Source organism: Streptosporangium sp. NPDC051023 (assembly GCF_040689595.1).
Lineage (GTDB): Bacteria > Actinomycetota > Actinomycetes > Streptosporangiales > Streptosporangiaceae > Streptosporangium.
The window spans coordinates 112,586-168,636 of the sequence record NZ_JBFBCE010000005.1 but is presented as its reverse complement, the minus strand read 5'-3'; the positions used below and the strand labels follow the sequence as shown (position 1 = coordinate 168,636).

Annotated in this window: 55 protein-coding genes and 1 riboswitch (2 of these 56 running past the window's edge); of the genes, 38 read left to right on the top strand and 17 right to left on the bottom strand. The window is 70.2% G+C overall.

Annotated elements, in window-relative coordinates; translation table 11 throughout:
* A protein-coding gene (tkt, locus tag AB0395_RS05380; protein WP_366277289.1) for a transketolase crosses the window boundary here: on the bottom strand, positions 1-414 show its start. The gene continues 1,683 nt to the left of window position 1, outside the view; the window shows 414 of its 2,097 coding nt (coding positions 1-414); it begins with the start codon at positions 412-414; its stop codon lies off the left edge, out of view.
* 321 nt (positions 415-735) lie between these two features.
* On the opposite strand from tkt, the gene AB0395_RS05375 reads away from it, so the two are divergent.
* Entirely contained in the window at positions 736-1,689 is a 954-nt protein-coding gene (locus AB0395_RS05375) for a heme o synthase (RefSeq protein ID WP_366277287.1), read from the top strand.
* Positions 1,690-1,917: 228 nt separating this feature from the next.
* On the top strand, positions 1,918-3,192 hold the full coding sequence (locus tag AB0395_RS05370) for a PrsW family intramembrane metalloprotease (RefSeq protein WP_366277286.1): 1,275 nt from the start codon (positions 1,918-1,920) through the stop codon (positions 3,190-3,192).
* On the opposite strand, the gene AB0395_RS05365 is transcribed toward AB0395_RS05370, so the two are convergent.
* Complete coding sequence (locus AB0395_RS05365) at positions 3,156-3,887, bottom strand: ElyC/SanA/YdcF family protein (protein WP_366277284.1); 732 nt, start codon at positions 3,885-3,887, stop codon at positions 3,156-3,158. The two genes, AB0395_RS05370 and AB0395_RS05365, sit on opposite strands and share 37 nt — an antisense overlap.
* Positions 3,888-4,047: 160 nt before the next feature.
* Positions 4,048-5,043 carry a COX15/CtaA family protein gene (locus tag AB0395_RS05360; protein ID WP_366277283.1) on the bottom strand — a complete coding sequence of 332 codons (996 nt, stop codon included), beginning with the start codon at positions 5,041-5,043 and terminating at the stop codon, positions 4,048-4,050.
* 240 nt (positions 5,044-5,283) lie between these two features.
* Here AB0395_RS05360 and AB0395_RS05355 point away from each other — a divergent pair, with 240 nt between their 5' ends.
* The 6 genes from AB0395_RS05355 (at position 5,284) to AB0395_RS05330 (ending at position 11,298) form a co-directional block, all read left to right on the top strand.
* The gene (locus tag AB0395_RS05355; RefSeq protein ID WP_366277282.1) at positions 5,284-6,468 is read left to right on the top strand and encodes an FAD-binding oxidoreductase; all 1,185 of its coding nucleotides are present in this window, start codon (positions 5,284-5,286) and stop codon (positions 6,466-6,468) included.
* On the top strand, positions 6,465-6,818 hold the full coding sequence (locus AB0395_RS05350; protein ID WP_366277281.1) for a (2Fe-2S)-binding protein: 354 nt from the start codon (positions 6,465-6,467) through the stop codon (positions 6,816-6,818). The genes AB0395_RS05355 and AB0395_RS05350 overlap by 4 nt, the downstream gene beginning before the upstream one ends.
* Positions 6,815-8,212: an NAD(P)/FAD-dependent oxidoreductase gene (locus tag AB0395_RS05345; protein ID WP_366277280.1), complete on the top strand. Its 1,398-nt coding sequence runs from the start codon at positions 6,815-6,817 to the stop codon at positions 8,210-8,212. The genes AB0395_RS05350 and AB0395_RS05345 overlap by 4 nt, the downstream gene beginning before the upstream one ends.
* 9 nt (positions 8,213-8,221) lie before the next feature.
* A complete protein-coding gene (locus tag AB0395_RS05340; RefSeq protein ID WP_366277279.1) occupies positions 8,222-9,118 on the top strand; it encodes a dihydrodipicolinate synthase family protein in 897 nt (298 codons plus the stop codon).
* A 47-nt stretch (positions 9,119-9,165) separates the two neighbouring features.
* The gene (locus tag AB0395_RS05335) at positions 9,166-10,167 is read left to right on the top strand and encodes a proline racemase family protein (RefSeq protein WP_366277278.1); all 1,002 of its coding nucleotides are present in this window, start codon (positions 9,166-9,168) and stop codon (positions 10,165-10,167) included.
* A 450-nt stretch (positions 10,168-10,617) separates the two neighbouring features.
* Positions 10,618-11,298, top strand: a complete 681-nt coding sequence (locus AB0395_RS05330) for a GntR family transcriptional regulator (RefSeq protein ID WP_366277276.1) — start codon at positions 10,618-10,620, stop codon at positions 11,296-11,298.
* A gap of 5 nt (positions 11,299-11,303) precedes the next feature.
* Here the strand turns inward: AB0395_RS05330 and AB0395_RS05325 are convergent, their stop codons facing one another.
* The 3 genes from AB0395_RS05325 to AB0395_RS05315 all read right to left on the bottom strand — a co-directional run bounded on the left by AB0395_RS05325 (position 11,304) and on the right by AB0395_RS05315 (position 14,082).
* Positions 11,304-12,233 carry an EamA family transporter gene (locus AB0395_RS05325; protein ID WP_366277274.1) on the bottom strand — a complete coding sequence of 310 codons (930 nt, stop codon included), beginning with the start codon at positions 12,231-12,233 and terminating at the stop codon, positions 11,304-11,306.
* A 55-nt stretch (positions 12,234-12,288) separates the two neighbouring features.
* Positions 12,289-13,005 (bottom strand): ABC transporter permease, encoded by a 717-nt coding sequence (locus tag AB0395_RS05320; RefSeq protein ID WP_366277343.1) that lies wholly within the window; start codon positions 13,003-13,005, stop codon positions 12,289-12,291.
* 168 nt (positions 13,006-13,173) lie between these two features.
* Entirely contained in the window at positions 13,174-14,082 is a 909-nt protein-coding gene (locus tag AB0395_RS05315; RefSeq protein ID WP_366277273.1) for an ABC transporter ATP-binding protein, read from the bottom strand.
* Positions 14,083-14,114: 32 nt separating this feature from the next.
* Between AB0395_RS05315 and AB0395_RS05310 the strand changes: the two genes are divergently transcribed.
* From AB0395_RS05310 to AB0395_RS05230, 17 genes are all read left to right on the top strand, one after another.
* Complete coding sequence (locus tag AB0395_RS05310) at positions 14,115-14,303, top strand: hypothetical protein (RefSeq protein WP_366277272.1); 189 nt, start codon at positions 14,115-14,117, stop codon at positions 14,301-14,303.
* Positions 14,304-14,500: 197 nt separating this feature from the next.
* On the top strand, positions 14,501-15,742 hold the full coding sequence (locus AB0395_RS05305) for a multidrug effflux MFS transporter (RefSeq protein WP_366277271.1): 1,242 nt from the start codon (positions 14,501-14,503) through the stop codon (positions 15,740-15,742).
* A 105-nt stretch (positions 15,743-15,847) separates the two neighbouring features.
* Positions 15,848-16,639, top strand: a complete 792-nt coding sequence (locus AB0395_RS05300) for a helix-turn-helix domain-containing protein (RefSeq protein ID WP_366277341.1) — start codon at positions 15,848-15,850, stop codon at positions 16,637-16,639.
* The gene (gene sufB, locus AB0395_RS05295) at positions 16,636-18,048 is read left to right on the top strand and encodes a Fe-S cluster assembly protein SufB (RefSeq protein ID WP_366277269.1); all 1,413 of its coding nucleotides are present in this window, start codon (positions 16,636-16,638) and stop codon (positions 18,046-18,048) included. The genes AB0395_RS05300 and sufB overlap by 4 nt, the downstream gene beginning before the upstream one ends.
* Positions 18,048-19,166, top strand: coding sequence for a Fe-S cluster assembly protein SufD (gene sufD, locus AB0395_RS05290; RefSeq protein ID WP_366277268.1), 1,119 nt, complete (start codon positions 18,048-18,050; stop codon positions 19,164-19,166). Before sufB ends, sufD begins: the two co-directional genes overlap by 1 nt.
* A complete protein-coding gene (locus AB0395_RS05285) occupies positions 19,163-19,480 on the top strand; it encodes a non-heme iron oxygenase ferredoxin subunit (RefSeq protein ID WP_366277267.1) in 318 nt (105 codons plus the stop codon). Before sufD ends, AB0395_RS05285 begins: the two co-directional genes overlap by 4 nt.
* A 44-nt stretch (positions 19,481-19,524) precedes the next feature.
* On the top strand, positions 19,525-20,256 hold the full coding sequence (gene sufC / locus AB0395_RS05280; protein ID WP_366277339.1) for a Fe-S cluster assembly ATPase SufC: 732 nt from the start codon (positions 19,525-19,527) through the stop codon (positions 20,254-20,256).
* Positions 20,256-21,515 (top strand): cysteine desulfurase, encoded by a 1,260-nt coding sequence (locus tag AB0395_RS05275; protein WP_366277265.1) that lies wholly within the window; start codon positions 20,256-20,258, stop codon positions 21,513-21,515. Before sufC ends, AB0395_RS05275 begins: the two co-directional genes overlap by 1 nt.
* A 19-nt stretch (positions 21,516-21,534) precedes the next feature.
* On the top strand, positions 21,535-21,972 hold the full coding sequence (sufU, locus tag AB0395_RS05270) for a Fe-S cluster assembly sulfur transfer protein SufU (RefSeq protein ID WP_366277263.1): 438 nt from the start codon (positions 21,535-21,537) through the stop codon (positions 21,970-21,972).
* Positions 21,969-22,334: a metal-sulfur cluster assembly factor gene (locus tag AB0395_RS05265; RefSeq protein ID WP_366277261.1), complete on the top strand. Its 366-nt coding sequence runs from the start codon at positions 21,969-21,971 to the stop codon at positions 22,332-22,334. The genes sufU and AB0395_RS05265 overlap by 4 nt, the downstream gene beginning before the upstream one ends.
* Positions 22,335-22,704: 370 nt before the next feature.
* Positions 22,705-24,444 carry a DEAD/DEAH box helicase gene (locus AB0395_RS05260; RefSeq protein WP_366277259.1) on the top strand — a complete coding sequence of 580 codons (1,740 nt, stop codon included), beginning with the start codon at positions 22,705-22,707 and terminating at the stop codon, positions 24,442-24,444.
* A 274-nt stretch (positions 24,445-24,718) separates the two neighbouring features.
* On the top strand, positions 24,719-24,982 hold the full coding sequence (locus tag AB0395_RS05255) for a phosphoribosyl-ATP diphosphatase (protein WP_012892448.1): 264 nt from the start codon (positions 24,719-24,721) through the stop codon (positions 24,980-24,982).
* A gap of 60 nt (positions 24,983-25,042) precedes the next feature.
* Positions 25,043-25,888: an ATP phosphoribosyltransferase gene (gene hisG, locus AB0395_RS05250; protein ID WP_366277258.1), complete on the top strand. Its 846-nt coding sequence runs from the start codon at positions 25,043-25,045 to the stop codon at positions 25,886-25,888.
* A 141-nt stretch (positions 25,889-26,029) separates the two neighbouring features.
* Positions 26,030-26,914 (top strand): ABC transporter ATP-binding protein, encoded by an 885-nt coding sequence (locus AB0395_RS05245; RefSeq protein ID WP_366277257.1) that lies wholly within the window; start codon positions 26,030-26,032, stop codon positions 26,912-26,914.
* A complete protein-coding gene (locus tag AB0395_RS05240) occupies positions 26,911-27,648 on the top strand; it encodes an ABC transporter permease (RefSeq protein ID WP_366277256.1) in 738 nt (245 codons plus the stop codon). Before AB0395_RS05245 ends, AB0395_RS05240 begins: the two co-directional genes overlap by 4 nt.
* Positions 27,649-27,656: 8 nt before the next feature.
* On the top strand, positions 27,657-28,856 hold the full coding sequence (locus AB0395_RS05235) for a sensor histidine kinase (RefSeq protein ID WP_366277255.1): 1,200 nt from the start codon (positions 27,657-27,659) through the stop codon (positions 28,854-28,856).
* Positions 28,853-29,458, top strand: a complete 606-nt coding sequence (locus tag AB0395_RS05230; protein ID WP_366277254.1) for a response regulator transcription factor — start codon at positions 28,853-28,855, stop codon at positions 29,456-29,458. The genes AB0395_RS05235 and AB0395_RS05230 overlap by 4 nt, the downstream gene beginning before the upstream one ends.
* Positions 29,459-29,488: 30 nt before the next feature.
* Here AB0395_RS05230 and AB0395_RS05225 read toward each other — a convergent pair whose 3' ends face one another.
* Both AB0395_RS05225 and AB0395_RS05220 read right to left on the bottom strand, forming a co-directional pair.
* Complete coding sequence (locus AB0395_RS05225; protein ID WP_366277253.1) at positions 29,489-30,331, bottom strand: siderophore-interacting protein; 843 nt, start codon at positions 30,329-30,331, stop codon at positions 29,489-29,491.
* Positions 30,332-30,978: 647 nt separating this feature from the next.
* On the bottom strand, positions 30,979-33,405 hold the full coding sequence (locus AB0395_RS05220) for a lysylphosphatidylglycerol synthase transmembrane domain-containing protein (protein ID WP_366277252.1): 2,427 nt from the start codon (positions 33,403-33,405) through the stop codon (positions 30,979-30,981).
* Positions 33,406-33,478: 73 nt separating this feature from the next.
* Between AB0395_RS05220 and AB0395_RS05215 the strand changes: the two genes are divergently transcribed.
* From AB0395_RS05215 to AB0395_RS05200, 4 genes are all read left to right on the top strand, one after another.
* Positions 33,479-33,916 carry an RpiB/LacA/LacB family sugar-phosphate isomerase gene (locus tag AB0395_RS05215; protein ID WP_366277250.1) on the top strand — a complete coding sequence of 146 codons (438 nt, stop codon included), beginning with the start codon at positions 33,479-33,481 and terminating at the stop codon, positions 33,914-33,916.
* Between the two features lie 382 nt (positions 33,917-34,298).
* Positions 34,299-35,858, top strand: coding sequence for a M28 family metallopeptidase (locus AB0395_RS05210; protein ID WP_366277248.1), 1,560 nt, complete (start codon positions 34,299-34,301; stop codon positions 35,856-35,858).
* An 80-nt stretch (positions 35,859-35,938) separates the two neighbouring features.
* Positions 35,939-38,026: a molybdopterin oxidoreductase family protein gene (locus tag AB0395_RS05205; RefSeq protein WP_366277247.1), complete on the top strand. Its 2,088-nt coding sequence runs from the start codon at positions 35,939-35,941 to the stop codon at positions 38,024-38,026.
* A gap of 12 nt (positions 38,027-38,038) precedes the next feature.
* Positions 38,039-38,644, top strand: coding sequence for a helix-turn-helix transcriptional regulator (locus tag AB0395_RS05200; RefSeq protein WP_366277245.1), 606 nt, complete (start codon positions 38,039-38,041; stop codon positions 38,642-38,644).
* A gap of 22 nt (positions 38,645-38,666) precedes the next feature.
* Here AB0395_RS05200 and AB0395_RS05195 read toward each other — a convergent pair whose 3' ends face one another.
* Positions 38,667-39,116 (bottom strand): GNAT family N-acetyltransferase, encoded by a 450-nt coding sequence (locus AB0395_RS05195; RefSeq protein WP_366277243.1) that lies wholly within the window; start codon positions 39,114-39,116, stop codon positions 38,667-38,669.
* Positions 39,117-39,265: 149 nt separating this feature from the next.
* On the opposite strand from AB0395_RS05195, the gene AB0395_RS05190 reads away from it, so the two are divergent.
* On the top strand, positions 39,266-39,733 hold the full coding sequence (locus tag AB0395_RS05190) for a hypothetical protein (RefSeq protein ID WP_366277241.1): 468 nt from the start codon (positions 39,266-39,268) through the stop codon (positions 39,731-39,733).
* A 171-nt stretch (positions 39,734-39,904) separates the two neighbouring features.
* Here the strand turns inward: AB0395_RS05190 and AB0395_RS05185 are convergent, their stop codons facing one another.
* From AB0395_RS05185 to AB0395_RS05175, 3 genes are all read right to left on the bottom strand, one after another.
* Positions 39,905-40,276 carry a VOC family protein gene (locus AB0395_RS05185; protein WP_366277239.1) on the bottom strand — a complete coding sequence of 124 codons (372 nt, stop codon included), beginning with the start codon at positions 40,274-40,276 and terminating at the stop codon, positions 39,905-39,907.
* Between the two features lie 128 nt (positions 40,277-40,404).
* A complete protein-coding gene (locus AB0395_RS05180; protein ID WP_366277238.1) occupies positions 40,405-40,728 on the bottom strand; it encodes a multidrug efflux SMR transporter in 324 nt (107 codons plus the stop codon).
* Between the two features lie 16 nt (positions 40,729-40,744).
* A riboswitch (guanidine-III (ykkC-III) riboswitch) is annotated at positions 40,745-40,811 on the bottom strand.
* 19 nt (positions 40,812-40,830) lie between these two features.
* Positions 40,831-41,616, bottom strand: coding sequence for a class I SAM-dependent methyltransferase (locus tag AB0395_RS05175; RefSeq protein WP_366277236.1), 786 nt, complete (start codon positions 41,614-41,616; stop codon positions 40,831-40,833).
* A gap of 271 nt (positions 41,617-41,887) precedes the next feature.
* Between AB0395_RS05175 and AB0395_RS05170 the strand changes: the two genes are divergently transcribed.
* From AB0395_RS05170 to AB0395_RS05160, 3 genes are all read left to right on the top strand, one after another.
* Positions 41,888-43,738 carry an acyl-CoA dehydrogenase gene (locus tag AB0395_RS05170; protein ID WP_366277234.1) on the top strand — a complete coding sequence of 617 codons (1,851 nt, stop codon included), beginning with the start codon at positions 41,888-41,890 and terminating at the stop codon, positions 43,736-43,738.
* Between the two features lie 363 nt (positions 43,739-44,101).
* Positions 44,102-44,842 carry an NUDIX domain-containing protein gene (locus AB0395_RS05165; RefSeq protein WP_366277233.1) on the top strand — a complete coding sequence of 247 codons (741 nt, stop codon included), beginning with the start codon at positions 44,102-44,104 and terminating at the stop codon, positions 44,840-44,842.
* Positions 44,839-45,822: a lipopolysaccharide kinase InaA family protein gene (locus AB0395_RS05160; RefSeq protein WP_366277232.1), complete on the top strand. Its 984-nt coding sequence runs from the start codon at positions 44,839-44,841 to the stop codon at positions 45,820-45,822. Before AB0395_RS05165 ends, AB0395_RS05160 begins: the two co-directional genes overlap by 4 nt.
* A 47-nt stretch (positions 45,823-45,869) precedes the next feature.
* On the opposite strand, the gene AB0395_RS05155 is transcribed toward AB0395_RS05160, so the two are convergent.
* Positions 45,870-46,781 (bottom strand): LLM class F420-dependent oxidoreductase, encoded by a 912-nt coding sequence (locus AB0395_RS05155; protein WP_366277231.1) that lies wholly within the window; start codon positions 46,779-46,781, stop codon positions 45,870-45,872.
* A 103-nt stretch (positions 46,782-46,884) separates the two neighbouring features.
* Here AB0395_RS05155 and AB0395_RS05150 point away from each other — a divergent pair, with 103 nt between their 5' ends.
* From AB0395_RS05150 to AB0395_RS05135, 4 genes are all read left to right on the top strand, one after another.
* Positions 46,885-47,406, top strand: coding sequence for a helix-turn-helix domain-containing protein (locus AB0395_RS05150; RefSeq protein ID WP_366277229.1), 522 nt, complete (start codon positions 46,885-46,887; stop codon positions 47,404-47,406).
* A gap of 244 nt (positions 47,407-47,650) precedes the next feature.
* The gene (locus AB0395_RS05145) at positions 47,651-48,607 is read left to right on the top strand and encodes a hypothetical protein (RefSeq protein WP_366277227.1); all 957 of its coding nucleotides are present in this window, start codon (positions 47,651-47,653) and stop codon (positions 48,605-48,607) included.
* A 24-nt stretch (positions 48,608-48,631) separates the two neighbouring features.
* Positions 48,632-49,882 carry an adenylosuccinate synthetase gene (locus tag AB0395_RS05140; RefSeq protein WP_366277226.1) on the top strand — a complete coding sequence of 417 codons (1,251 nt, stop codon included), beginning with the start codon at positions 48,632-48,634 and terminating at the stop codon, positions 49,880-49,882.
* A 68-nt stretch (positions 49,883-49,950) separates the two neighbouring features.
* A complete protein-coding gene (locus AB0395_RS05135; RefSeq protein WP_366277224.1) occupies positions 49,951-50,175 on the top strand; it encodes a DUF6458 family protein in 225 nt (74 codons plus the stop codon).
* A 111-nt stretch (positions 50,176-50,286) separates the two neighbouring features.
* On the opposite strand, the gene AB0395_RS05130 is transcribed toward AB0395_RS05135, so the two are convergent.
* Positions 50,287-50,580 (bottom strand): Dabb family protein, encoded by a 294-nt coding sequence (locus tag AB0395_RS05130; RefSeq protein ID WP_366277222.1) that lies wholly within the window; start codon positions 50,578-50,580, stop codon positions 50,287-50,289.
* Positions 50,581-50,849: 269 nt separating this feature from the next.
* On the opposite strand from AB0395_RS05130, the gene AB0395_RS05125 reads away from it, so the two are divergent.
* Positions 50,850-51,161 (top strand): hypothetical protein, encoded by a 312-nt coding sequence (locus tag AB0395_RS05125; protein WP_366277220.1) that lies wholly within the window; start codon positions 50,850-50,852, stop codon positions 51,159-51,161.
* A gap of 308 nt (positions 51,162-51,469) precedes the next feature.
* On the opposite strand, the gene AB0395_RS05120 is transcribed toward AB0395_RS05125, so the two are convergent.
* The 3 genes from AB0395_RS05120 to AB0395_RS05110 form a co-directional block, all read right to left on the bottom strand.
* Positions 51,470-53,185, bottom strand: a complete 1,716-nt coding sequence (locus AB0395_RS05120; RefSeq protein ID WP_366277218.1) for an ABC transporter ATP-binding protein — start codon at positions 53,183-53,185, stop codon at positions 51,470-51,472.
* A gap of 758 nt (positions 53,186-53,943) precedes the next feature.
* Complete coding sequence (locus tag AB0395_RS05115) at positions 53,944-55,413, bottom strand: dihydrolipoamide acetyltransferase family protein (protein ID WP_366277216.1); 1,470 nt, start codon at positions 55,411-55,413, stop codon at positions 53,944-53,946.
* 13 nt (positions 55,414-55,426) lie between these two features.
* Positions 55,427-56,051, bottom strand: partial view of an alpha-ketoacid dehydrogenase subunit beta gene (locus tag AB0395_RS05110; RefSeq protein WP_366277214.1) — the 3' portion only. 359 nt of this gene lie beyond the right edge of the window; the window shows 625 of its 984 coding nt (coding positions 360-984); its start codon lies off the right edge, out of view; it ends in the stop codon at positions 55,427-55,429.

The following is a 56,051-nucleotide window of genomic DNA, read 5'->3' as shown; positions in this document are numbered from 1 at the left end:
GCGCCTGGCGGCCATGGCCATGCCGACGGCGTTGCCGATGCCCTGGCCCAGCGGGCCCGTGGTGGTCTCGACGCCGACGGTGTGGCCGTGCTCCGGGTGCCCCGGGGTGAGGCTGTCCCACTGGCGCAGGTTCTTCAGGTCGTCAAGGGACAGCCCGTAGCCGGAAAGGAACAACTGGATGTACAGGGTCAGGCTGGAGTGTCCGGCCGAAAGGACGAAGCGATCCCGGCCCACCCAGGAGGGGTCAGAGGGGTCGTGTCGCATCATCCGCTGAAAAAGCAGGTAGGCGGCGGGCGCCAGGCTCATCGCGGTGCCCGGGTGGCCGGACCCCGCCTTCTCTACGGCGTCCATCGCCAGGGCCCGTACGACGTCGACCGCCTGACGGTCCAGGTCGCTCCATTCAAGGGCTGGCACGAGTTCGCTGCTCAAGTGCTCGATCTCCGGATCTAGTTGTGTGATGGTGGCGCCGGTTTGGCTTTTCCCGCCCACACCGGACCCTAACGGTTCGGCCTCACTACCGTTGCGTAGGCTGAGCCGGGGCGAGCCCGCAGGAGCTGGAACAGTCTCGGACACAACCCCCTGAAGGCGTCACATCACGCCGCTTCCCCACCCCATGCCGGAACCGGCCACCCCAACAACTACAGTTGAGTGCTCAAGGCTGGCTGGTGCCCGCATTCACGGATTCGCTCTAATCAGAGGTTACGCGTTGACCCCGCACGTGCTGGAAGCGCCTTAATGGTGCTGACCGACAAGCAATCGACGGCCCCGTCCGCGACGGGGGCGGCCGCGACCATCGCGCCGCGCTCGTTCGGCGACGTCGTGAAGGCCTACGTCGCCCTCACCAAGCCGCGGATCATCGAACTGCTGCTGATCACGACGCTGCCGGTGATGTTCCTGGCGGCCAAGGGCCTGCCTCCGCTGTGGATCGCCGTCTGCACGCTGGTCTTCGGCACCCTCTCCGCAGGCAGTGCCAACGCACTGAACTGCTACATCGACCGCGACATCGACGCCGCGATGCGCCGCACCCGCCGCCGCCCGCTGGCCCGTGAGCAGGTCCCGCCGACCAACGCGCTGATCTTCGGCGTCATCCTCGGCGTGCTGTCGACTCTTGGTCTCGGCGTGACGGTGAATTGGCTCGCCGCGGGCCTGTCGCTGGGCGCGAACCTCTTCTACGTGCTCGTCTACTCGATGATCCTCAAGCGGCGGACCTCGCAGAACGTGGTGTGGGGCGGCATCGCGGGCTGCATGCCGGTGCTCATCGGCTGGGCGGGCGTCACCGGGAGCCTCGCCTGGGCCCCGGTCGTGCTCTTCGGCGTGGTGTTCTTCTGGACGCCCCCGCACACCTGGACCCTGGCCATGCGCTACAAGGAGGACTACGCCGCGGCGAAGGTCCCCATGCTCCCGGTCGTCGCGACCGAGCGCCGCGTGGTGCTCGAGAGCCTCGCCTACACCTGGGCCACCGTGCTGTGCTCGCTGCTGCTGTGGCCGGTCGCGGGGACCACACTGCTCTACCCCGTCGTGGCCGCCGTTCTCGGCGCGGCCTGCCTGTGGGAGGTCTACCGCCTCCTGGGCCGGGTCAACGCGGGCAAGACCGGCGTCGACCTGCGCCCGATGCGCTTCTTCCACTGGTCGAACGCCTACCTGGCGCTGCTCTTCCTCGCCGTCGCGGTCGACTCCATGCTCGTCTGAGCGTCTGGCGCCCGTCGGAGCCGTAACGGCCCCGTTCCCGGGTCAGGGAAACGCCCGTCCGGACGCTCCCTATGAGGCGTCACCGCGGCGGGACCCTGTTCCCCTCAGGGCACCGGATGTTCCCGCCGTTTTCACACTGTCCTGTCCGGCAATACCTCCTCGTGGCCGGTTACGGCCCACCGTGAGGGGAGAGAGGACACGTCGTGGTTGATCGGTTACGGTTGCCGCATGGCGAGCCGTGATCCCCGCTGGGTCTTGAGGGACCGCCCCTCCGTCGCGCTGATCGCAGGGCTCGTCGTGGCCGGTCTGTGCGCGCTGGCGTCCTTCTCCTTTGACCTGTTCAACGGTGATCCGGTCTACTTCTTCATCGCGCTCGCCCTGGCCCTCGCGCCGGTGCCGGTGCTGCTCGCGGCGGTGCTCGCGCTCGACCGCATGGAGCCGGAGCCCCGCAGCAACCTGATCTTCGCCTTCGCCTGGGGCGCGGGCGTCGCGGTGCTGGTCGCCGGCCTGGTCAACTCCCTCGGCCTGATCTACATCGAGAACACCGTCCGCCTCGGCTACGACACCGCGCGCAACATCGCCGCCACCTTCGGCGCCCCGGTCGTCGAGGAGACGATGAAGGGCCTGGTCCTGCTGGGCCTGCTACGGTTCCGGCGGGCCGAGCTCGACGGACCGACCGACGGTGTCATCTACGCCAGCATGGTCGGCCTCGGCTTCGCGATGAGCGAGAACGTCAGCTACTACGTGGCCGCGCTGCACGAGATGGGCGCCAGGGGCCTGGCCGTGACGGTCGTGCTCAGAGGGATCCTCTCGCCGTTCGCGCACCCGCTGTTCACCTCGATGATCGGCGTCGCGGTCGCCTACGCCGCGCAGCGCCAGGGCCCGGGGCGGATCTTCGTGATCGTGGCCGGCTGGGCCGGTGCCATGCTGCTGCACGGCATCTGGAACGGCTTCGCCTCCTACGTCGGCATCGGTGGCCTGGCCGCCGCCTACCTGCTGCTGCTGGTCGTGCTCGTCGTGCTGATCTGGATCGTCTTCCGCGACCGCAAGCGCATCGTCGGCCTGATCAACGGCTATCTGCCCGCCTACCAGGCGACCGGTCTCGTCGCCCCGTACGACGTCGCCATGCTCTCCTCGCTTCCGGCGCGCCGTCACGCCAGGAAATGGGCCAGGGCGAACGGGGGCAGGCCGGGGCTGCGGGCGATGAGCGACTACCAGCTGGCGGCCACCGAGCTCGGCCTGCTGCACGAGCGGGCCAGACGCCACATGATCGACGAGTACGCCTTCAACGAGGAACAGCAGGCGCTTCTGCACTGCATGGCCGCCGCCCGCTCGGCGTTCCCCACGCCCAGCGGGCAGGCCCCCGGCGGGAGCGCCCCGCCGTACGCCGTGCCCCCGCAGTTCCAAGGGCTCCCCCCGCAGCCCGGTGCGGGTCCCTACCCGGCGCCTCCGCCGGGCGCGGGGCACTATCCCCGGCCGGGATGGGGCGTCGGGCCCGACTGAGACGCCGCGCGGAGCGCGGTGTCCAGGGTGGTCTCGCGCGGTCCTGGGAAGATGGGGGAGGAGTGGAAGACCACGGAGTCCAGGAAGCCCTTCGCGGAGGCGCCGAACTCGCGCACGGCGTAGCCGTAGGTGAGGGCGCCCCATCGCGTTGCCGAGTCGTCACCGACGCCGAACGCCTCGAGGCCCGCTGTGCGGCACAGAGTGACGGCCCTGGGCAGGTGGAACACCTGGGTCACCACGGTCACCGTGGTGGCTCCGAACACGTTCCTGGCCCGCACGCACGAGTCCCAGGTGTCGAAGCCGGCGTAGTCGAGCACGAGGGCCTCACGGGGGACGCCGCGGGCGAGCAGGTAGTCCCGCATGGCGGTCGGCTCGTCGTAGCCCGACCGGCCGTTGTCGCCGGACAGCAGGAGCGCCTTCACTTTGCCCGCCCGGTACAGCTCGGCGGAGACGTCCAGCCGCCTGGCCAGCATGGGGGAGGGGCGGCCGCCCGGCGCCGCGGCCCCGAGGACCAGCGCCGTCGGCGCCTGGGGGACTCCGTTCATCCAGCCGGGGGAGGAGTCGGCGACCGCCGTGTGGCCGGAGCTGGACAGCCACGCCCAGGTCAGCGGGGCGACGGCCAGCACGCTCAGCAGGACGACGCCCTGGTAGAGACGCCGGAGAGTCGGACGCGACAGTGGTGGACGACCTGACATACGTCCATTGTCGCCATGATTTCCAGATGTGCGGGATCTCTGGCCGGTCGGCCTCCACGGAACGAGGGGGCCGAGGGGCGCCCCGGAACTCCGGGCGCGGTGGGCATGTGCTCCCTTTCTTCGCGCGGAGAAAGGCCCGCACGGAGCAAGGGAGATGAGGTCAGGCGGGCGCGGCGGCGGAGGGCGCCTCGTCGTGGCCGTCCGCGGGAGTCCCGAGCGGTCCCCGCGACCGCAGCGCGTACACCACCCGCAGCGTGCAGATCCACACCAGCGTCGAGCCGAGCACGTGCAGGCCGACCAGGAACGCGGGCACGGCCAGGAAGTACTGGACGTATCCGATGACGCCCTGGGCCAGCTCGACGCCGAGCAGCGTCAGCGCCGCCCGCCGCGCGCTCGCGGGCGCCCCGGTGACGTGGAGCGCGAACAGCAGCGCGAAGGTGAGCCCGACCACGACGTAGACCACGTCGGCGTGCAGCCTGGCCACGGTCTCGATGTCGAAGGCGAACCGGGAGGCGGCCGCGTCCCCCGAGTGCGGCCCAGTGCCGGTCACCACCACGCCCGCGACGAGCAGGACGGCGACCGCGGATACGAGCACGAAGCCGAGCGTGCGGATGGCGGGGTGGACCAGGGGCTCGGGTGCGGTGTCGCCCTCCCCGGAGCGGGCGTGGAGCGCGACCGCGGCGGCGAGCATGCCGATGGAGATCAGGAAGTGCACGCTCACGGTGACGGGGTTGAGCATGGTGCGCACCACCAGGCCTCCCCACAGCCCCTGCGCGGCGACGCCGATCGGCTGGATCCAGGCCAGCCTGACCAGGTCCCCGCGGCGCGGACGCAGCCTCAGCGCGGCCACGAGGCAGGCCAGGCCGACAACCAGGACCACGAAGGTCAGCAGCCGGTTACCGAACTCGATGGCCATGTTGATCGGCGAGATCTCGCTGTGCGTGACCGGGACGAAGCTGTCCGGGGTGCACCTTGGCCAGGTCGGGCAGCCGAGACCGGACCCGGTGACCCGGACGGCCGCGCCGGTCACCGTGATGCCCGCGTTGACGACCACGGCCGCCAGCGCCCACCGGCGCAGGGTGAGGGACGTGGGAGACCATACGCCGGGCAGGAGGTTCGCGGCGCGCGGACGTGCCTGGTCAAGGAGGTGGTTCACGGCTCACATGCTAGGCGGCGAGGGCGGTGGTCCCGCCGCTGGCCCTGCGCGGCCCACTGTGCGCCCACATGTGCCGCCCACTGTGTGTCCGCGGGAGGGGCCGCCCCGGCTTGTACGGCTTACCGGACGGGCCCCGGGGTACGGATCGGCTGAACTGGAGGAACGGGGCGGCGGCCGATTGATCTCCTTTAAAGTATGTGACATATTACTGGCGTGCCGAGCTGCGGGAGCGGGTGAGTCATGCCGGACGTCGTGGTAATCGGGGCGGGGGCCGTCGGGGCCGCCTGCGCCTACTACGCGGCGCGCGCGGGGCTGGACACGGTCGTCGTCGACCGGGGACCCGTCGCGGGCGGCACGACCGGCGCGGGAGAGGGCAACGTCCTGGTCTCCGACAAGGAGCCGGGGCCCGAGCTCGACCTGGCCGTGCTCTCCGGCACCCTCTGGCGCGACCTGGCGAGGCACGACGGCTTCGAGTTCGAGCCAAAAGGCGGCCTGGTGGTCGCGGAGAGCGCGGAGGCGCTCGAGGCCCTCACCGGCCTGGCGACCAGGCAGGGAGTCGAGCACACCGCCGTCGCCGGGAGCGAGCTGGCGGGCTATGAGCCCCACCTGGCGGACGGCCTGGCCGGAGGCGTGTTCTACCCGCAGGACGCCCAGGTCCAGCCGATGCTGGCGGCGGCCAGACTGATCCGGCTGGGCGCGGAGCGGTTCGGCCGCGGCGCCCTGATGTTGCGCACCGGCGTCACCGTCACCGGTTTCCTCCGCGATGGCGACCGGGTGACCGGCGTCACGACCGACCATGGGGAGATCCTCGCGGGAGCCGTCGTCAACGCCGCGGGCACCTGGGGCGGCGAGATCGCCGCACTGGCCGGGGTATGCCTGCCGATCCTGCCCAGGCGCGGCTTCGTGTTGGTCACAGAGCCGATCAGGGAGCAGTTGGTCAGGCACAAGGTCTACACCGCGGCCTACGTCACCAACGTGGCCAGCGACTCGGAGGGCCTTGAGACGTCCGCGGTCGTCGAGGCGACCCCTTCCGGGCCCGTGCTCATCGGTGCGAGCCGCGAGCGGGTCGGCTTCGACCGCACGACGTCGGTCCCGGTGCTCGAGCGTCTCGCCCGCCAGGCCGTCGCGTTGTTCCCCGTGCTGGCGGAGCGCAGGGTGATCCGGGCCTACTGCGGGTTCAGGCCCTACTGTCCCGACCATCTGCCGGTGATCGGGGAAGACCCCAGGGCTCCCGGCCTCCACCACGCCTGCGGTCACGAGGGCGCGGGCGTCGGCCTGGCTCCCGCGACCGGTCACCTGATCGCCCAGATCCTGACCGGCGCGGGCCCCGACCTGGACCTGCGCCCTTTCCGCCCGGAACGCTTCAAGGACGTGTCCAAGGACATGTTCAAGGACATGTTCAAGAACACGGAGGAGCGCCGATGAGGCCCAGGGGAGAGGCACGAGGGAGACGGCCGTACGATCTCGTGCGGGCCGCCCCCGAGCCGGAGTTCGAGATCAGCGTGGACGGCGTCGCCGTTCCCGTGGTCCCGGGGCAGAGCATCGGCGCCGCCCTGTACGGCGCGGGCGTCCGCTCATGGCGCACGACCCGGGTCGGCGGACGCCCGCGCGGGCTGTTCTGCGGCATCGGCGTCTGCTTCGACTGCCTGGTCACGGTCAACGACAGCCCGTCCCTGCGGGCCTGCCTGACCGAGGCGCGGCCGGGAGACCGGGTGAGCACCGGCGGGGCCGTACGCGCGACGGGAGAGCTGCAGGACGAGGGGAGCGGCGCGTGAGGGCGGAATGCGACCTCGCCGTCATCGGCGCGGGCCCCGCGGGGGTCGCGGGCGCGCTCAGCGCCTGCCTGGCCGGGCTGGACGTCGTGCTGATCGACGCGGCCACCAGGCCGGGCGGCCAGTATTTCCGCCACTTGCCGCGGGGGTTCGGCGCCGACGGGCAGGCGGTGCTTCACCACGGCCTCGACAGGTTCCTCCGGCAGTGGGAGGCGCTCGTCGAGCGCGCGACCGTGCTGCTCGGCCACCGGGTCTGGGCGGTCGAACGCGCAGGAGGGCAGGCGAGCGGGCCGGGTGACGGGGCACTGGTCGTCCGGTGTGTTGAGGGGGACCGCGATGAGCGGCCCCGCACGGTCGTCGCGCGCGGACTGCTGATCGCCACGGGCGCTCACGACAGGCCGTTGCCGTTCCCCGGCTGGGACCTGCCGGGCGTGCTCACAGCGGGCGGGGCGCAGGCCCTGCTCAAGGGCGACCTCGTCGTCGCGGGACACCGGGTCGTGGTCGCCGGGACCGGGCCCTTCCTGCTGCCGGTCGCCGCGGGCCTCGCGGCGGCGGGCGCGGACGTGCGCGGCGTCTACGAGGCCAACAGCCGCTTCGGGCTCGCCAGGCACCCGTTGCTCGCCGCAGGCAGAGCCGCCGAAGCCCTCGGGTACGGCGCGCGCCTGGCCAGGCACCGGGTGCCCTACCGGGGCCGCCACGCGGTGGTCGAGGCACACGGCGGCGACGCCCTGACCCACGTCACGGTGGCGAAGCTGGACGCGGACTGGCGGCCCCTCGCCACCAGGACCGTCGAGTGCGACACCCTCGCCTACGGGTACGGGTTCGTCCCCCAGCTCGAACTCCCCGTGCAACTCGGCTGCCGGACGCGCCGCGACCTGGACGGCACCCCCGTCGTGGCCGTCGACGCGGGCATGCGCACCAGCGTGCCCGGCGTCTACGCGGCGGGGGAGACGACCGGCGTCGGCGGGGCGGTTCTGGCCGAGGCGGAGGGGCGGATCGCGGGCCGTGCCGCGGCCGCCGACCTCGGCCGCCGCGTCCCGCCTCTGCCCGCCCTCTCGCGGCGCGCGGGTCGCCTCGGCGCCTTCGCACGGGCGCTGCTCGAGGCCTACCCGATACGGCCGGGCTGGCAGCGGTGGCTTCGCGGGGACACGCTGATCTGCCGATGCGAGGAGGTGCCGCTGTCGGCCGTACGCAAGGCGCGGGAACTGGGCGCGAGTGACGCCCGCGCCGTGAAACTGCTGGCCCGCCCCGGCATGGGCTGGTGCCAGGGCCGGATGTGCGCCCACGCCGTCGCCTGCCTCGCCGGCGAGGATCCCGCCGCGCCCCGCCGCCCGATCGCCCAGCCGATACGGCTCGGCACCCTGGCGGCCCTGACCGACCCCCCGAAGGAAGGATGACCGACCGCGATGACGACGACCCGGGTGAAACCCTGGCACGGCGTGATGACGGCCACCGCACTGCCCCTGAAGGCGGACCTCTCCGTCGACCTGGACGACTACGCCGAGCACTGCCGGTGGCTGGTGGACCGCGGCTGCGACGGCGTGGTGCCGAACGGGTCGCTGGGTGAGTACCAGACGCTGAGTGACGAGGAGAGGGCCAGGGTCGTGGAGACCGCGGTCGCGGCCGTCGGCGGCGACCGGGTCATACCGGGGGTGGCCGCCTACGGCGCGCTGGAGGCCCGCCGCTGGGCCGAGCAGGCCCGCGACGCCGGATGCCCGGCGGTGATGCTGCTTCCGCCGAACGCCTACCGGGCCGACGAGCGGACCGTGGTCGAGCACTACCGCGAGGTGGCGAGGGCGGGCCTGCCGATCGTGGCCTACAACAACCCCTTCGACACCAGGGTCGACCTCACCCCGGAACTGCTGGCGAGGCTGTACGCGGAGGGCCTGGTCGTGGCGGTCAAGGAGTTCAGCGGCGACGTCCGCAGGGCCTACCGGATCGCCGAGCTCGCCCCCGGCCTCGACCTGCTGGCGGGGGCCGACGACGTGCTGCTCGAACTCGCCGTCGCGGGCGCGGTCGGCTGGGTGGCCGGATACCCCAACGCGCTGCCCCGCTCCTGCGTCGCCCTGTACCGGGCGGCCGTCGCCGGGGACCTGGCCGTCGCGCTCCCGCTCTACCGTGCGTTGCACCCGCTCCTCCGTTGGGACTCCAGAAGCGTGTTCGTGCAGGCCATCAAGCTCTCCATGGACCTGGCCGGGCGCGGGGGCGGCCCGTGCCGCCCGCCGAGGCTGCCGCTGGTCCCCGAGGAGGAGGCCGCGGTACGCGCCGCGACGGAGAAGGTCCTGGCCGAGGGGCTGGGGTAGCCGTCCGCCGCGGTCCGGTGCGGAAGTTCACCCCCTGAGGAGAATCGATGAGGACGAAACGGGTTTTCCACGCGGTGGACTCCCACACCGAGGGCATGCCGACCCGCGTGATCACCGGGGGAGTCGGCGTCATCCCCGGCGCGACCATGGCCGAGCGCCGCCTGCGCTTCATGGCCGGGATGGACCACGTCAGGACCCTGCTCATGTACGAGCCGCGTGGCCACTCGGCGATGAGCGGGGCGATCCTGCAGCCACCGACCCGCCCCGACGCCGACTTCGGGGTGCTCTACATCGAGGTCTCCGGCTGCCTGCCGATGTGCGGTCACGGCACCATCGGCGTCGCCACGGTCCTGGTGGAGACGGGGATGGTCGAGGTCGTCGAGCCGATGACCGTCATCCGCCTCGACACCCCCGCGGGGCTGGTCGTCGCCGAGGTGCAGGTCGAGGACGGCGCCGCCGTCGCGGTCACCATCACCAACGTGCCCTCCTTCAGCCTCGGTCTCGGCCGAGTGGTCGAGGTCGCGGGGCTCGGCGAGGTCGTCTACGACCTGGCCTACGGCGGCAACCACTACGCGATCCTGCCGATCGAGTCCGTCGGCCTGCCGTTCGACCGCTCACACGGCCAGCGCATCCTCGACGCGGGCCTGGCGATCATGGAGGCGATCAACGATCAGGACGAGCCGGTCCACCCGCTCGACCCCGCGATCAGGGGCTGCCACCACGTGCAGTTCACCGCCCCCGGTTCGGACGCCCACCACTCGCGGCACGCGATGGCCATCCACCCCGGCTGGTTCGACCGCTCGCCGTGCGGCACGGGGACCAGCGCCAGGATGGCCCAGCTTCACGCCAGGGGCGAGTTGCCCCTGGACACCGACTTCGTGAACGAGTCGTTCATCGGCACCCGCTTCGTCGGCAGGCTCGTCGGCGAGACGACCGTCGCGGATCTGCCCGCGGTGGTCCCGACGATCACCGGCAGGGCATGGATCACCGGAACCGCCCAGTACTTCCTCGACCCCAGCGATCCCTTCCCCGAGGGTTTCCTTCTGTGACTCCTGCGATCGGCCGGCGAGGCGGCCCGCGAGCGGGGCGTGGACGCGGTTGCGGGGGCCGGCCCCGACGTTCCCGTCGCCTGCCGCAGCACCGCTGAAATTCCCCTGTTCGGGGGTAGGCTGGCCCGCGACGACGCTACCTTGGTCGCGGCCGGCTTCCCCGAGCCGGGTTCCCGGGAGACCGACGATGATCCGGTGGCACGGCCGCCGCGGTCGTCGAGTTCCACAGCGCGCCCTCCTCGCCGAGGTGAGGGATCCGATCATCTCCCCGCGGAACGGTACGATCACCACTGGTCATCTGGCCGGGAAACCTCGGTGAGCCAGTCGCCGGTTCTCTGCCTCACGGCCGGGACCCGGATGTCCGAGAGCATTGGCACGGCGTGGCAGGACCTCGTGGCGGCGGCCGGCCGCCCACGAGGCGTGGACGAGTGCGAGATGAGAGGCGCTGGAATGGTTCCTTCCGCGGAGGACCGGCTCGACCTGCCGCCCGTGGGCGAGCGGCAGAGCCTGCGCGAGCAGGTCGCCCACGCGCTCAGGGCCGCTCTGATCACCGGTGAGATGCGTCCCGGTGTCGTCTACTCGGCGCCGGTGCTGGCCGCCCAGTTCGGGGTCTCCGCGACCCCGGTGCGCGAGGCGATGCTCGACCTGGCCAAGGAGGGCCTGGTCGAGGCGGTGCGAAACAAGGGCTTCAGGGTCACCGAGCTGTCCGAGCGCGACCTGGACGAGCTCACCGAGATCCGCAGGCTCATCGAGGTGCCCACGGTCGCGCGGCTGGCCGACGCGAGCCGGGCGGAGAGCTTCGAGGTGCTCCGCCCCGTGGCGCAGGAGATCGTCGGCGCCGCCGAGCGCGGCGACCTGCTCGCCTACGTGGACGCCGACATCCGCTTCCACGTCGAGCTCCTGACGCTCGCGGGCAACGCGCACCTCGTCGACGTGGTGCGCGACCTGCGCAAGCGCGCCCGCCTCTACGGCCTGTCCGCCTTGTCTGCCCGGGGCACCCTGATCGAGTCGGCCCGCGAGCACCTCCTGTTGCTCGATCTGCTGTCCGCGGGAGACACCGTGGGTTCTGAGCGGCTGATGCACGACCACATCCAGCACGTCAGGGGCATCTGGGCGAGCAGGCCCGAGTAGGCGGCTCAGTCCCGCCTCTCCCGGGAGGTACGGGTCGCCCCAACGCTGGCGACGACCACGCAGCCGATGGCCGCCCACTCGCGTACCTCGAGCACCTCGCCCAGCACCAGCAGCCCGACCATCGCGGCCACCGCGGGCTCCAGGCTCATCAGGATGCCGAACACCCGCTTCGGCATCCTGCGCAGCGCCTCCAGCTCGATCGAGTAGGGGATCACCGAGGACAGCAGGCCGACCCCGAGCCCGATCAGCAGCAGCTCGGGACGGAGCAGGTCGGCGCCGCCGGCCGCCACCCCGACGGGGGCGACCAGCAGGAACGAGACGATCATCGCGAAGGACAGGCCCGTCGCGCCGGGGAAACGACGCCCGGCGGCGGAGGCAAGCAGGATGTAGACCGCCCAGCAGACCGCCGCGATCAGGGCGAACCCGATCCCGGCCCAGCTGATCCTGGAGGCCGCCGTCCCCCATGGGGCCAGCAACGCGACGCCGGAGCCCGCGAGGGCGACCCACAGCAGGTCAAGGCGGCGGTGTGAGGCGGCGACCGCGACCCCGAGCGGGCCGAGGAACTCGATCGCGACCGCGATGCCCATGGGGAGCTGGGCCAGCGCCTGGTAGAACGACAGGTTCATCACACCCAGCGTCACACCGAACGCGATGCCGACCCCGACGTCGGCACGGGTCAGCCCCCTCAACCTGGGCCTCGCGATCACGCTCATGACCAGCGCGCCCGTCGCGATCCGCAGGAAGACAACCGCGCTCGGCGGCAGCTGGGCGAACAGGTCCTTGGCGAAGCCCGCGCCCACCTGCACGGACAGGATCGCCAGCAGCACCAGCCCAGAGGGTGGGACGGCGTCGGATGCGACCCGCAGCAGCGCTCCCGGGCGGGGCAGGCCAGGCTTGTACGGCTCAGCGGGCCCATGCAGGGCTTCGGCGGTCATGGAACTCCTCGCGTCATGAATCACACGGGCGTTCACACCTTACCTAGTGGGAGGGTCATTCCCAGCGGAATGTCCGGGATGCGAGACCGAGGGTGAGTGCGGCCCACGCGGCCAGGACGAGCACCGCCCCGAGGGGCAGCCCGGCGCCGTCGCTCAGGACCGAGCGGAGCCCGCCGGTCAGCGCGGTGATCGGCAGCAGCCGCAGCACGGGCTCGACCGCGTCGGGGAAGACGGACAGCGGGAAGACCACCCCGCCGCAGCCGAGCAGGACCAGGTAGACCAGGTTGGCCCCGGCGAGCGTCGCTTCGGCGCGCAGGGTGCCCGCCATCAGCAGTCCGAGCCCGCTGAACGCGGCGGTGCCCAGCAGGACCAGCAGGAGCGCGACGGCGGGAGAGCCCGAGGGACGCCAGCCGAGAGCGGTGGCCACGCCGCAGATGACGATGACCTGGAGGACCTCGACGGCGATTACCGCGAGCGTCTTGGCCAGCATCAGCCCGGTTCTCGACAGCGGGGTCGCGCCCAGCCGCTTCAGCACGCCGTACCTGCGCTCGAAGCCGGTCGCGATGGCCTGCCCGGTGAAGGCCGTCGACATCACGGCCAGCGCGAGCACGCCCGGGGTGATGAAGTTCACCCTGGAGCCACCGCCGACGTTCACCAGCGGCGCCGCGGAGAACCCGACGAGCAGCAGCACCGGGATGATCAGCGTCAGCAGGAGCTGCTCACCGTTGCGGAGCGTCGCCCGGATCTCCGCCCCGGTCTGCGCCAGCACCATCCGGTGCAGCGGCGCGGCACCGGGGGCCGGGGTGAGGTCCAGCGTTGTCAATGCGCTCTCCTGCGGATCTGGCCCGGGCCGCGCTCGGCCCGCCCGGGGAAGTGCTCGGGAGGGGTCATCGGAGCCCGCGGCCCGCCGGCCGGAGAGACTCACGGAGACTCACGGGGGTCATCGGAGCTCACGGCCCGTCAGCTCCAAGAAGACGTCCTCCAGGGTGCGGCGCTCGATGCTCAGGTCGTCCGCGGTGACGCCCTCCGCGGCGCACCAGGTCGTCACGGTCGCCAGCAGCTCGGGCACGACCTGCCCCTCGATGATGTAGTGCCCAGAGGGTGACTCCTTGGCCGCGCTGCCCGCGGGCAGCGCGGTGAGCAGCTCGTCCAGGGCGAGCCCGGGGCGGGCGCGGAAGCGCAGCTGCCGCTCGGCCCCGGTGAGCGACGCGGGCGTGCCCTCGGCCACGACCCTGCCGTGGTCGATGATCACGACCCGGTCCGAGAGCTTCTCCGCCTCGTCCATGTGGTGGGTGGTGAGCACGACCGAGACCCCGGCGGAGCGCAGGTCGCCGACCAGCTCCCAGCACGCGTGCCGCGCCTGGGGGTCGAGTCCCGCGGTCGGCTCGTCGAGGAAGACCAGCTCGGGGCGGCCGATGACGGCCGCGGCCAGCGAGACGCGCTGCTGCTGGCCGCCCGACATCCTGCGGTAGGGCGTGCGGGCGTGCTCGGTCAGGCCGAGCCGTTCGAGCAGCGCGGCGGGGTCGAGCGAGGAGGCATGGAAACGGGACATCAGGCGCAGCCACTCCCCGCAGCGCGCCGCGGGGGGCACGCCTCCCGCCTGGAGCATCACCCCGACCCTGGCACGGAGCTCGGGCCTGGACGGATCGAGCCCGAGCACCTTCACCGTGCCGCCGTCCGCCCTGCGGAACCCCTCGCAGATCTCGATGGTCGAGGTCTTGCCCGCGCCGTTCGGGCCGAGGATCGCGGTCACCGCGCCGCGGGCGGCGCTCAGTGTGAGGCCGTCGATCGCGGTCGTTCGGCCGTATCTCTTGACCAGATCCCTGATCTCGACGGCTGGGGATTCCATGGCCACGAGTTTAGGGACTCCGCCCGCCGGTCATGATGCCGGACCTGCGCCGGGGACCCCGCCGTTCCCGGCGGGCGTGTCCCGAGGTCGGGGACCTGGGCGGCTCCGTGCTCGTGCCGCCGTCGCCGACGCCGAAGGGGACCAGGGCGGTGCTCGCGGATCCGCAGTTCGCGGTCTTCGGGGTGATCGGGGTGATCGGGGGAGAGGGCACGCGGAGGTGAGAAGGGGCGGGCCCGGTCAGAGGTCCCCACATGGGCCGCGCCGCCCAGGCCGGCCGCCTCCACCGGGGATTCCCGCGGATGGTAAATCCCCTTTGTGGAAATTTTCCATATCTGGGAATTAGGTCAACCTAATCCGAGTTGGGAACCCCTGGCCCCCAAGGGCTGTCATGGCCCGTGAGGGATGAGGGGGATCGGATATGACCGCGGCGGTCGCCGAGGTTGAGGTTGAGGCTGCGCCGGCCGTACGGCGCAGGAGGCTGCTGCTGCTCGTCCTGGGCGCTCTGTCCGCGATCGGCCCGCTCTCGATTGACATGTACCTGCCCGCCCTGCCTGCCATCGCGGCGGAGATGGGCACCGGTCAGGCCCAGGTGCAGCTCACCCTGACCGCCTGCCTCATCGGCCTGTCCGTCGGTCAGGTCGTCGCGGGCCCCCTCAGCGACGTGCGCGGGCGGCGGGGGCCGCTGCTGGCCGGGATCGCCGGATACGCCGTCGCCTCGCTGCTGTGCGCCTTCTCTCCCTCGGTCTACGGGCTTGTCGGGTTCCGCCTGCTGCAGGGGATCGCGGGCGGCGCCGCGCTGGTGATCGTCCGCGCGGTCGTCAGGGATCTCTACGAGGGCGCGGCCATCGCCCGCATCTTCGCCGTCCTCATGCTCGTCAGCGGCCTGGCTCCGGTCCTGGCCCCGATCGCGGGCGCCCAGTTGCTCGCCCACACCTCCTGGCGCGGGGTGTTCGTCTCGCTGAGCGTGGCCGGGCTGCTGCTGCTCGCCGCCGCGCTGCCCACCGTCGGTGAGACGCTCCCGGCGGACCGGCGCGAGAGGGGAGGCCTCGGGCACACTCTGGTCACCTTCGGGCGCCTGCTGCGCCACCGGTCCTTCATGGCCAGCTCGCTGGCCGGCGGCCTGGGCTTCGGCGCCATGTTCGCCTACATCTCGGGCTCGCCGTTCGTGCTCCAGGACGTGTACGGCGCCTCGCCGCAGACGTTCTCGCTGGTGTTCGGCCTGAACGCGATCGGCATGACCCTCGTCTCGCAGATCGGCGGCCGTCTCACCGGGCGCGGGACGCCTCCGGCGCGGCTCGTCTTCGCCGGGCTGTCCCTCTCGGTCGCCGGGGCGCTGGCGCTGGCCGTCGTCGCGTTTGCCCACCTGTCTCTCGCGGCGCTCGTCGCCGCGCTGCTCGTGATGCTGTGCGGCCTGGGCCTGGCCCTGCCGAGCGCGGGCGCGCTGGCCCTCGCGGGCCAGCCCCAGCAGATCGCGGGCAGCGCCGCCGCCCTGGCGGGCGTGCTGCAGTTCGTGATCGGCGCGATCGCGGCCCCGCTGGTCGGCCTGGGCGGCCAGAGCTCCGCCCTGCCGATGGCCCTCGTTCTGGCCGGGCTCACCCTGGGATCCCTTGTCGTGTTCGCGAGCCTGCACAGAGTGTCAGATGACGTTTTCGCAGGTTAGGTAAGGCTTACCTGCGTGATAAATCGCATTCTCCGCAAGCCGGGCAACGGTTTGTAAGCGGGGAAGCAATTAGGGCACACTGATGTTGTGAAATACGTGACCGAGATGTCTGGCACAGAGGAGACCGCCCCCGCGCGGCTCTCCGGTGTGTCCGCCGAGCGCAGCACGCGTGCGCGTGTCGCCCGGCTCATCCTGGAGCACGGACCGATCACCGCCCCCGCCCTCGGCGAGCGGCTCGGGCTGACCCCCGCCGCCGTCCGCCGCCATCTGGACGCGCTGCTCGCCGACGGGATGATCGAGCCCCGTACGGCTCGCCCTCGTGGCCAGCGCGGACGGGGACGACCGGCGAAGCTGTTCGCCATAACGGACGCGGGCCGCAGCGCCTTCGAGCACGCCTATGACGGGCTCGCCGGAAGCGCGCTGCGCTTCCTGGCGGAGCGGGTCGGCGAGCAGGCCGTGGCCGAGTTCGCCAGGTCGCAGGTCTCCGGCCTCGTCGGGCGTCTGCGGCACGAGATGCGCGAGGTCCCCGCGGACCAGCGGGTGCGCGTCCTGGCCGAGGCCCTCTCCGCCGACGGCTACGCGGCCTCGGCGAGCAAGGCGAGCCTCGGCGGGGAGCAGCTGTGCCAGCACCACTGCCCGGTGGCGCACGTGGCCGCGGAGTTCCCGCAGCTCTGCGAGGCCGAGACGGAGGCGTTCGCGCAGATCCTCGGCACCCCGGTGCAGAGGCTGGCGACCATCGCTCACGGCGACGGGGTGTGCACCACCCACGTGAGTCCCCGCAGGGGGGCGGCCGAGCCCGGTGCGACGGCGCGGCAGGCGCCACAGCAGGCACCCGGGGCATCGCCCTCGGCAACCCATGAAGCGATCGACGAAACGAGCAAGGAGACCGGAAGGTGACTGTCACCGACCGCCCGGAGCTGGAAGGCCTCGGAAATTACAAGTTCGGCTGGGCCGACTCCGATATTGCAGGAGCTGCGGCCCGCCGCGGCCTGTCCGAGGAGGTCGTCCGTAACATCTCCGCGCTCAAGAACGAGCCGGAGTGGATGCTCGACCTTCGCCTGAAGGGCCTGCGTCTGTTCGGCAGGAAGCCCATGCCGAACTGGGGCTCCGACCTCAGCGGAATCGACTTCGACAACATCAAGTACTTCGTGCGCTCCACCGAGAAGCAGGCCGCTTCCTGGGAGGAGCTCCCCGAGGACATCAAGAACACCTATGACAAGCTCGGCATCCCCGAGGCGGAGAAGCAGCGCCTGATCGCCGGTGTCGCCGCCCAGTACGAATCCGAGGTCGTCTACCACAAGATCCGTGAGGACCTTGAGGAGAAGGGCGTCGTCTTCGTCGACACCGACACCGCGCTCAAGGAGCACGAGGAGCTCTTCAAGGAGTACTTCGGCACCGTGATCCCGGTCGGCGACAACAAGTTCGCCGCGCTGAACACGGCCACCTGGAGCGGCGGAAGCTTCATCTACGTGCCGCCGAACGTCAACGTCGAGATCCCGCTCCAGGCCTACTTCCGGATCAACACCGAGAACATGGGGCAGTTCGAGCGGACCCTGATCATCGTGGACGAGAACTCCTATGTCCACTACGTCGAGGGCTGCACCGCGCCGATCTACTCCTCCGACTCGCTGCACAGCGCGGTCGTCGAGATCATCGTGAAGAAGGGCGCCCGCTGCCGTTACACGACCATCCAGAACTGGTCGAACAACGTCTACAACCTGGTCACCAAGCGCGCCGTGGCCTACGAGGGCGCGACCATGGAGTGGATCGACGGCAACATCGGCTCCAAGGTCACGATGAAGTACCCCGCCGTCTACCTGATGGGCGAGCACGCCAAGGGCGAGACGCTGAGCGTCGCCTTCGCGGGCGAGGGCCAGCACCAGGACGCCGGGGCCAAGATGGTCCACCTCGCGCCGAACACCAGCTCGACCGTGATCTCCAAGTCCGTCGCCCGCGGCGGCGGCCGTACCTCCTACCGCGGTCTGGTCCAGATCGAGGAGGGCGCGCACGGCAGCGCCAGCACCGTCAAGTGTGACGCGCTGCTGGTCGACCAGATCAGCCGCTCCGACACCTACCCGTATGTGGACGTGCGCGAGGACGACGTCTCCATGGGACACGAGGCGACGGTCTCCAAGGTCTCCGACGACCAGCTCTTCTACCTCATGAGCCGCGGCCTGAACGAGGACGAGGCCATGGCGATGATCGTGCGCGGCTTCGTCGAGCCGATCGCGCGCGAGCTGCCGATGGAGTACGCCCTTGAGCTGAACCGCCTGATCGAGCTGCAGATGGAAGGAGCCGTCGGCTGATGGGTCTCGAAACCAAACCCCTGTCGACCCTCCACGACAAGACCTCCTACGACGTCGCGGACTTCCCGGTCCCGACGGGCCGTGAGGAGGAGTGGCGCTTCACCCCGCTGTCGCGCCTGAAGGGCCTGCACACCGGCGCCGCCGCCTCGGGTGGCGTCGTGGTCGGCGTCGACGCCGCCCCCGAGGTCACCGTGGAGACGGTCGGCCGCGACGACCAGCGGCTCGGCAGGGCCTATGTGCCCGCCGACCGGGTCAGCGCCCAGGCCTACGCCGCCTTCGAGAAGGCCACCGTCGTCACGGTCCCGCGCGAGGCGGTCGCCTCCAAGCCGACCGTGATCACCGTGACCGGCTCCGGCGAGGGCGCGGCCTACGGCCACACCCTGGTCAAGCTCGAGGCCATGGCCGAGGCCGTCGTCGTCCTGGACCACCAGGGCAGCGCCGTCTACGCCGACAACGTCGAGTTCGTCGTGGGCGAGGGGGCGACGCTCAAGGTCGTCAGCCTGCAGGACTGGGCCGACGACGCCGTGCACGTCTCCCACCACCACGCCCTGCTCGGCAAGGACGCGACCTTCCGCAGCTTCGTGGTCACCCTGGGCGGAGACCTGGTACGGCTGTCGCCCTCGGTCTCCTACGAGGGCCCCGGCGGAGACGCCGACCTGACCGGCCTGTACTTCGTGGACGCTGGCCAGCACCTGGAGCACCGCCTGCTGGTCGACCACTCGACGCCCAACTGCAGGAGCAACGTCACCTACAAGGGCGCGCTGCAGGGCGAGGATGCGCACGCCGTGTGGATCGGCGACGTCATCATCCGGGTCGAGGCCGAGGGCACCGACACCTACGAGCTCAACCGGAACCTCCTGCTCACCGACGGCGCGCGCGCCGACTCGGTGCCCAACCTGGAGATCCTCACCGGGGAGGTCGCGGGAGCGGGCCACGCCAGCGCCTCGGGGCGTCTGGACGACGAGCACATCTTCTACCTCCAGGCCCGTGGCATCCCCTTCGAGGACGCCCGCCGCCTGGTCATCAGGGGCTTCTTCGCGCAGCTCCTGGAGAAGATCGAGCTGGATGAGCTGCGCGAGCGGGTGTTCGCCAAGGTCGAGGCGGAGCTTGAGAAGTGACGTTCGAGAAAGTCTGCAAGCTCGCCGACATCCCCGACGACGGTGTGATCGGCGTCGAGGTCGAGGAAACGCCGGTGGCCCTGGTCCGCAGGGGTGCCGAGGTCTACGCCCTGCACGACGTGTGCTCCCACGCCGAGGTCAAGCTCAGCGAGGGCGAGGTCTACGACGGCAGCCTGGAGTGCTGGCTGCACGGCTCGTGTTTCGACCTGCGCTCGGGCAAGCCCACGGGGCCGCCCGCGACCAAGCCCGTCCCCGTCTACCAAGTCAAGATCGACGGCGATGACGTCCTCGTCTCGCTCTCGAAGGAGTCGTAACAGTGTCTGATTCGAGCCGAGTCCGCCCGGGTTCCACCCTTGAGATCCGTGACCTGCAGGTCGCGGTCGAGGACAAGGAGATCCTGCGCGGGGTCAACCTCACCGTGAGGGCCGGCGAGACCCACGCCATCATGGGCCCGAACGGCTCCGGCAAGTCCACGCTCGCCTACGCGATCGCGGGTCACCCGAAGTACACCGTCACCGGGGGGCAGGTCCTGCTGGACGGCGCCGACCTGCTGGACATGTCGGTCGACGAGCGCGCCCGCGCCGGCCTTTTCCTCGCCATGCAGTACCCCGTCGAGGTTCCCGGCGTCAGCGTCTCCAACTTCCTGCGCTCGGCGGTCACCTCCGTTCGCGGCGAGGCGCCCAAGCTCCGTGAGTTCGCCAAGGACCTGAAGGCCGGAATGGACGCGCTGTCCATCGACGCCGCCTTCGCCCAGCGCAACCTCAACGAGGGCTTCTCCGGTGGCGAGAAGAAGCGCCACGAGATCCTCCAGCTCGAACTGCTCAAGCCGAAGATCGCCGTCCTCGACGAGACCGACTCGGGCCTCGACGTCGACGCGCTGCGGGTGGTCTCCGAGGGCATCAACCGCTTCCGCTCCTCCGGCGAGACCGGCGTGCTGCTCATCACCCACTACACCCGCATCCTGCGCTACGTGAAGCCGGACTTCGTCCACGTCTTCGCGGCCGGCCGGATCGTCGAGCAGGGCGGCCCCGAGCTGGCCGACAAGCTGGAAGCCGAAGGTTACGAGTCCTACACGAAGGCCTCCGCCTGATGAACAACGGCTTTGACGTGGAGAGGATCAGGAAGGACTTCCCGGTCCTTTCCCGCGAGCTGCCCGGCGGCAGGCCGCTGGTCTACCTCGACTCGGGCAACTCCGCGCAGAAGCCCACGCAGGTCATCGAGGTCATGCGGGAGCACCTGTCGGCGCACTACGCCAACGTCGGCCGTGCCATGCACGTGCTGGGCTCCGAGTCGACCGAGGCCTACGAGAGCGCCCGTGACAAGGTCGCCGCCTTCATCGGCGCGCCGAGCCGTGACGAGATCGTCTTCACCAAGAACGCCTCAGAGGCGCTCAACCTGGTCGCCTACGCCTTCGGCAACCCGTCGAACGACGACCCCAGGTTCCGGATCGAGCCCGGTGACGAGGTCGTCATCTCCGAGATGGAGCACCACTCCAACATCGTGCCCTGGCAGCTGCTCGCGCAGCGAACCGGCGTCACGCTGAAGTGGTTCTCCGTCACCGACGAGGGACGTCTCGACCTGTCCAACCTCGAGGAACTCGTCACCGAGCGCACGAAGATCGTCTCGATCGCGCACCAGTCCAACGTGCTCGGCACGGTCAACCCGGTCGCCCAGGTGCTTGCCAGGGCCCGGGAGGTGGGCGCGCTGACGATGCTCGACGGTTCGCAGTCCGTGCCCCACAGGCCGGTTGACGTCGCCGCGCTCGGCGTCGACTTCGTGGCCTTCACCGGGCACAAGGTCGTCGGCCCCTCCGGGATCGGCGTGCTGTGGGCCCGGGGCGAGCTGCTGGAGGCCATGCCCCCGTTCCTGGGGGGCGGGGAGATGATCGAGGCGGTCTGGATGGACCACTCGACCTACGCGCCCGCGCCGCACAAGTTCGAGGCGGGCACCCCGCCCATCGTCGAGGCCATCGGTCTCGGCGCGGCGGTCGACTACCTGTCCGGGATCGGCATGGAGGCCATCGCCCAGCACGAGCGCGAGCTCACCAGCTACGCGCTCGACGCCCTGCGGGAGATCAGGGGGCTGCGGGTGATCGGCCCCGAGAGCCTCGACGAGCGCGGCGGGACGATCTCTTTCACCCTGGAGGGGATTCACCCGCACGACGTCGGGCAGATCCTCGATGACAACTTCGGGGTGGCCGTGCGGGTGGGGCACCACTGCGCCCGCCCGCTGCACCTGAGGTTCGGGATTCCCGCGACCACGCGGGCGTCCTTCTATCTTTACAACACCCCGGCCGAGATCGACGCCTTGGTCCGCGGCCTCCACCACGTGCAGAAGGTGTTCGCCTAGCCATGCCGGAGCAGCCCAGATGATCGCCGAGTCCATGTACCAGGAGCTGATCCTGGAGCACTACAAGCATCCCCAGGGGCGAGGTCTGCGAGACCCGTACGACTCCGAGGTCCACCATGTGAACCCGACGTGCGGTGACGAGATCACCATGCGCGTGAAACTGGGCGACGGCGGCAAGGTCGAGGATGTGTCCTACGACGGCCAGGGCTGCTCGATCAGCCAGGCGGCGGCCTCGGTGCTGTACGAGCTGACCACCGGTTCGACGGTCGAGGAGACCCTCGCCGTCGTCGAGGAGTTCACCCGGCTCATGCAGAGCAGGGGCCAGGTCGAGGCGGACGAGGACGTCCTCGGCGACGCGGTCGCCTTCGCGGGGGTCGCCAAGTTCCCGGCCAGGGTGAAGTGCGCGCTCCTCGCCTGGATGGCCTACAAGGACGCGGTCGTGAGGAGTACGAAATGAGCAAGCCTGTTGAGACGCCGACCACGGCCTATGACGGGGAGACGACCCTGGACGAGGTCATGGAGGCTCTCAAGGACGTGGTCGACCCCGAGCTCGGCATCAATGTCGTCGACCTTGGGCTGATCTACGGGGTCAACCTGGACGACGCGGAGGCGGGGGCCCCGCCGATCGCCACCATCGACATGACGCTGACCAGTGCGGCCTGCCCGCTGACCGACGTCATCGAGGACCAGGCGCACTCCGCGCTGGACGGCATGGTCTCCGACGTGAAGATCAACTGGGTCTGGCTCCCGCCGTGGGGCCCGGACAAGATCACCGATGAGGGGCGTGAGCAGCTGCGCATGCTCGGGTTCAACGTCTGATCCCCTGTTGTTTCGGTACGGCCCGCACCCCGTTGGGTGCGGGCCGTACCGGAATGTGTGAGAGAATGCCCGGTGCCGGGAAGAAAAGCCCGGTGTGGAGCGTTGTCTCCACCGACGGACAAGCGTCTGCCTCAATGCTGGACGCCCCGACCGAACTCGGCACTGCGAACGCCGGGTATGCTTGATCGTGGTTTGACTGCGTGCGGGTAAGCTTCACCCGCCCCGTGCGGTGCGCCTCGACTTGCACCGCACCACCGCCCCCACAGTGGGCGTTGATCGAGCGCGGCCTCAGGCCGCGCGTTCCAGGCTCGTCCTTTCGCAGAAGTGACGTGCCCCGTTCTTCTATCGAAAGGCACGAATCTTCGTGACCATGCTTGACGCTGTCCTGCCCGAAATCACCGACATCTCTGAGGCTCCCTCCGGCGTGTCCGAGTTCACCCTTCTCGGCCTGCCCAAGCCTCTGGTGAACGGGCTTTCCCGCCAGGGCATCGACAGCCCCTTCCCCATCCAGCGCGCCACCATCCCCGACATCCTCGCGGGCAACGACGTTCTCGGCCGCGGCCAGACCGGCTCGGGCAAGACGCTCGCTTTCGGCCTGCCCATGATGGCCCGCATCGCCGGCGGCAAGGCCCGCCCCGGCCACCCCCTCGCCGTCGTCCTGGTGCCGACCCGTGAGCTGGCCATGCAGGTCACCGACGCGCTCGAGCCGCTGGGCCGTGGCCTGTCGCTGCGGATGAAGACCGTCGTCGGCGGCATGTCCATGGGCCGTCAGATCGAGGCGCTGCGCCGCGGCGTCGAGGTCGTCGTCGCCACGCCCGGCCGGCTCACCGACCTGATCCAGCAGGGTGAGTGCACCCTGGACGAGGTTCAGGTGACCATCCTCGACGAGGCCGACCACATGTGCGACCTGGGCTTCTTCCCGGTCGTCAGCGCGATCCTGCAGCAGACGCCCGCCGACAGCCAGCGCCTGCTGTTCTCCGCGACCCTCGACGGTGACGTGGACAAGCTGGTGCGGCGCTTCCTCACCGACCCGATCACCCACTCGATGGCTCCCGCGGCCTCCTCGGTCGACACCATGGAGCACCACGTGCTGGAGGTCCACCGGGACGACAAGTTCCCGGTGACCGCCGAGATCGCCAACCGTGAGGGCCGCACCATCATCTTCGTGCGCACCCAGCACGGGGTCGACCGCCTGTGCAAGCAGCTCGCCCAGGTCGGTGTCAAGGCAGGTGGCCTGCACGGCGGCAAGCGCCAGAACCAGCGGACCCGCATCCTCGCCGAGTTCAAGGAAGGCGAGATCAACGTCCTGGTCTGCACGGACGTCGCGGCCCGCGGCATCCACGTCGACAACATCAGCCTCGTGCTGCACGTCGACCCGCCGCAGGACCACAAGAGCTACCTGCACCGCGGTGGCCGTACCGCGCGCGCGGGGGAGAAGGGCACCGTCATGACGCTGGTGCTCCCCAACGAGCGCCGCTCGACCGACGCGATGACCCGCCGCGCGGGCATCAAGCCCTTCCGCCTCAAGGCGACCCCGGGCCACCCGCGCCTCGAGGAGGTCGCGGGGGCGCGTCAGCCCAGCGGCGAGCCGATCCCGGTCTGGGAGCCCTCGGCTCCCGCCGCCAAGCAGCGTGAGCGGCGTGGCGGTTTCAGCGGCGGTGGCGGTGGTGGCCGTGGCCCGCGTCGCTTCCGCGACCGTCCCGGGCACGGCGAGGGCTACCAGCCGCGTGAGCGTTCCGCCGGTGACGCCGCCCGAGGCGGCGAGCGTCCCGAGCGCGGCACCGGCGACGTCCGCGGCCAGTACCGTTCCGAGCGTCCCGAGCGCCGCTTTGACGGCCGCCCCGAAGGGCGCGGCACCGGCGGCGGCTACCGCGGCGGCGAGCGCAGGGAGCCGTTCCGCGGCGACCGTCCCTTCCGCTCTGAGCGTCCCGCGAGCGGTGGCGGCGGCTTCCGCGCGGAGCGTCCCGCGGGCGACCGTGAGGCCTTCCGCGGCGGCGAGCGTCGTGAGCCGTTCCGCGGCGAGCGCCAGGGCGGCTTCCGCGGTGGGGAGTTCCGCGCGGGCGGCCGTTCCGAGGGCCGTGGCCAGCGCGGTGGCCACTACGGCCGCTGATTGTCCCGCGCTCCGGTAGCGCGGCAGAACCCCGAGAGGGCCGGTACGGCGCGCCGTACCGGCCCTCTCAGCCTTTCCCGGACCGGTCGTGCCTGGTGTGCCCCAGCGTGTCCGGGAGGCGGAGAGCGGCCCGTCAGAGCCCGCCCGGCCCGGTCCCGCCCCCGGTCAGGGCCAGGTCAGGGCCAGATCCGTGTCCAGAGCGTGGACGCGCATCCCCGGTGGTCCGCGGGCCCGTTAGGCTTGGCAAGGACATCCCACGACGCCGAGAGAGACCATGAAGACCTTCGAAGAGCTGTACGCCGAGCTGTCGGACAAGGCGCGCACCCGGCCAGAGGGTTCTGGAACCGTGGCCGCGCTGGACGCCGGGGTTCATGCCATCGGCAAGAAGGTCGTCGAGGAGGCCGCGGAGAGCTGGATGGCGGCCGAGCACGAGTCGAACGAGCGGGCCGCCGAGGAGATCTCCCAGCTGCTCTACCACGTGCAGGTCCTCATGATCGCGAAAGGGATCGGGCTGGACGAGGTCTACAAGCATCTGTGAGCCGGTGCGCCCGGCTCGAGCTCCCGCAGACCGCCGACCCGTTTAAGGAAGCCCCACGCCATGCTCCGTCTCGCCGTTCCCAACAAGGGCGCTCTCACAGAGGCAGCCCAGACCATCCTCAAGGAAGCCGGATACCGTCCCCGCAAGGACAGCAAGGAACTCGTGGTCGTTGACCCGGAGAACTCCTGCGAGCTGTTCTTCCTGCGCCCGAAGGACATCGCCGTCTACGTCGGAGAGGGCACCCTCGACGCCGGCATCACCGGGCGTGACATGCTTCACGACTCCGGCGCGCAGGTCGAGGAGATCATGCCGCTCGGCTTCGGCAGGTCCACCTTCCGCTTCGCGGCCAACCCGGGCGACTTCGCCGCGGTCACGGACCTCAAGGGCAAGCGCGTCGCAACCTCCTACGCAGGGCTGCTGGACTCCTACCTCGCCGAGCAAGGCGTCGAGGCCCGGGTGATCAAGCTGGACGGCGCCGTGGAGACCGCCATCAGGCTAGGGGTCGCCGATGCCGTCGCCGACGTCGTGGAGACCGGCACCACGCTGCGCAACATCGGCCTCGAGGTCTTCGGCGAGCCGATCGCCCACTCGGAGGGCGTGCTGATCAAGCGGATCGGCGCCGAGAAGACCCCGGGAGTGCAGCAGCTGGTCCGCCGCCTGCAGGGTGTGCTGATGGCGCGCGACTACGTGATGATGGACTACGACATCAGGGCTGAGCGGATCGAGGAGGCCATCGCCCTGACCCCGGGCATGGAGGGCCCCACCGTCTCCCCGCTGCACCGGGAGGGCTGGGTCGCGGTCCGCGCCATGGTGCCGCGCAAGGGGCACCAGCAGGTGATGGACCAGCTCTGGGAGATCGGCGCGAAGGCCATTCTGGTCACCGCCATCTTCGCCTGCCGCGTCTGAGCGCAAGGCCCGCCTCCCCGCGCGTTCACGCCGGTGTGCTCTCCCCCGGGTCGCGCGGGGTGGCCCGTCTGACAAATGTCACCGCCAAGCCCGGATCGTCGACACTGACGGTCCGGGCGCCGCGCTTCTAGCGTTGCGTGCATGAACGCCATCGCCTTCACCGACGTGAGCAAGAGCTACGGGAACGTGCTCGCCGTCGACGGCCTGAACCTCACCGTGGAAGCGGGCAGGACCGTCGCGCTCCTCGGCCCCAACGGGGCGGGAAAATCCACGTCGATCAACATGCTGCTCGGCCTGATCCGTCCGAGCGGGGGCCGGATCGAGGTCTTCGGGCGCCTTCCCGAAGAGGCGGTCGCCAGGGGTGAGATCGGGGCCATGCTGCAGAGCGGCGCGCTCATCCCGGAGCTCACCGTCAAGGAACTCGTCGACTTCGTGCGCAGGCTCTATCCGGAACCGCTCGACCTGGACGAGATCCTGAAGATGGCCGACCTCACCGACCTGGTGAAGCGCCGCGCCGACAAGCTGTCCGGCGGGCAGAGCCAGCGGGTCAGGTTCGCCCTGGCCATCGCGGGCGCTCCCAGGCTGCTGGTGCTGGACGAGCCGACCGCGGCCATGGACGTGGAGTCACGACAGCGATTCTGGACCGGCATGCGCGACTACGCGGCGGGGGGCCGTACGGTCCTGTTCGCCACCCACTACCTGGAGGAGGCCGACGAGAACTCCGACCGGGTGATCGTGGTCGCCAGGGGCCGGATCGTGGCGGACGGCACCGCCGCGCAGATCAAGGCGGGGGTCGGCGGCCACACCGTCCGCTTCACTCTCGACGGGCAGCCCGCGGCCGGGCTGGACGCGCTGCCCGGTGTTTCCGCGGTCGAGGTCTCTGCGGGCACTGCGACGCTCCGCACCGCCGACCTCGACGCCACCGTCGCCGCCCTCTATCGGGGCACCTCGCTGGAGATCCGCGACCTCAGGATCGCCGGAGCCGACCTCGAAGACGCCTTCCTCGCCCTCACCCGGGAGTCATGATGCCGAGCTACCTCAGGATCGAAGCCTTGAGAATGCTGCGCAACAAGCGCTACATCATCTTCGTCGTGGCCTTCCCGGTGGTCTTCTACCTGCTCTTCTCCAACGTCTGGGGCAGTCAGACGAACGCGAGCGGAGTCAAGGCCACTGTCTTCCTGATGGTGTCCATGGGCGCGTACGGCGCGCTGGCGGCCTCCATCATGAGCACCGCCGTCCCGTGGGCGCAGGAGCGGGAGTCCGGCTGGCTCCGCCAGCTGCAGATCACCCCGCTGTCGAACCGGTCGATCATCCTGACCAAGTTGGTCGCCGCGTTGCTGCTGGTGCTGCCCGCCTTGCTGCTGGTCTTCCTGTGCGGGATCGTCACCCAGGGCGTCTCACTGTCGCCGGGCCAGTGGTTCTCGCTGGCCCTGTCCATGTGGATCGGCACCGTGCCGTTCGCCGCGCTCGGCCTGGCCGTCGGCTCGCTGGTGCCCCCCGACACCGCCCAGCCGATCGCGATGATCGGCATGTTCGGGCTGGCGATCCTGGGGGGTCTGTGGTTTCCTCTGGACAGCATGCCCGAGACCATGAGGAGCATCGCGCATGTGCTGCCCTCCTACTCCTACGTCGACATCGGCTGGAACCTCGTCGCGGGCACGACGCCGCCGCCGCAGGACGTGGTGACGATCCTGGCCTGGGCCGTGGCGCTCGGAACCGCCGCCGTGCTGGCCTACCGCAGGGCGACAGCGCGCGCATGAGACGGGCGGTGACAATCCTCTCAGGCGGGACGGAGGAGACCGCGAGGTGGGCGGACGACGCCCAGCCCCGGTGGCGGAGGCTGACCTGGCTCTCCATCGGCCTGGTCTACCTGTTCTTCCCGGCGGCGGAGATCGTCACGGGAAGGCTGCCCGGCGCCCAGGCCGTGTGGGGGACCCTCGGCCTGGCCGCCTTCACCGCAGGCTACATCGGGAGCGCGCTGAGCCGCTGGAACGACAGCGACACGAACACCCCCCTGACCTACGGCCTGCTGGCGGCGACCACGGCCCTGGCCGTCGCGCTGCCGGTGGCCTTCGGCGGCGGCTGGCTGACCCTGCCGATCTACACGACCGTGATCTACAGCATGGCGCTGCGCCCGCGCTTCACGGCGGTCGGCGCCGTCGTGATGGGGGTCATCGTCCTGCTGATCGGCCTGCTGAAGGACCACGATCCCGGCAGCACCGTGGTGCTCGTCTTCCAGGTCCTCACCCTCACCGTCCTGTTCTCGCGCGTGCGCAAGACCAAGATCCTGCTGGCCGAGCTCCGCGAGGCGCAGGACGAGGTGGCGAGGCTGGCCGCGAGTGAGGAGCGCCTTCGCATCGCCCGTGACCTGCACGACCTGCTCGGCCACAGCCTGTCGCTGATCGTGCTGAAGAGTGAGCTGGCCGGGCGGCTGGCCGAGAACGGCTCGGAACGGGTGCTGCCGGAGATCCGCGACATCGAGTCGGTGGCCAGGCAGGCGCTGGTCGAGGTGCGCGAGGCCGTAACCGGCTACCGGCAGCGCGGCCTGTCGGGCGAGCTGGACGGCGCCCGCGCCGCGCTCGAGGCGGCGGGGACGCAGGTCAAGGTCAGGCTGTCGGGCACCCCGCTGCCTGACGACCTGGACGGAATCCTCGGCTGGGCCGTGCGTGAGGGGGTCACCAATGTCATCAGGCACGCGCGGGCGGCCAGCTGTGAGATCGACGTGAGCTACGACGGCAGGGCCGGAGTCCTGGAGATCGTGGACGACGGTCGCGGGGCTGCGGCGCCGTACGGGCAGGTCAGCAGGCAGGGCGGTGAGCAGGGCGGTGAGCAGGGTGGTGAGCAGGGCAACGGGCTCGCCGGGCTGGCGGAACGGGTCGAGGCGGCGGGCGGGACGGTGTCCGCGGGCCCGCGTGAGACGGGTTTCGCGCTCAGGGTCGCGGTCCCGGCGGGAAGAGCGGTCAGGTGATCAGAGTCGTGCTGGTCGAGGACCAGGCGATGGTCCGGGGCGCACTGGCCTCGTTGCTGGGCCTCGAGCCCGACATAGAGGTGGTCGGGGAGGCGGCCTCAGGTCACGAGGCGCTTCGGGTGGCGCTCGAGACCGCTCCCGACGTCGTGCTGCTCGACATCGAGATGCCCGGCGGGGACGGCATCACCGCGGGAGCGCGGATCCGCGAGGCCCTGCCTGACTGCCACATCATGATCCTGACCACCTTCGGCCGTCCCGGTTACCTGCGGCGGGCGATGGAGGCCGGTGCGGTGGCCTTCCTGGTCAAGGACAGCCCCGCCCGCGAGCTGGCCGCCGCTATCCGCCGGGTCCGTGACGGTGAGCGGGTCATCGACCCGGGGCTGGCCGCCGCCGCGCTCAGCGCGGGCCCCAACCCGCTGTCTCCCAGGGAGCGCGATGTCCTGGCCGCCGCGGTCGACGGTTCGACCGTCGGCGACATCGCGGTGAACCTCCACCTGTCGGAGGGCACGGTCCGCAACTATCTGTCCTCGGCCATCCAGAAGACCCGGGCGCGCAACCGCATCGAGGCGGTGCAGCGCGCCCAGGCGCAGGGCTGGCTCTGATCCGGTCCCGCGCTGGCCCAGGGTCCCGGATCAGGACGAGAGGGCTGCGGCCTCCTCTTCCTCGATCCGTCTGTTCCACTCCTGCTTGGAGGCGCGCCAGGTCTCGTCGTCGCGGCCGAGACGCCAGTAGCCGGAGATGGACAGCTGCGACAGCGGGATCCCGCGCTCGGTCCGCAGGTGGCGGCGGAGCGTCTTGACGAAGCCCGCCTCACCGTGCACGAAGGCGTGCACGGTGCCCTCGGGGAAGTCGAGCTCGCATACCGCGGCGACCAGCGAGTCACCGACTGGCGCGTCGCCCCGGTGGAACCAGGCGACCTTCGCGTCGCAGGGGGAGTCGAGCGGCTGCTCCTCCTCCGGGCCCGCGACCTCGACGAGCACGTGGGCGAGGGCTCCCGAGGGCAGCCGCTCCAGGGAGGCGGCGATGGCGGGGAGCGCGCTCTCGTCGCCGACGAACAGGTGCCAGTCCGCCTCGTGGTCGGGCGCGTACGCGCCGCCTGGGCCGAAGAAGTGGATCTCCTCGCCGGGCTGCACAGCCGCCGCCCACGGCCCCGCGAGGCCGCTGTCACCGTGGTGGACGAAATCGAGCGCCAGCTCGAGCGCCTCGGGGTCCCACGCGCGGACGGTGTAGGTCCGGCTGGTCGGCCACTGGTCGCGGGGCAGGTCGCGCTGGATCTGCTCAAGGTCGAACGGTGCGGGATAGGTGATCCCGTGCGGGGCGAAAAGGAGCTTCACGTAGTGGTCGGTGAACTCGCCGGCGCCGAAACCTGCGAGCTCGTCGCCGCCGAGCACCACCCGGATCATGTGCGGGGTGAGCCACTCGACCCGCTTCACCTGGCCGCGGATGGGTTTACGTGCTGGTCTGCCCTCTGCCATGGTCACTCCCGATGGTCATCAAGTTAGGTGGGCCTAAGTCGTAGCATACGGTCATTTAAGTGATAGGACCGTCTGATGATCAGGGGGAGTCACTGGAGACGTTCGTCCTGTCATGTCTCTTTCGTCAACCGGTGCCCGCCGCCCGTGACCATGGGCTTCCCAAGGCCTGGACCTCGGACAAAAATCTACATTGTAAAGGCAATGGCCCGCACGTTCCCTCACGGCGATCTGCGATGCTCGGCCGATCGCCTCGGAAAGGCACGGTCCAAGCATCTCTCGCGAACTTCCGCCCCAGATCATGCCTCCTGCGTCGGCCAATGATCATCGACCGGCCAGCAGCCAAACGCGGTGCTGGGACCGGTTGCGGCGTGGCCATGCCGCCATCCGGACCGGGACCCGTCTCACTCCCCGTTACCCGGGGACTGTTTTTGGCGTGGGCGCGCCGGTGTCTGGACTGAGGAGCGAAGGAGCGAAGCGGATGAGCGACGAGGGAAGACACCGGCGCGCCCAAGCCCCGCGACGCCGCCAGGCGTCGCAAATGAGCAGGGAGCGCAGCGACCGAACGACGAGGGAAGACACCGACACATGAGCGCCCAAGCCCGCGACGCCGCCAGGCGTCGCAAAAAGACGCAGCAGGCGTCGCAAAACTACAGGGCCTCGTGGCGCTGGAGGTAGGTGAACGAGGCCCAGCCGGGGAGAACCGGCAGCCAGAAAGTGAGCAGCCTGAACAGCAGCACCGCGGAGGTCGCCACCTCGCCGGGGAGACCGGAGAGGGTCAGGCCGACGGAGAGGGAGGCCTCGACGGCGCCGAGGCCTCCGGGGGTTGGCGCGGCCGAGCCGATGGCGTTGCCGGCGAGGAAGACGATCGCGACGGCCGCGAAGCTGAGCGACCCGCCGAAGGCGCGGACCGAGGCATCGAGGCAGAGCACGAAGAACATGGTCAGCAGCAGGGTCCCGCTGAAGCCCTCGACGATCTTGTGAGGCGACTGGAGCACGTCCAGCAGACGCGGAATCACGCCGGAGAACAGCGAGCGGAGCCGTGCGGTGAACAGCCTGCGCAGGCGCGGGACGCTCACGATGACCAAGGCGGCCACGGCCACCGCCAGTAGGACGAACACCAGCGTGCGCGACGGGGTGAACGACGTGGCCGCGCTGGAGCCGGTGATGTAGGCGAACAGCAGGAGCAGCGTGATGTGCGAGGCCAGGCCGATGAGCTGGGAGGCTCCGACACTGGCGACGGCCTGCCCCGGGGGGATGCCGCGTTTTTGCAGGTAGCGGGTGTTGATGGCGACGCCGCTGACCGCCGCGGGGGCGACCAGCTTCACGAAGGAGCCGGCGAACTGGACCAGCACGGTACGGCCGAGCGGAAGCTTCTCCGGCACGAAGCCTCTGAGCATCAGCGCGGCGGCGACGTAGCTCAGCATCGCCGCGATGAACGCGACCCCGGTCCAGCTCCACTTGGCCGAGGTGATCATGTTGAGGTTGATCTGCGTGAGGTAGTAGACCAGGAAGTAGGCGGCGAAGGCGCTGGCGATGATCGTGATGAGGGTCCTGGGGCGGAAACGCTCCAGGCGGACCTCCTCGGCCTCGACCTTGGGCTCGAGCGCGACGATCCGCTCGCGGATCGCGGTCAGTAGTTCCTTGTCCTTGTTGAGCGCGGCCCTGGTCTCGCGGGTCAGCGCGATCCGCTGCAGCAGCGGCAGCGCGCCCGCCAGCGTGTTCGGACCCGCGACGACCGCGGCGGCGGCGACCGCGCGGTCGGCTCCGACGCGGAGGCTGAGGTAGGTGAGCAGCTGGGCGATGTCGAGGCGGAGCAGGAGGTCTCCGGCGGCGATCTCGCCGCTGCGGGCGTCCATGAGGATGACCCGGCCCTCGTTGTCGACGTGGATGCTGTCGCCGGTCAGCCGCCGGTGGGCGAGTCGCTGGACCTGCAGGAGCAGGACCTGCTCCCAGATCTGGGCGAGCAGGTTGTCGTCGATCTCCTCGTCGGGGATGTCGTCCAGCGCGCGGGTCTCGGTGTGCTCGTAGGCGAGCAGCGCGGCCTCGGTGCCGATCTCGCTGGTGCCGACGAGCCTGGGCGTGCTGGCTCCCGCAGCCTGCGCGGCGTACGCCATCAGGGCCTCGCGCTCCAGCTCGGCGCGCAGCGAGCGGATGGCCCTGCGGCGGGTCTCCGTGTTGAGCCGGATCCGGCGCCAGATGCGGTAGAGCACTCCGGCGACCTGACGGTCGCGGTCGAGGACGGTGACGTCGAGGCGGGTGCCGTCCTTGAGGCCGACGGCGTACCTCCTGCTGCTCTGGTGGTCGTCGTCGAGCCTGCGCGCCCTGACCGGGACGAAGCCGAGCTTGGCGAGCGTCGCGACGACCGCGCTGCCGGGCGGCCTGGTGTTCGGGCTGCCGATGCCGTACAGGGTGGCGTAGCCGACGGCGAGGCCGACCAGGATGGAGACGACGATGCCGAGGATGGTGGCGGCGGTCGCGGCGAAGAGCGCGATGGCGTTGAGCGCGACCGCGCTCCACAGGGCCGCCCGCCAGGTGGGGCGGCGGGATATGCGCACCGCGGTGACGTAGGCGATGATCGAGGTGAGCAGCGTGTTGAGGGGTTCGACCCCGTTCCTGCCGCCGGTCAGCAGGAGTCTCAGGTCCTCGGGGCCCACGGTGAGGATCCACTCGCCGAGGGCGAAGGACAGGACCATTCCGGCGATCGCCGCGAAGAGTCCTTCCGCGACCCGCAGGCCGTCGCGGTGAAGCACCCGCTCGATCGCGTACGCGGTGGGCACGCCCAGCATGGCGGCGCCGCTGAGCACGCCGACCAGGCCGCTGAGCAGGAACGGCGCCCGGTTCGTCCCGTCGATGACGTCGCCTTCGAGGCCGTTGAGCGTCTTCTGCGCGACGAGCGCGAGCAGCACGACGGCCACGAGCCCGAGCAGCGTCGCCAGGAAGCGCAGCAGATCGGATGGTCTGCGGATGCGCTGCGGGAGCAGCGGCTCGACGACGAGCATGGCGGAGTCACGCCCTGTCTCCGGCCTTGTGCCGTCGACGGGCGTCACCTCTTCGCGGTCCCTGATTTCCGTCACCGCCAGCGATTCTGCACGTTCCGCATTACAGGTGCGTCACCGATCTTCTCTTCCAGTGTCCACAATCGGAGTCATGCGTATCTCACTGGCCTCGGACAGCCTTGACGGAGTGGCTCCCATCCTGGCATCGGAGATCGAGAAAAGAGGGCACACGGTGATCTTGCATGGCGCCGTGACCGACGAGCGCGCCGACTGGGCGTGGTGCTGCGCGCGGGCCGCGGAGGACGTCGCCTCCGGCGTGGCGGACCAGGCGGTCGTGTGCTGCTGGACCGGCACGGGGGCGTCGATCGCGGCGAACAAGGTGCGGGGGGTACGGGCGGCCCTGTGTCTGGACGCGGCGACGGCGACCGGCGCCAGGCAGTGGAACGACGCCAACGTGCTGGCGATAAGCCTCAGGCTGACGTCGGCGCCACTGCTGGAGGAGATCCTGGACGCCTGGTTCGCCGGGGGTGTCAGCCCGGACGAAACCGATTTGGCGAACATCGCGTACCTATCCGAGATTGAGAATTGACCTGCTGGAATGCGGCGACGGCGGTCGGGGCGAGCGGTGGCCTGAAAAGCTGATCATCATGCGCCGCAGTCCGCTCGCCGTCGCCCCGGTTTCACCGCACCTGACCATAGCCACTCCCCGCGACCACTTTGTGTCCGGGGACGGTGTGGGACGTTCCGGACGATCGGCCGTGGCGTGGTGCGTGACGGCACACGACTGTGTGCCACTACGCCAGTGACACCACGACCGTCAAGTGGCGCCGGGGAACACCCCGAACGCTGATTCGACTCCGCTCGATAACAAAAGTGGAGTCAGTCTTTAAAGATCGTGATTACCCATACTACGTTCCATTTATCGCGATCACGGGGGATTTCCTGCTCCACTCTCGTTAGAGGAGTTTCGCATGCGCGCACGCGCGTACAAGGGCTTGCTGGCCGCGATCGTCGCGGCTTCGGCCATGAGTCTGCCCGTCGGTTCGGCCGCCTCCGCCAGCACGGAGCCGGACCCCGCGGCCCTCAGCAAGTCCGTCAAGGCGCCGTCCGTCAAGCGGCATCTGGAGAAGCTTCAGCAGATCGCCGACGCCAACGGCGGCACCCGTGCCTCAGGCACCCCGGGACACGAGGCGTCGGTCGCCTATGTGGCGGGGAGGCTGCGCGCCGCGGGATACAACGTGACCCTGCAGGAGTTCGAGTTCCCGTTCTTCCGCGTCATCGGCAAACCCGTGCTCAACCGGGTCACGCCCGACGCGAAGGCCTACGCGTCCGGTACCGATTTCAGGCCCATGACCTACTCGGGCTCGGGGAACGTGACGGCCGACGTGCAGGCCGTCGACCTGGTGCTGCCGCCGACTCCGGCGCCGAGCTCGACCTCGGGCTGTGAGGCCGCCGACTTCGCCGGGTTCGTCCCGGGCAATATCGCGCTGCTGCAGCGCGGCACGTGCAACTTCCAGGTCAAGGCCGAACTGGCCCAGGCGGCGGGCGCCTCCGGTGTGATCATCTTCAACGAGGGCCAGCCCGGTGAGGGGGCCAACGACCGCCGGGGCCTGCTGACCGGCACGCTCGGCGAGCCGACCACGCACATTCCCGTCGTCGGCGCCGCCTTCGCCGTCGGCAACGAGTTGGCCGCATCGGGGACGCGGGTCACGCTCACCGTCAACGCCGAGAGCGACCTGCACCGCAAGACGCGCAACGTGCTGGCCGAGAGCCGCTGGGGCGACCCGAACAAGGTCGTCATGCTCGGCGGTCACCTGGACAGCGTGGCGGAGGGGCCCGGTATCAACGACAACGGCTCCGGCAGCGCGGGCGTGCTGGAGACAGCCCTGAAGGCGAACCTCCTGCCCACCAGGAACAGGCTCCGCTTCGCCTTCTGGGGTGCGGAGGAGCTGGGCCTGCTCGGCTCCCAGCACTACGTGGCCAGCCTCTCGCCCGAGGAGAAGGCCAAGATCAAGCTGTACCTGAACTTCGACATGATCGCCTCGCCGAACTTCATCTACGGGATCTACGACGGCGACGACTCCGACCACACCGGTTCCCCGGCGGGCCCTCCCGGATCGGACAAGATCGAGAAGCTCTTCGAGGCGTACTTCACCGCGGTCGGCCAGCCGTACAAGGGAACCGACTTCACCGGGCGCTCCGACTACGGCCCCTTCATCGCGGCGGGCATCCCCGCGGGCGGCCTGTTCACCGGCGCTGAGGGCCTCAAGACTCCCGAGGAGGCCGCCACGTTCGGCGGTGAGGCCGGGGTGGCGTATGACAAGTGCTACCACCGGGCCTGCGACACCATCGCCAACATCAACGACCGGGCCTTGGCGGTGAACACCGGCGCGATCGCGACGGCGGCGTTCGTCTACGCCTACAGCCCCGTCCTTCCCGGCGGCACCGCCACTGCGGCGCCCGTCTCCAACCAGCGCAGGAGCGGTGACCTCCAGGCGCAGGACGAGGACCACGCGGGCGTGGCGCGGTAGTCCCGTCCCCCGGCGAGAGCGAGAAGGGGCACGGCCGGACGGCCGTGCCTCTTTTTGGCGTGTCTGGCTAGAGTCGGGGCATGTCGCTGGGTGAACTGCGCGTTCTGGGGGCCTGTCCGCTGGACTGCCCGGACACGTGCTCGTGGGTGGTGACCGTCAAGGACGGCGAGGCGGTCGGGATGCGAGGCAACCCCGACCACCCCTACACGCGCGGCGCGCTCTGTGTGAAGGTCAACCGCTATCTGGAGCACACCAGGGCGGCCGATCGCATCCTTCACCCGATGCGCCGGGCCGGCCCGAAGGGGTCCGGCCGCTTTGAGCGGATCAGCTGGGACGAGGCCCTCGAGGAGATCTCCGTACGGCTGCGCGCCATCGTGGACGAGCACGGCGGCGAGGCGATCTGGCCCTACCTGGGCACCGGGACGCTGGGCCACATCCAGGGCTGTGAGGGCGTCGCGGGCAGGCGGTTCTGGAACGTCCTCGGCGCCTCAAGGCACTTCCTGAACATCTGCTCGACCGCGGGGAACTTCGGCCTCCTGAGCACGAACGGCACGCCCGCCGGGATGGATCCCGAGACGTTCGCGCTGTCGAGGCTCATCCTGCTCTGGGGCACCAACACGCTGACCAGCGGCCACCACCTGTGGAAGTTCATCCAGGAGGCGCGGGCCGCGGGGGCGTACGTGGTGGCGATCGACCCGATCCGCACCAGGACCGCAGAGCAGGCCGACGAGCACCTGCCGATCAGGCCGGGCACGGACGCGGCCCTCGCGCTGGGGCTGATGAACGTCGTCCTGTCCGAGGGCGCGGAGGACCGCGACTATCTGGCCGCGCACACGAGCGGCTGGGAGGACTTCCGCGCGGAGATCCTGCGGCATCCCCCCGAGCGCGTCGCGGAGATCACCGGGCTGCCCGAGTCCGCCATCCGGGCCCTGGGAGTACGGCTCGCGCACACCCGCCCCACCGGCATCCGGGCCACGATGGGCGTCCAGCGGCACGCGGGCGGCGGTACGGCGATGCGGACGATCGCCGCCATCCCCGGCGTCACGGGCGACTGGCGTCATCCCGGCGGCGGGGTCGCCTACTCGACCAGCGGCCACATCCACCTGAACATCGACACCCGCGACGACCTGCTCGCCGCGCCGGTCAGGCAGCTCACGATGACCCGGCTGGCCGAGGGGCTGGACGAGTCGGTGAAATGCCTGTGGGTCTACGCCGCCAACCCGGCGGGCTCGACCTCCGACCAGAACCGCGTCCGCGAGAGGCTGCTGCGCGAGGACCTGTTCACCGTCGTGATGGAGCAGTTCCCGACCGACACCGTCGACTACGCCGACATCGTGCTGCCCGCGACCATGCAGATCGAGCACACCGACCTGCACTCGGGCTACGGGCACATGTACCTGATGTGGAACGAGCCCGCGGTCGAGCCTCCCGGCGAGTGCCTGTCGACCACGGAGACGTTCCGCCGCCTGGCCCGGCACATGGGGCTCACCGAGCCGTCCCTGTACGACTCCGACCTGGAGTTGGCCGAGCAGCTGCTCGCCTCAGGACACTCATCGCTTGAGGGGATCACGGTCGACCGGCTGCGAAAGGAGGGCTGGGTCAGGCTCAGTGTGCCGCGGCCGTTCGTACCGTTCACCGACGGCTTCCCCACACCCTCGGGCAAGATGGAGTTCGGCTCGGGACCCGCGTACGTGCCTCCGCACACGGCCTCGGCCGGCGGCGGGCCGTACCCTCTGGCCTTGATCACTCCCGCCTCGCACACGTTCCTCAACACCATCTTCGGCAACAACCCCGAGCTGCTGCGACGCTCGAAGGGGCCGAGGGTCCTGGTCAATCCGGAGGACGCCACGCCGAGGGGGCTGAGCGACGGGGAACGAGCCCGGGTGTTCAACGCGAACGGCGGGTTCGAGGCCGTGGTCGAGATCAGCGACCGGGTACGGCCCGGCGTCGTGGCCTCGACGAAGGGGCACTGGCGCAAGCTGAGCCCGGGGGGCTCGACGGTGAACGCCGTGGTCGACGAGCGTGACGCCGACATGGGCAGGGGCGCCGTCTACCACGACAACCTGGTCGAACTGGCCCCGCTGCGCCCCGTCCCGCCCTCCGACCCCAACGACTATGTCTTAAACGACATAGGTGAGGATACGGTGCCGCACGTCAGCGGCCCGTGAGATCCTGCCGCGATGACCTCGACACTCGGATACGCGATCCTCACGGCGCTCGCGCGCCGGGCGAGGTCCGGATACGAGCTGGCCACCGCCATGGGACACCCCCTGGGATATTTCTGGACGGCGCGGCACAGCCAGATCCATCCGGAGCTGCAGCGCCTGGTGGCGGCCGAACTGGTCACCTTCGAGCAGGTCCCTGGTCCGGGCCCGCAGCGCAAGAAGATCTACTCCATCACCGGCGCGGGGATCGACGCGCTGCGGAAATGGACGGTCGAGCCGCCACAGGCGCGCCCGGAGCGCGACGAGTTGGTGCTCAAGTCCTACGCCGCCTGGCTCGCCGACCCCGCGGAGACCACCAAGCTCTTCCAGATGCAGCTTGAGGCACACGAGCGGCGGCTCGCGGCCTACGAGGACGAGCGGGCGTCGTTCACGGACGTGCCCGGCTGCGAGAACCAACGGTTCGGCGACTACGCGACCCTGTGTCACGGGATCAGCTACGAGAGGCACCGCATCGACTGGTGCCGCTGGATGATCGACCAGCTCGGCGCGCGGCGCGACGCCGGTGCGACGCCCATGACCGCCTGGCACGACCCGCGACCGGGCGGGGCGCCCGCGCACTGACCATGACCGGGCGCGGCGATGATCAGCTCAGCGCGAGCTTGTATCCCTCGTGGGACGCGACGAAGCCGAGCGAGTCGTAGAACCGGTGCGCGTCCTTGCGGGCCTTGTCCGTGGTGAGCTGGACCAGGGCGCAGCCCCTGGCCCTGCCGCGCTCGACGGCCCACTCCATCATCTGCCTGCCCAGCCCTCCGCCCCGCACGGTCGCGGCGATCCTGACCGCCTCGATCTGCAGCCTGAGCGCCCCCCGCCGGGAGATTCCCGGAATGTAGGTGAGCTGCATGGTGCCCACGACCTCGCCGTCCAGCTCGGCGACGATCAGCTCGTTGTTGGGGTCGGCGTCGATGGCCTCGAAAGCCGCGCGGTGCTCGTCGCCGAAGGCGCCCTGGCGGGCGGCGGCGATCGTGTCGTCGGCGATCATGGCTACGATCAGCGGAACGTCGTCGATCCTTGCGGTACGGAAGGTCATCGGCATGGCCTCCAACCTATCGAGAGACAGACGTCAGAGGTGGATCAGGGTCTTCCCTCCAAGACCCACCCCTCCCATGCCTCTGCAGCAGGTAGGGGAAGGATCAGGGTTCCTCCCCGATGTGGACAGGGGGGATGGAAGGGCAATCTAAAGACATGAACGACGAACTCACTCGACGTGACGAGATGTCCCTCGCCGGTGCCGCCCTGCGTGGAGCCCCCTGGAGGACCGCCGCAGTGACCGGCGTCACGGCCGCGGCCGCCAGCTTCGGCATGGGCGTGATCCTGCCGGGTCCCGCAGACCTCACCTGGGCGCTGTCGCTGGGGATCAGCCTGTTCGCGCTGATCGCGGCCATCGGCTCGATCGGCAAGCCCAACTCCGGCGACCGGGTGACGCGGCAGGCCCGTCTGTGGGCGCTTCGCCGCCCCTGGCGGTTCTCGCTCTATCCCGCGCTCGGCGCGGCGGCGCTCATGTATCCGGTACAGCTCATCGTCGACGACGAGGGCGTGTTCGGCGCCGCGTTCGACGCGCTCTGGGGCGGCGTGGTGGTGTATCTGATCACCGCGGTCGTGGCCCTGACGCTCAAGGGACGGGGACGCCCTTCGCTCCCCCAGGGCCACTGAAACGCCCGGCCATTCGCCCACGCGCCCCCCGCCACCGCCGACACGCCCGCGACCACCGACGCCTCGCCACCGCCGACACGCCTCACGGCCGCCGAAACGCCTGGTCGACGCGCCTGGTCGACATGATGCGCACGGTGCGTCAGAACGCGCCAGGACCGCCGACGGACCCTGTCAGGGGTTCTTCTCGTACTCCGCGCGGCAGACGCAGAACTCGTTGCCCTCGGGGTCGAGCATGGTCACCCAGCCGGTGCCGTCGGGGTTGCGCCGATCGTCCTGAACCGTGGCGCCGATCCCGGCGAGCCGCTCGACCTCCTGGTCGCGGGTGGTGCCGTCCGAGCCCGTGACATCGAGGTGGACGCGGTTCTTGACCGATTTGCCCTCGGGGACCCTGATGAACAGCAGGTTCGGCCTGCCGATGACGAGAACCTCGTCATCGTCCTTCTCCGTCTCCGGATGGATCTCACAGCCGGTGGCCTGGCTCCAGAAGGCCGCCAGCTCGTACGGCCGGGCGCAGTCGAAGGTCACGTAGTGAACGTCAATCATGCCCACACCCAACCGCGACACCGTCTATCGCGTCAAGCTGGTTTCGGTTCGCCGGGCCCGCGCCCTGGAGCGCAGGTCACGGGCCACGCGAGAGGACTTGGGATGGCGATGGCCTCCGGGGTCGCGGATCAGTGCCCGCCGCCCGCGAGGTTGAGGCCGACGACGCCCACGAGGATGAGGGAGATGGAGGCGATCTTGAGGAACGACACCTCGTCGCCCAGGAGGAGCATGCCCAGGGCCGCGGTGCCGACGGCGCCGATGCCGGTCCAGACGGCGTAGGCCGTACCGACCTCCAGGCTCTTGAGAGCCATCGCGAGGAGACCGAAGCTGAGCACGGCGAAGACGGCGAACCCGATGCTCGGCAGCAGCTCGGAGAAGCCGTGGCTCAGTTTGAGTGAGTACGCCATGGCGACCTCGAACAGACCGGCGACGACGACGAGAACCCAGGCCATGACGGCTCCTCCTTCAGGAGCGTCGTCTTTTCCGACCGGGTACGGCGCGTCTCGTCCGGGAGCGTCTCCACTGAGCGCTCTACCGGGGCAACGCCTCGGCAATCACTTCGATTCCCACCAGAGTGTGAACCAGCGATCGCGCGGGACCGGCCACATGTCGAGCCGGACCACCGCGGCGACGACCTCATCCGCCCGCTCGGCGTCGAGACAGAGCCGCCTGCAGGCGCTCTCCGCCAGCTCCTCCAGCGTGGCGAAGCGGGACAGCGGGGCCAGGCGCTCCTCGTGACGCACCCGGTGGCCGAGCGCCTCGGCAACCGCGATCACGTCGTGGACCGTCGGCCGCTCCGGGCGGACGATCCCATGGAAATGCGCCCAGAGCGGGTTGAGCCAGCTCATCGGATGACGCTCGGTGAGCTCGAGGACGACCCGCGCCCGGGCGTGGCCGGACAGCTCGGCGAGGAACGCGGCCAGGTCCGGGACGTTGTAGACGACGTGGGCGGCGACCGCCACGTCCGCGACCGGGGTCCGGGCCGCCACGTCGGGCCAGCGCCCGACCAGGGTCCTGAGGGGGACACCGAGATCGGCCGCCCGCGACTCCAGCTCGGCGAGCATCCCGGCGGAGGTGTCGACCGCGATCAGCTCTCCCAGGCTCGCGGCCAGCGGCAGGGAGGCCGCCCCCGTGCCCGCGCCGACGTCCAGCACGCTTCCGCCTTCCGGGAGCGCCTCGGCGATCCGGGCCCGCGTCGGCCCCTCCGGCTCCGCGAGCGCCCTGTCGGTCCGCTCGGCGAACCGGGCGGGTGAATGTCCCCAGGGATTGGTCCGCGCCCGGGCCGCGATCTCGTCGGGGATCCCCCACAGCGCGAGGTCAGCGCGCCACCGCTCGTCCATGCGACGAGCCTAGAAGAGCCGCCGCCGATCCGCGGGCAGGAGACGGCGAGCGGGGGCGTCGAATCGACCGCGCCAGGAGGCACCGCAGGTCAGCGAGCCGCCCCTCGCCGTACGGCGGCGCGCCGTGGAACTTTTGGCTTCCCTTGCGGGATGTGACAAACGTCCTTGCCGGTACAGTTTTTTAGGGGTTACTGACGGGTAGCATTGCGAGTAAGGTTACTCACGAGTACGCAGCAGTCCGGTTCCCCCCGGTTTCAAGGAGCAGATCCCCATGGGCCACTACAAGAGCAACCTCCGCGACGTGGAGTTCAATCTCTTCGAGGTGTTCGGGCGCAGGGACATCCTGGGCACCGGCCCCTACGCGGACCTGGACGAGGACGTCGTACGGAGCATCCTCGACGAGGTCAACCGCCTCGCGACGGGCGTGCTGGCCGACTCCTTCGAGGAGGGCGACCGCAAACCGCCCGTCTTCGACCCCGCGACCGGCGCGGTGACGATGCCGGAGGGCTTCAAGAAGTCGTTCGCCGCCTACCGCGACGGAGGGTGGACCAACATCGGCCTGCCCGCCGAGCTGGGCGGCCCCGGCCTGCCGAACAGCGTCAACTGGGCACTCGCCGAGATGATCCTCGGCGCGAACCCGGCCATCTGGATGTACGCCAGCGGCCCCGCCTTCGCCTACGTGATGCACGTCATCGGCACCGAGGAGCAGAAGCGCTTCGCCCGGCTGGCCATCGACAGGCAGTGGGGCGCCACCATGGTGCTCACCGAACCCGACGCGGGCTCCGACGTGGGCGCCGGCCGGGCGAAGGCCGTACGGCAGCCCGACGGCACCTGGCACATCGAGGGCGTCAAGCGCTTCATCACCAGCGCCGAGCACGATCTGGCCGAGAACATCTTCCACCTGGTGCTGGCCCGTCCCGAAGGGCACGGCGTCGGCACGAAGGGCCTGTCGATGTTCCTGGTCCCGAAGTACCACGTCGACCTGGAGACCGGTGAGCTGGGCGAGCGCAACGGCGTCTACGTCACCAACCTCGAGAAGAAGATGGGCCTGAAGGCCTCCACGACCTGCGAGCTCACCTTCGGTGAGAGGCACCCGGCCGTCGGCACGCTGATCGGCGACGTGCACCAGGGCATCAGGCAGATGTTCATGATCATCGAGCACGCCCGGATGATGGTCGGGACCAAGGCGATCGCCACGCTCTCGACCGGCTACCTGAACGCCCTCGAGTACGCCAAGGCCCGGGTGCAGGGCGCCGACCTGACCCAGATGGCCGACAAGTCCGCCCCGCGCGTGACCATCACCCACCACCCGGACGTGCGCCGCGAGCTCATGCTCCAGAAGTCGTACGCGGAGGGAATGCGGGCGCTGGTGCTGCTGACGGCCACCTACCAGGACGCGGTGCAGATCGCCGGCTTCGAGGGCCGCAGGGACGAGCACGCGGAGGCGATGAACGACCTGCTGCTCCCGCTGGTCAAGGGCGTCGGCTCGGAGCGCTCCTACGAGCTGCTCGCCCGCTCGCTGCAGACCCTGGGGGGTTCGGGCTACCTGCAGGACTACCCGATCGAGCAGTACGTCCGCGACTCCAAGATCGACTCCCTCTACGAGGGCACGACCGCGATCCAGGGCCTGGACCTGTTCTTCCGCAAGGTCCTGCGCAACCAGGGCGCCGCCCTCGGCTCGCTGTACACCGACGTCAAGGCTTTCGCCGCCTCCGAGGCGGGCAACGGCCGTCTCAAGGAGGAGCGCGGGCTGCTTGAGGAGGCCGCCGACGAGGTCAAGGCCATGGCCGACACGATGGCGGGCTGGGCCATCGCCTCGCTGGAGAGCCCCGAGGAGGTCTACAAGGTCGGCCTCAACACCACCCGATTCCTGCTCGCCCTGGGCGACGTGGTGATCGGCTGGCTGCTCCTGCGCCAGGCCGAGGTGGCACTGGCCGCGCTCGGCTCCCTCGACGGCACGCCCGGATCGGGAACAGCCAGGAACGACCGGTCGTTCTACCTGGGTAAGGTGGCGGCGGCGTCGTTCTTCGCCAGAACCGTCCTGCCCCGCGTCGCCACCGAGCGCCGCGTGCTGGCGGACACCGACCAGAGCCTGATGGAGCTGCCGGAAGACGCCTTCTGACCCCGCCTCCGCCCGGCCCTCTCCTCCGGACCCGCCGTCCGGATCGGCCGCCCAGATCACCTGCTCCCGCGGCAGGCGAGAACGAGGGGTGGTCCTGCCCGCAGGACCACCCCTCGTTTCATATGTGCGTCATATGTGCGCACCCTTCCCGGCCACGCGTCCGCCGGGCCGCGTGCCCGCCGAACCACGTCTTCCTGGTCACGCTCCTTACGAGTCACGCGCCTTACGGGCTACGGGGTACATCTTCCGAGCCATGCGTCTTTCCGATGTCCTCCGGCGGCGCGCCGCCAGGTCTCGTGAGCGTTGACACGCGAACATAGTTATTCTCATAATGAGATTATCTGGACCTGAGAAGGACATGTCGTGGATGAGAACGAATCCGAGTTCCTGGCCGGGTACGACCCGCGCGCGTTTCCCGCGGTCGCCGTGACGGTCGACGTGGTCGCGCTGACCATTCTCGGGGGCGTGCTGCACGTGCTGCTGGTCGAGCGAGGTCAGTACCCGCACGTGGGGCGGTGGGCGCTGCCCGGGGGGTTCATCAGGCCGGGCGAGGATCTGCCGGAGGCGGCGAAGCGGGAGCTGGCCGAGGAGACCGGGCTCGCCCCCCGCGCGCACATCGAGCAGTTGGCCAGCTACGGGACACCGGATCGGGATCCGAGGATGCGGGTCGTCTCGGTCTCCTACCTGGCCTTCGCCCCCGATCTGCCCGACCCGAAAGCGGGGTCGGATGCGGCGGACGCCGCCTGGCACCCGGCCAACCGGCTGCCGGAGCTGGCCTTCGACCACTCGCGCATCCTCGCGGACGGCCTCGAGCGGGCGCGGAGCAAGCTGGAGTACACCCCGCTGGCCACCACGTTCGTCGGCGAGACGTTCACGATCTCCGAGCTTCGCGGTGTCTACGAGACGGTGTGGGGCGTCTCGCTGCACGCGGGTAACTTCCACCGCAAGGTCCTCTCGGTGCCCGGGTTCGTGGAGAGCACCGGGGAGGCCACGGAGAGCGGCGGGACCCGCGGCGGACCCCGCGCGAAGCTCTACCGCGCCGGGGACGCCCGTCTTCTCCACCCTGCGCTGCTGCGGCCCGCCAGGGAGGAGGAGGTCCGATGACCCCCAGGGAAGAGGCGATCGCGCTGGTCTGTGCCGCCCGTACCCCGGAGGACCTGTTCGGCGGGGAGTCGCCGAAACAGGCCTACCGGAGACTGGCACGGCTCCTCCATCCCGACCTCGCGCCCGGCCCCGAAACCGCGGAGGCTTTCGCCAAGCTGGCCGGGCTGTGGGCGGCGCACGGCGGGAAGAGCGCGGGAACCACACGCGGCGCGGGCTCCGAGACGGTGATCACCACGAGACGGGGAACCTACCGCGTCGGAAAGGTGCTCCGCAGGGGCGCAACGGCCGTGCTGTACGAGAGCGGCCCCGACACCCTGCTCAAGGTTCCGCGCAGCCACGCCGACAACGACCTCATGCGGCGCGAGGCGGACGCGCTCAGGACGATCGAGCGTGAGGGCGACCCGCTCCTGCTGCCGTACGTGCCCCGGCTGGTCGAGTCGTTCAGGCACCGCTCGGACGGGGTCGAACGGCAGGCCAACGTGATCAGCCGGGTCCCGGAAGGGTTCGTGAGCCTGGCGGAGATCACACGGTTGCGGCCCGTGCTGGACCCGAGGGACGCGGCGTGGATCTGGCGGCGGCTACTGGTCGTGATCGGGGCAGCCCACAAGGCCGGGGTCGTGCACGGCGCGGTGTTCGGGCACCACGTCCTGGTCCATCCGCTCGACCACGGCCTGGTGCTCGTCGACTGGAGCCAGTCGGTTCCGCTCGGCAGCCCGCTGACCGTCCTGGTCGCCCGGCACCGCGACGACTACCCGCGGGAGGTCCTTGAGGGCAGGCCCGCGACCGAGGCCACCGACATCAGGCTCGCCACCCGCTGCGTGGCCGCCCTCATGGGCGACCGGGCTCCCGCCGCGATCCGCCGTTTCGTACGGGGAAGCCTGATCGGCCCGCCCCGTGACGCCTGGCGGCTGCTGAGCGAACTCGACGACCTGCTCGACGATCTCTACGGCCCGCGGAAGTATCGGCCTCTGCACCTCTGAGGCCCGCTCCTGCCCGCCGCCGGACCCCGATCACCGCTGTGATCCGATCACCGCCGAGACCCGCGCAGGGAGGCGAGCAGTTCGATGGTCCGCGACCGCTCGTGCTCGGTGCCGAACGGGCTCACCACCAGCTCCGTCGCCCCGGCTTCCGCGTATCTCAGCAGCGCCTTCTCCACGGTCGTCTCGTCGCCCGCCACGACCGTCTCGTGAACCCCCGCCTTGCCCTGGCGGTCGAGGATGGTCCGGTAGCTGGAAAAGCTCGCGGTGAACCCCACCTGATCGGCCACCCGCTGCCGGACACCGTCGGGATCGGCGGTGACGCTCACCATGACCGTGGCCACGATCCGGGGATCGGGCCGCCCGGCCTCCGAGGCGGCGCGGGTGATCGCGGGCCGGATGTGGTCGGCGATCGCCTCGGGCCCCGTCCACACGGTCACCGTGCCGTCCGCGAGCTGGCCCGCGACGCGCAGCATGACCGGGCCGAGCGCGGAGAGCAGCACGGAGGGCGGCTTCGCGCCCGGCACGTCCACCTGTCCCGAGGCGGTGAGGGTCTGCCCCCGGTATTCGACGTGCTCGCCGCGCAGCAGCGGCCGCAGCGCCGAGAGGTATTCCCTGATATGCCGGGCAGGCCGGTCGTAGGAGTAGCCGAACTGCCCCTCGATGACCTGCTGGTGGCTGGGCCCGATGCCGAGGGTGAGGCGGTTCCCACTGACCGCCTGCGCCGTGAGCGCCTGCCCGGCCAGCACGAGCGGATGCCGGGGATAGGTCTGCACGATCGCGGTTCCCAGGTCGATGCCCGGCACCTGGCTCGCGCTGAGTGTCAGCACGGTGAGCGCGTCCCACGAGGTGAGCTGGCTGAAGAAGGCGCTGTCGAGCCCGGCCTCCGCCGCCGTGCGCACCTGTCCGATCATGGCGTCCAGACTCAGACCGACACCGCTGATGTAGAGGCCTGTCCTCACAAACCCTCATAAAGTGAATCGGATCCTCAGGTTCCGATAGCTCACGCTACATTAACCTGAGGCCGGGATTCCGCTTGACCGGCCAACGAAGAAGGGCGGATCCGTGCGAGCCGACGCGCGACGCAACCGCGAGCTCATCGTCACGACCGCGCTCGACCTGTTCGCCGAACACGGCGCGAGAGTGTCGATGGAGGAGATCGCCCGCGCCGCGGGGCTCGGCGTCGGCACCCTTTATCGCCACTTCCCCGACCGGCAGGCCCTGCTGGAGGAGATAGCCGTCGACACGCTGCAGCGGCTCATGACGTTCAGCAGAGCCGCCGCCGCGGAGGAGACGCCGCGCTGGCAGGTCCTGCGCCTGGTCGTCGAGCACTGCGCCGGGCTACCTCTGGGCCTGGCCAAGACGCTGTCGTCCACGCCGATCTCCCACCCCGAGCTGCCACGGCTCGAGCGCGACCTCAACGCCCTGTTCGAGCAGCTCGCCAAGGGCGCCCAGGAGGAGGGGACGCTGCGCGAGGACATCCCGCCCAGCGAGGTCATCGCCCTGCTCAACGTGGCCATCTGCCGCCCCGGGGCTCGCGCGGACGACTATCTGACCACCGTGATACTCGACGGCCTCAGGCGCTGAGCGCGCCGTACCCCCGCAAAGGGATCGCACGGCTTGACGCCGACCATCGTTATTCTCATAATGAGACTATCTCAACCTGAGAACAACAGAGGGAGTCAGCCCTCCGTCGCGTCGAAGCAGAGCCGTCTCCGAACGGTTCCGGCGGTTTCGGCGGTTTCGGCGGCTCGGCGGGAAATCCCGCGCCCCCTCGACGACCTTCACGGGCCCGGCAGGCACCGGCCCCGGCCCGGAATCAGGAGACCCCATGGGAAGCGGAATCTGGTCGACCGACGTCTACACCGCCGCCGCGAGCTACCGCGCCGCCAAGGGCACGAGCGCCTTCGCCTACAGCGACAGCGGCGCACGTACCGCGCACGAGGACCTCGACCCGCACGGCGTCACGGCCCGCGAGAGCCGCGACTCCGGCGAACACCCCGACACGCTCGCCGTCGCGGTCCTGTTCGACGTGACGGGCTCGATGGGCGGGGTGCCCAGAACGCTTCAGACCAAGCTGCCCGACCTGCTCGGCCTGCTGCTGCGCAAGGGCTACGCCACCGACCCGCAGATCCTCTTCGGCGCGATCGGCGACGCGACCTGCGACCGCGCCCCGCTGCAGATCGGCCAGTTCGAGTCCGACAACCGGATGGACGAGGACCTCGGCAAGATCCTGCTGGAGGGCGGGGGCGGCGGGCAGAAGACCGAGTCATACGAGCTGGCGATGTACTTCATGGCCAGGCACACCTCGCTCGACTGCTTCGAGAGGCGGGGACGCAGGGGGTACCTGTTCATCATCGGCGACGAGCTGCCCTATCCGAAGGTCAGCCGCCGTCAGGTCAGCCAGGTGATCGGCGACAGGCTGCGGCAGGACATCTCGACGAAGGAGATCGTGGCCGAGCTGACCAGGATCTACGACGTCTACTACATCCTGCCCGCGGGGGCGAGCAACTCGGGAGACGGCGAGGTGCTGACCGCATGGCGCGAACTGCTCGGCCAGAACGTGCTCGAACTGGACGACCTCGACGCGGTCTGCGAGACCATCGCGCTCACCGTTGGTCTCGGCGAGGACGCCATCGACCTGGACGAGGGGCTGGACGACCTCGACGAGCTCGGCTCGGCCGCCGGTGAGGCCGTGGGCAGGGCGCTGTCCAGGCTGGGCCGGCGCTCGCTCGTGGTGACCGAGGGGCTGGACGTCGGCGGCGACAGCGGGGTGATCCGCCTGTGAACAGGCGGATCAGGAGGGTCTCTCATGCGTGAACACGTGATCGTGACCGACCTCGGGTACGGCGACGCGGGCAAGGGGACCGTCGTGGACTGGCTCTGCGCGCAGGAGCCGGTACAGGCGGTGGTCCGCTTCAACGGGGGCGGTCAGGCGGCGCACAACGTGGTCCTGCCCGACGGGCGGCACCACACCTTCGCCCAGTTCGGAGCCGGAACCTTCCGGGGCGTTCCGACCCACCTGTCGCGCTTCACGATCGTGGACCCGCTCGCCCTGGCCTCCGAGGCCGCGAACCTGGCCAGGCTGGGCGTGCCGGACCCGTTCGGGCTGCTCACCGTGGACAGGGACGCCCTGCTCGCCACGCCGTACCATGTGGCGGCCGGGCGGGCCAGGGAGCTGGCCCGCGGCGAGAAGCGGCACGGGTCCTGCGGGATGGGCGTCGGAGAGACCGTCGCCTACGCCCTGGGACACCCGGCCCTCGCGCCGACCGTCGGCGACTGCGAGCAGCCCGTACGGCTCGCGCACAAGCTGCACGCCCTCCGCCGGGAGCTCGAGGCGGCCTGGTGGACGGCGGGGCCGGTGACGGGCCAGATGACGGTTCCCCCCGTCGAGGACTGCGTGGCGGCCTACCGGGCGTTCGCCGAGCGGGTGCCCCTCACGGACTCCGCGTTCGTGGACGCCCTGCTGCGTGAGGGCCCCGTGGTCTTCGAGGGGGCGCAGGGGGTGCTGCTCGACGAGTGGCACGGCTTCCATCCGTACACGACCTGGAGCACGACGACCTTCGCCAACGCGCTGGACCTGCTCGGCGGGGCGTCCGCAATGCGGCTGGGCGTGCTGCGCTCCTACACTCCCCGGCACGGTCCAGGGCCGCTGGTGACCGAGGACCGGACGCTGGAGACGGCCGAGCGGCACAACGGGACGGGCCTGTGGCAGGGCCCTTTCCGGGTCGGCCACTTCGACGCCGTCGCACACCGCTACGCGCTGGCGGTCGCGGGCGGGGCGGACGCGCTCGCGCTCACCCACCTGGACGTCCCCGTTTCGCGGATGTGCGTCTCCTACGACATCGGCGAGCTGCCGGTGGGGGCGACGGGTGACCTCGACGGTCAGGCGAGGCTGACGGAGCGGCTACTGGGGGCGCGCCCGCGCTACGTGGACGGCGTCGACGATTGGCCGGGGGCGGTCGCGGACGCGCTGGGCGTGCCGGTTTTCCTGGGCTCCTGGGGTCCCACCTCCACGGACAAAAGGCGCCTGAATAGTGTGATCGCGCCGGAGAGGGTATGACCGTCAGGGGGAGCACTTTGCCCGCCCATTACTCACCTGCTCGCGTCTGCTCACATCCGGAGGGCCTGATGGGTGTCGGGGTCAGCATCTTCTTTCTCACGATCGGCGCCATCCTCCGCTTCGCCATCGAACCCGACGTCCTGGGCAAGGATGTGCACATCGACGTCATCGGCCTGATCTTCATGATCGTCGGCGCCGTCGGGATCGTGCTGAGCGTCGTTCTGGCGCCCAGGCGCGGGAGGACGTCGGAGGAGCGCCTGATGCACCGCGAGAACAACCCCTCGGGAGACTAGCGGGGGATCTCGCGGCGTTCACCGGATCACCCCCGCCCGCCGACGCCGACCAGGTCCGCCTCTCCGCGAGAAAACGTCTCTCGGAGGGAAACGGGAGGCTGGCCGCCGAGGTCAGAAGACGAACTGCGCGGCGGCCCTCGTCGCCACGATGGGCTTGATGTGCTCGGCGATCACGGCCTGGTGCACCGGGTGGTCACGGTAGACCAGGTAGTCGTCGACGCTGTCGAAGTCCGCGACGACGGCGAACTCGTGGTTGCCCGGGTTCACGCCCGCGTCGGCGCCGAGGGTGTACGAGCGGATCTCCGGGATGATCCCTGTCAGCTTGCCGAGCTCGGTCGCGACCACAGCCTTCTGCTCGTCGGTGGCCCCTTCGGCCCAGGTGAACAGCACGACATGCCGGAACATGATCTTCCCTTCGTTCGGGTGCCCAGCAAGCGTACGGCCACGCTTTCCCGAAGGCGAGAACGGGTACCCGGTTCGCATTCATCATGACAGCGAGTTCCCTGCCTGAAATGGCATGATATGTACAATTTATTTCTTATTTATACAGGTATATGGGCCTTTGCCAAAGCATAAGTGCTTTGCGGTGTCGTGGTAGGTGCGTCTCCTGCGATGTTTGGGGTGTTCGAAGCCCAGGAGGGCGAAACCGTCTTCGCGTGAAACCGGAGGACCGCATGAGATTGAAGACTGCTGCCTCGTTCGTCGCGAGCACCATGGGCGCGGGACTACTCGCCGGAGCTCTCATCCCGGGTCCGGCCGGAGCCACGGTCACCCCCACCTCCACAACCCCGGCCGTCCAGACGGTCACCTCGGCGGGCTTCCTCGCGGGATGCTGCTGGAGGCGCCGCTGTTGTCGCTGCGGCGGCGGCTGCGGCTGGCGGGGCGGCGGCTGGCGGGGCGGCGGCTGGCGGGGCGGCTGGCGGGGTGGCGGCGGCTGGCGATGGAACAACTGGGACGGCGGCTGGGGCGACGACTGGTGGTGGTAGACGGTCGGCGGGGCGACCCGCCCACCTGAGAACCGCGCCAGGCCAGGAGAGATTTACGTTTCCCTTTCGGCCTGCCGGGAAAAGCCCGCCGGCCGGAAGCCGAAAAGTTATCGGCGGCCCTCACCAGAGGTGAAAACAAACGGACCGGATTGCCCTGCGGTTGAACCCGTTTCCCTTCCGGGGAACGGGTTCAACCACGTTTCCACACGGGACCACGGCTTCTCGGGTCCACACGGGACCACGGCTTTCCAGGATCGCCCCACCACACCGGGCGGCGGCTTCGCACGGCACCGATCCGGACCGTGGCCTCAGACCGGGCGCGGCAGTTCGCGTGACTCGCCGAGCCTGATCCTCACCCGGCGGGGGCGGTGGGCGGTTTCGAGCACGATCGTGCGAGCCGTATCGGGGATGAGGCGGAGATCGTGGGTGATGAGGATGGTCGTGCGGCCGGACATGAGCCGCCTGAGGGGTCCCATGATCCGCGCGGCGGTCGGCGGGTCGAGACCGGTCATCGGCTCGTCGAGGACGAGCACCGGCGCGTCACGCAGGATCGCCCTGGCGATGGCTATGCGCTGGCGCTGCCCGCCGGACAGGAGACGGCCACGCTGCCCGACGGGCGTGTCGTACTTCTGGGGAAGTCCGCTGACGAACTCGTGCACGTCCGCCAGGACGGCGGCCCTGACGATCTCGTCCATGCCGGCTCCGGGACGGCCGTAGGCGATGTTGTCGCGCACGGTTCCCGAGAAGAGCAGGTTCTCCTGCTGGAGGACCGTGACGGCGTCGCGCAGCGAGGGGCGCGGCAGGTCGCGGATGTCCACCCCGTCGAGCAGGATGCGTCCCGCGGTCGGCTCGTAGAACCGCAGCAGGAGCTTGGTGAGGGTGGACTTGCCCGCGCCACTCGGCCCGACGCACGCGACGAGCTCGCCGGGCTCGGCACTGAAGGACAGGTTCCGCAGCGTGGGGCTCGTCCTGTTCGGGTAGGTGAAGCCGACCTCGGCGAAGTCGATCCTGCCGCGGCTCGGCGTCGCGGGGGCGACAAGCCCATCACGGTCGGCGACGGCGGGCCCGGTCCGCAGGATCTCGATGACGCGGTCGGAACCCGCGGCCGCCTGGGAGACGGTGAGCGCGATCTGCCCGAGGCTCTGGACCGCGGGGTAGAGGGAGGCGAGGTAGGCGGCGAAGGCGAGCAGGCCGCCGATGGTGAGACGATCCGCCACGATCTCCCACGCGCCGAACCCGATGACGACGAGCAGGCAGATGGTCTCGATGACCTGGACGACCGGTCCGTACAGCGCGGAGAGCCTGGCCTGCGCCACGTTGGCCCGCAACCAGGTGCCGCCCTCCGCGTGCAGCCGCTCGGCCTCCGCCTCCTGGCGGTTGAACGCCTGGACGAGGGACTGGTTGGCCAGGCCCTCCTCGATGACGCTGTTCATGGCCCCGTTGCTGAGCCGCTCGCGCGCGGCGGCGTTCCTGAACCGCGACGCGAAGACCTTCGAGGTGATCAGGAACGCCGGGATCATCGCGAACGTCACCAATGCGAGGTCCCACCGAGTGTAGAGGGCCGCCCCGGCGAAGAAGACGATGCTGGCGACTGTCGTGAGGAGCCTGACCACACCGGAGCCGACCAGTTCCTCGATGGCCTCGATGTCGTCGGTGAGCCGGGCCATCAGGTCGCCCAGCCTGCGGTTGTCGAAGAAGTCGGGGGTCAGGGTCTGCATGTGCGAGAACACCGTGTCCCTCAGGCGCAGCAGGAAACGTTCGCCGCCGATGGAGGTCGCGTACGCGCCCACGAAGGAGGCCAGGCCCGCGACGACCATCAGGCCGAGCCAGGCGAACGCGGGATCCCAGAAGGCGCCCAGGTTCTGTCCCGCGAGGACCTCGTCCGTGATGTAGCCGAACAGCCGGATCGCACCGATCTCGCAGAGGGCCGCGACGATCGCCAGCAGTACTCCGGCCACGAACAACCGGCGCAGGCCCCAGGTGTAGGGCCAGAACCGCCCGAAGGTCTCCCTGATGGAGACCATGGGCGCGACCGGGGGTGCGGAGTCCTCCGCCGGTCCCGCCCCGTTCGGCGTTGAGGCCGAATTCGGTGAGGGGGCCGAAAACGAGAACCGGCGGGTAACCCGCCGGTTCGTCGCTGAGGGTACTACCACCAGCCGCCCCAGCCCCAGCCGCCCCAACCGCCCCAACGACGGCGTCGGCGGCATCCGCCCCACGCGAGCGGAGCACCGCTGGTCGGGAAGAGCTTGTCGAGTCTCATTTGGCTTTCCCTTCTGGCAGACCTTCCGTGAACTTTCAAATTCCGACAATAGCATCTATATGTGCATTAGCCACTAAATTCCAGCCGAATCGATGATGTTTTAACCAGTTATTCCACAGTCTTCCCCAACCCGCCGCGCCATCCCTTCACCCCTTCATCACAGCAGGTCACAGCCATCCCAAAACGGGGGCTCATTCGGCAAAGCCCGGCTCCCGAAAACCAAAAGGACGGACACACGAGATTCACGGAAGCGGCAACGGTTGACACGGTGAACAAGTCACTCCAAACTCCCCGCAATCCCCATAAACTCGCCACAAGAGACCTCCGAAAGGGCGGTACGGCAAACGAGAAGTCAAACTCGGGAGACGGCCCCGGGGAACGCAGGCGTGGAAGGCCGCGGACAGGGGAAGCGCGGGCGTGGAAACGGGACGAGCCCGCTCCCCCTGGAGGGAGCGGGCTCATCGTCGTTCACCTGACCGGCGCGGGCCGCGTTCGCATGGCCCGCGCGGACCGCGCCGTCTGTCAGCCCCAGGCGAGCATGCGCAGGGGGTCCTCCAGCATGGCTCCCACATCGCGCAGGAAGAGCGAGCCGAGCTCGCCGTCCACGATCCGGTGGTCGAAGGAGAGCGCGAGCGTGCACACCTTGCGCGGCACGATCTGCCCGTCGACCACCCAGGGAAGATCCCTGATCTGTCCGAAGGCCAGGATGGCCGACTCCCCCGGGTTGAGGATCGGGGTGCCCGCGTCCACTCCGAACACGCCCACGTTGGTGATCGTGATCGTGCCGCCCGCCATCTCGGCAGGCTGGGTACGGCCGGCCCGCGCGGTCTCCACGAGGGCTCCCAGAGCGCCCGCGAGCTCGGGCAGGGACAGGGCGTGGGCGTCCTTGATGTTGGGAACGAGCAGGCCACGCGGGGTCGCGGCGGCGATGCCCAGGTTCACCCTGTGCTTGACCACGATCTCCTGGCTCGCCTCGTCCCACGACGAGTTGGCCATCGGATAGCGGCGGGCCGCGATGAGCACCGCCTTGGCGACCAGGAGCAGCGGCGAGACCCTGACCTCGGCGAGGTCGGGAAGCTGCCGGAGCCGCCCGACCGCCTCCATGGTCCCGGTCACGTCCACCTGGAGGAACTCCGTGACGTGCGGCGCGGTGAACGCCGAGGCGACCATCGCCTGCGCGGTCGCCTTGCGCACCCCCTTGACGGGGATCCGCTCCTCGTCCTGCCACTGCCCCGCCGCGGCCAGGGCCGTGTGCTGGGTCGTACGGCCCGGCGAGCCGACCGCCGAGTGGACGTCGTCCCGGGTGATCGTCCCCTGCGGCCCGGTCCCGCTGAGCGTGGTCAGGTCGACCCCGAGGTCCTTGGCCAGCTTCCGCACCGGAGGCTTGGCCAGCACGGCGCCTCGTGGAGCCGTACCCGTCTCGGTCTTTCCCGCACCGTTCCTGCCGACGCTCCCTGCGGCACCCCCGGGGGCGCCCTGCCCCGCGGGCGCGGCGGGCCGGGCCTGCGGCTCGGCGACAGGCGCCACGGACGGCGGAGCGGGTGGAGCGGGTGGAGCGGCGGGAGGCTGGGCGGGACCGGCCTGCGACGGCTTGCGGGGGCGGCGTTTCGCCGTACCCGGCTTGACGCCGTAGCCGACCAGAACGGGCTGCCGCTCCTGCTTGGGGAGCGTGGGCACCATGTCGTCCGCCAGGGCCTGCCGGTCGTCGGAGACCGTGTCCGTCCCGGCGTCCCGCGTGGGTTCCGCGGCGGGGCCGGTGCCGTCGTCCACGGTGATGATCGGCCTGCCGACGTCCACGGTCTCGCCCTCGTCCGCCAGCAGGGCGGCGACCACGCCCTCGAACGGGCAGGGCAGCTCGACGACGGCCTTCGCGGTCTCGATCTCCACGATGATCTGGTTGACCTTGACCGGATCCCCTGGCTTCACGTGCCAGCGGACGATCTCGGCCTCCAGCAGGCCCTCTCCCACGTCGGGGAGCTTGAACTCCTTCATCTTCGCCTCCCCTCTAGAACGCGAACACGCGGTCGACGGCTTCGAGGACCCTGTCCAGATCCGGAAGGTAGTGATCCTCAAGCCTGGAGGGCGGGTAGGGCGTGGAGGGGCCGCCGACGCGCAGCACCGGGGCCTCCAGGCTGTAGAAGCACTTCTCGGTGACCCTGGCCGCGATCTCGGCGCCGAACCCGTTGTAGACCGGGGCCTCGTGGACCACGATGCAGCGCCCGGTACGGCCGACCGACTCCACGACCCGGTCGACGTCCAGCGGGTTGAGCGAGCGCAGGTCGATCACCTCGAGGGACCTGCCGTCCTCCTCCGCCGCCGTCGCGGCCTCAAGGCAGGTCTTCACCATCGGCCCGTAGGCGAGCAGGGTCGCGTCCGTGCCGCGCCGTACCGCCCTGGCCTGGTCGAAGGGCGTCCAGTCCGCGGCGGAGGAGGAGGTGTCGACGTCGGCCTTCTCCCAGTAGCGCCGCTTGGGCTCGAAGAAGACGACCGGGTCGTCGCTCCGGATCGCCTGCTGGATCATCGTGTAGCCGTCCGCGGGGTTGGAGCAGGCCACGACCCGCAGCCCCGCGGTGTGGGTGAAGTAGGCCTCCGGCGACTCGCTGTGGTGCTCGACCGCCCCGATGCCTCCG

Coding starts and splice junctions, on each gene's coding strand:
- AB0395_RS05350 (WP_366277281.1), top strand. CDS start 6,465: ATGAGGCCCAGGGGAGAGGCACGAGGGAGACGGCCGTACGATCTCGTG.
- AB0395_RS05330 (WP_366277276.1), top strand. CDS start 10,618: ATGGTTCCTTCCGCGGAGGACCGGCTCGACCTGCCGCCCGTGGGCGAG.
- AB0395_RS05145 (WP_366277227.1), top strand. CDS start 47,651: ATGGGAAGCGGAATCTGGTCGACCGACGTCTACACCGCCGCCGCGAGC.
- AB0395_RS05200 (WP_366277245.1), top strand. CDS start 38,039: ATGACCTCGACACTCGGATACGCGATCCTCACGGCGCTCGCGCGCCGG.
- AB0395_RS05195 (WP_366277243.1), bottom strand. CDS start 39,116: ATGCCGATGACCTTCCGTACCGCAAGGATCGACGACGTTCCGCTGATC.
- AB0395_RS05305 (WP_366277271.1), top strand. CDS start 14,501: ATGACCGCGGCGGTCGCCGAGGTTGAGGTTGAGGCTGCGCCGGCCGTA.
- AB0395_RS05265 (WP_366277261.1), top strand. CDS start 21,969: ATGAGCAAGCCTGTTGAGACGCCGACCACGGCCTATGACGGGGAGACG.
- AB0395_RS05175 (WP_366277236.1), bottom strand. CDS start 41,616: ATGGACGAGCGGTGGCGCGCTGACCTCGCGCTGTGGGGGATCCCCGAC.
- AB0395_RS05320 (WP_366277343.1), bottom strand. CDS start 13,005: ATGGTGCTGGCGCAGACCGGGGCGGAGATCCGGGCGACGCTCCGCAAC.
- AB0395_RS05180 (WP_366277238.1), bottom strand. CDS start 40,728: ATGGCCTGGGTTCTCGTCGTCGTCGCCGGTCTGTTCGAGGTCGCCATG.
- AB0395_RS05225 (WP_366277253.1), bottom strand. CDS start 30,331: ATGGCAGAGGGCAGACCAGCACGTAAACCCATCCGCGGCCAGGTGAAG.
- AB0395_RS05315 (WP_366277273.1), bottom strand. CDS start 14,082: ATGGAATCCCCAGCCGTCGAGATCAGGGATCTGGTCAAGAGATACGGC.
- AB0395_RS05125 (WP_366277220.1), top strand. CDS start 50,850: ATGAGATTGAAGACTGCTGCCTCGTTCGTCGCGAGCACCATGGGCGCG.
- AB0395_RS05325 (WP_366277274.1), bottom strand. CDS start 12,233: ATGACCGCCGAAGCCCTGCATGGGCCCGCTGAGCCGTACAAGCCTGGC.
- hisG (WP_366277258.1), top strand. CDS start 25,043: ATGCTCCGTCTCGCCGTTCCCAACAAGGGCGCTCTCACAGAGGCAGCC.
- AB0395_RS05375 (WP_366277287.1), top strand. CDS start 736: ATGGTGCTGACCGACAAGCAATCGACGGCCCCGTCCGCGACGGGGGCG.
- AB0395_RS05120 (WP_366277218.1), bottom strand. CDS start 53,185: ATGGTCTCCATCAGGGAGACCTTCGGGCGGTTCTGGCCCTACACCTGG.
- AB0395_RS05170 (WP_366277234.1), top strand. CDS start 41,888: ATGGGCCACTACAAGAGCAACCTCCGCGACGTGGAGTTCAATCTCTTC.
- AB0395_RS05185 (WP_366277239.1), bottom strand. CDS start 40,276: ATGATTGACGTTCACTACGTGACCTTCGACTGCGCCCGGCCGTACGAG.
- sufU (WP_366277263.1), top strand. CDS start 21,535: ATGATCGCCGAGTCCATGTACCAGGAGCTGATCCTGGAGCACTACAAG.
- AB0395_RS05160 (WP_366277232.1), top strand. CDS start 44,839: ATGACCCCCAGGGAAGAGGCGATCGCGCTGGTCTGTGCCGCCCGTACC.
- AB0395_RS05355 (WP_366277282.1), top strand. CDS start 5,284: ATGCCGGACGTCGTGGTAATCGGGGCGGGGGCCGTCGGGGCCGCCTGC.
- AB0395_RS05245 (WP_366277257.1), top strand. CDS start 26,030: ATGAACGCCATCGCCTTCACCGACGTGAGCAAGAGCTACGGGAACGTG.
- AB0395_RS05135 (WP_366277224.1), top strand. CDS start 49,951: ATGGGTGTCGGGGTCAGCATCTTCTTTCTCACGATCGGCGCCATCCTC.
- AB0395_RS05310 (WP_366277272.1), top strand. CDS start 14,115: ATGATGCCGGACCTGCGCCGGGGACCCCGCCGTTCCCGGCGGGCGTGT.
- AB0395_RS05205 (WP_366277247.1), top strand. CDS start 35,939: ATGTCGCTGGGTGAACTGCGCGTTCTGGGGGCCTGTCCGCTGGACTGC.
- AB0395_RS05210 (WP_366277248.1), top strand. CDS start 34,299: ATGCGCGCACGCGCGTACAAGGGCTTGCTGGCCGCGATCGTCGCGGCT.
- AB0395_RS05115 (WP_366277216.1), bottom strand. CDS start 55,413: ATGAAGGAGTTCAAGCTCCCCGACGTGGGAGAGGGCCTGCTGGAGGCC.
- AB0395_RS05370 (WP_366277286.1), top strand. CDS start 1,918: ATGGCGAGCCGTGATCCCCGCTGGGTCTTGAGGGACCGCCCCTCCGTC.
- AB0395_RS05140 (WP_366277226.1), top strand. CDS start 48,632: ATGCGTGAACACGTGATCGTGACCGACCTCGGGTACGGCGACGCGGGC.
- AB0395_RS05335 (WP_366277278.1), top strand. CDS start 9,166: ATGAGGACGAAACGGGTTTTCCACGCGGTGGACTCCCACACCGAGGGC.
- AB0395_RS05275 (WP_366277265.1), top strand. CDS start 20,256: ATGAACAACGGCTTTGACGTGGAGAGGATCAGGAAGGACTTCCCGGTC.
- AB0395_RS05340 (WP_366277279.1), top strand. CDS start 8,222: ATGACGACGACCCGGGTGAAACCCTGGCACGGCGTGATGACGGCCACC.
- AB0395_RS05255 (WP_012892448.1), top strand. CDS start 24,719: ATGAAGACCTTCGAAGAGCTGTACGCCGAGCTGTCGGACAAGGCGCGC.
- AB0395_RS05240 (WP_366277256.1), top strand. CDS start 26,911: ATGATGCCGAGCTACCTCAGGATCGAAGCCTTGAGAATGCTGCGCAAC.
- AB0395_RS05260 (WP_366277259.1), top strand. CDS start 22,705: ATGCTTGACGCTGTCCTGCCCGAAATCACCGACATCTCTGAGGCTCCC.
- AB0395_RS05300 (WP_366277341.1), top strand. CDS start 15,848: ATGTCTGGCACAGAGGAGACCGCCCCCGCGCGGCTCTCCGGTGTGTCC.
- sufD (WP_366277268.1), top strand. CDS start 18,048: ATGGGTCTCGAAACCAAACCCCTGTCGACCCTCCACGACAAGACCTCC.
- AB0395_RS05190 (WP_366277241.1), top strand. CDS start 39,266: ATGAACGACGAACTCACTCGACGTGACGAGATGTCCCTCGCCGGTGCC.
- AB0395_RS05215 (WP_366277250.1), top strand. CDS start 33,479: ATGCGTATCTCACTGGCCTCGGACAGCCTTGACGGAGTGGCTCCCATC.
- AB0395_RS05365 (WP_366277284.1), bottom strand. CDS start 3,887: ATGTCAGGTCGTCCACCACTGTCGCGTCCGACTCTCCGGCGTCTCTAC.
- AB0395_RS05130 (WP_366277222.1), bottom strand. CDS start 50,580: ATGTTCCGGCATGTCGTGCTGTTCACCTGGGCCGAAGGGGCCACCGAC.